Here is a 56,575-nt window from a genome sequence, read left to right as displayed (position 1 = left end):
GATGACTGCACATCCGAGCCGAGGGGGTGCCCGCGTGTTCTACTGGGTGGTGAAGGCCATCCTCTGGCCGATCCTCCGCTTCGTGTTCCGCCCCTGGGCCGAAGGGGTGGAAAACGTGCCTAAGGAGGGCCCGGTCATCCTGGCCGGCAACCACCTGTCGTTCGCCGACCACTTCTTCGGGGCCGGATTCCTGCCGCGCAAGGTGATTTCTCTGGGCAAGGCCGAATATTTCACCGGCCGCGGGCTCAAAGGAGTGGTGAGCCGCGCTTTCTTCTCCGGCGTCGGCACCGTCCCGATCGACCGTTCCGGCGGCAAGGCGAGTGAGGCGGCGCTCCGCACCGGTCTGCGAATCCTCAGGGAGAACCAGGTGCTCGGCATCTACCCCGAGGGAACCCGCTCGCCGGACGGCCGCCTCTACAAGGGCAAGACGGGCGTGGCCCGGCTCGCGCTGGAGTCCCGGGCGCCGGTCATTCCGTGGGCCATGGTCAACACGTTCGAGATGATGCCTCCCGGCCGGCCGTTGCCCAAGTTCGGCATCCGCCCCGGCGTCCGGTATGGCAAGCCGCTCGACTTCTCCCGCTACTACGGCATGGAAAACGACCGCCTCGTGCTGCGCGCGGTCACCGACGAGATCATGTACGCGCTGATGGAGCTGTCGGGTCAGGAGTACGTCGACAAGTACGCCGCCGCGGCCAAGACGGAAACGACCAGGGCAGCTCGCGAGAATTCCTAATACTTCCGGACCGGACGGGTAACGTGGCGGTGTCCGCCGCGCACGTTGGGACGTTCAGGCACGTTCGGATGGAAGGCGTAGGAGCATGCCAGCACGCAGGCACCGCGCATGGGCCCAGCCCGGCGCCGTGAGGGACGGAGCGGACGACGGCCCGGACGGCCCGTCCACGGCCCCGGCGAGCAGGTCCGCCGCGTCCGGTGGGGCCGCTGCCCGAGACGCCGCTCGCGGGTGCCCCGCATGAGCGTCCGCGAGGAGCAGCAGGCCGACACCGGTTATCTGCCGCACCGCCAGATCCTGGTGGTGCTGTCCGGGGTGGCGGCCGGAATGCTGCTGGCCGCCCTCGACCAGAGCATCGTCGGCACGGCCCTGCCGCGCATCGTCAGCGAACTCGGCGGCCTCGACAAGCTGTCGTGGGTCGTCACCGCCTACCTGCTCACCTCGACCGCGGCGACCCCGCTGTGGGGCAAGATCTCCGACCTGTACGGCAGGCGGACGATCTTCCAGGCCGCCATCGGCATCTTCCTGCTCGGCTCGGTGCTGGCCGGGCTCAGCCAGAACATCGGCCAGCTCATCGGGTTCCGGGCGATCCAGGGCCTGGGCGGCGGCGGCCTGATGGCGCTGGCGTTCAGCATCATCGGCGACGTCATCCCGCCGCGCGAGCGCGGCCGATACCAGGGCTACTTCGGCGCGGTCTGGGGCACCTCCAGCGTCGCCGGACCGCTGCTCGGCGGTTTCTTCACCGACGGCCCCGGCTGGCGGTGGATCTTCTGGATCAACCTGCCGATCGGGCTGATCTCGCTCGTCGTGACCTCGATGGCGCTGCGGATCCCCTTCACCCGCCGCAGTCACCGCATCGACTACCTGGGCGCGGCGCTGATCGTGGCCGGGGTGTCGTGCTTCCTGCTCTACCTCGACTGGGCGGGCGGCGAACTCGGCTGGACCGCGCCCGGCTCGCTGGCCCTGCTGACCGGATTCGTGGCGCTGGCGGCGCTGTTCGTGTTCGTCGAACTGCGGGCGGCCGAGCCGATCCTGCCGATGCGACTGTTCCGCAACAAGATCTTCAGTGTCGGCAACGGCTTCAGCTTCCTCGCGGGCCTGGCGATGTTCGGCGGCATGATCTTCCTGCCGGTCTACCTCCAGGCCGTCCAGGGCATGTCGCCGACCGTGTCTGGCCTGGCGCTGCTGCCGGCGGTCCTCGGCATCTTCTCCACGTCGATCACCTCCGGCCAGATCATGAGCAGGACCGGCCGATACAAGATCTTCCCGATCCTGGGCGGGGCCGTCCTCCTGGTGGCCATGTGGCTGCTGTCCACGATCGAGGTGGACACGCCGTACTGGCAGGTGGCGGTCTACGCCTATCTCTTCGGCGCCGGGCTCGGGTTCACCATGCAGACGATCGTCACGGCGATCCAGAACGCGGTGGAGCGCGGCGACATGGGCGTGGCGACGAGTTCGACGACGTTCTTCCGGATGATGGGCGCCGCCATCGGCACGGCGATCATGGGTGCGGTCCTCACCAACCGGCTCGCCCACCACCTGACCACCGAGTTCGGCGGCAGGATGCCGCCGGGGCGCGTGGACGCCAACAACGTGCAGGCGATCCAGCGCCTGCCGCAGCCGGTCAAGGAGCACGTGCTGGTGGCGTTCACCAATGCGATCGACGACGTGTTCCTCGCCAGCCTGCCCTTCGTCGCCCTCGCGCTGGTCGTGGCCTTCTTCCTCAAGGAGATCCCGCTCGCCGCGCGGAGCACCGAGGGCCCGGCCGCGATGGGCTGACCCCGCGTCTGGTCGGCGGCGTGTAGTCCGCGGGGTGTGGTCGGCGGCGTGCGGCCCGGGGCCGGGCGGCTCGCCGCCGGCGTGGCGCGCGGTCTCGCGCCTATACAGACGCGCGGTCTCGCGTTTGTTGAAAGGGCCGAGCCGGTGCGGAGCATTGCCGGGTGAGGGCCGGGTGAGGGCCGGGCCGCGGCGGTCTCCTGCGCGAGGTCAGGCCGGCGACCGGTGGTGACGAACTCGCGACGCCGGCCTCGCCGCCCCCCGGAGCGGAGCTCAGGTGAGGTGGGAGCGGATCTCGCGGATGTGGGCCGGGGTGGTGCGGCAGCAGCCGCCCACGTAACGGGCGCCGAGCGAGGCCCACCCGGCCGCCGCCCTGCCGAACTCGACGGGATCGGCGAGACCCAGCCAGCGCCGGTTCGCGGCGTCCCACGTCTCGCCGGAGTTCGGGTAGACGATCGAGGCTCCGTGCTTGATCAGGTCGGGTATGAACCGCGGCGCGGTGCAGTTCACGCCCACGGCGACCACCTGGGGGAGGCCCGCGAAGATCGCCGCGCACTCCTCGAACGGCGTCCCGTCGCTGACGTGCTCGCCATCCCGGCAGGAGAAGGTGACCCACGCCCGCACGGACGGCGTCTCGCGCAGGAGCCTCGCGAGCGCACGGGCCTCGGCGTGCGAGGGGATCGTCTCGCACGCCAGCAGGTCGGCCCCGGCGTCGGCGAGGATCTCGAACCGCTCCCGATGCCACTCGGTTAGGCCGTCCTCGTCCAGGTCGTAGTCGCCGGTGTACTCCGCGCCGTTGGCCAGGTAGGCGCCGTACGGCCCCACGCTCGCGGCGACGAGCCCGTGCCCGGCCTCGTCCCTCGCCTGTACGGCAAGCGTCACCGACAGCCGGATGAGCTCGCGCGCCTTCGGGGGGGTGAGGCCGTGCCGTACGAACCCGGGGACGCTCGCCTGGTAGCTCGCCGTGGTGGCGACGTCGGCCCCGGCTTCGTAGTAGTCGAGGTGCGCCTGACGGATGACGCCGGGATCGTCGGCGAGCAACCGTGCCGACCACAGGTCGTCGCTCAGGTCGCAGCCGAGTGTCTCCAGGTGCGTGGCGAGACCACCGTCGAGGACGATTGGGTTCATACCGGGCAACACTACGTGCTCGCGCAGGGTACGGGCGTTGTGGCCTGGTCGGCGAGACGAGTGCTCCGGTGCCTCTGGCCGGTTCGGGGCCGAGCCGGCGGCGGGGCCGTGTGCGGGGGAACCGGCGGCGGGGCCGTGTGCGGGGACCCGCTCAGCGGGCACTCGCCGGGCGGCGGGGCGCCCACAGCCGGTCGGCGTCGCCGGCGGCGAGGCGGCCTCGATAGACATCGATCTTGTGGTCGATGAGTCTGAGGTTCTCCTGGACTTCGGCGAGCTTGGCGGCCACCTCGGCACGGTGGGCTTCGAGGAGAGCGAGCCGTTCCTGCTCGTTGCCGGCCCCGGCGGAGACGAGCTGGGCATAGCGGCGAATGGCCTTGATGGGCATGCCGGTCGCCCGCAGCTTCGTGCAGATGACGATCCATTTGAGGTCGAGCGGGCGGTAACGCCGCCGGCCGCCGGCGGTGCGGCCGACGGGAGTGACGACCAGGCCGGCGCGTTCGTAGTAGCGCAGCGTGTGCACGCTGACCCCGGTGCGGCGGGCGGCCTCGGCGATGCTCATGCCCTCCTGCGGGTCCGGGTGGGCGGGTTCGGGCATCGCCTGCGAATCGACTTCGAGCACGCTCTAAATCCTAGCGACGCCCCGGGCGAGGAACCGATCGGCGATCCCACGCGTTGGCGGCACATGGGGCTGAAAGGGCTCATCAATCGGTTGCTGCGCCGCCGGTCTCCCGTCCCCGCAGGTGGACGCGACGATCGGCCCGACACGGGAGGGGTGAGGGAGCCGCGGCGTCCCGCACCCACCCCGCCGTCCGACGTCATTCGCCTACCGGAACCCTCGTAGGGGCTCCGCCCGCAGCGGAACCCGAACCGATGCGGCCGGGCCCGGCTTCCCACCGGTGTCCCGGCCGCACTCGCTTCAGCCCTGCCGTGTGGCCGCCTCTCCCGGATGCCGTCTCACGAGCGCTTCCAGAAGGGACGCCGGCCCTCCTTGGCACCGGGGGCGGAGCCCGTGGAGCCCAGGGCATCCGGGAATGTGGAGCCTGGGGACGTGGAGCCTGGGGACATGGAGCCTGGGGACATGGAGCCCGCGGATGCGGAGCCGGAGCGGCCGGTCAGGGCGGTCAGCAGGTCGGCCGTCCGCCGCCAGAGGTCGTCGAGCGAGACCTCGGCCCACTCGGCCCTTTCCAGGTCGGCCGCGAGCGCGGCGAGGTCCGGGTGACCACCCACCATCTGGGCGACGACGCGCAGGCGACTGGCGAGATCCGCCAGGTAGCGCCGCCGCTCCCGCTCGGGCAGCGACTCCGCCTGCCCCAGCTTCGCGAGCTCTTCGGCCAGCAGGGGCCGGATGCCCTCGAAATCCGTGGCCGGTGCCATCTTCTCTCCAGGTTGTGGAAGGAAGCGACCGACGGAGAACCCGCGGGAGGCCCGCCGCCTCGGAGCCGGTGCGGGCGCGGCGGCGTAAGGCGGAGCCGGAGGCGCGGCAGGGGGTGCGGCAGGAGGTGCGCCGGGCGGCGGGGCCGCCGCGATGGGCCGGTCCGCAGCGGAACCGGAAGGTGCCACCGGGCCGGCCGTGGTGAAGGCGGCCATCTTCGCCATCATCGGAGCGCCCGCCGCCGTCATCGGCATCGCGGTCGGCATCTCCCACCCGCTCGGCGGTTCGACCGGCTGGATCACCCGATGCTCCGGTCCGCCCTCGCCGGTGACCCGGGTGTCGACCGCCACGAAGGCGGTGAACCGGCACAGCACGCCGAAACGCAGCGAGGTGTCCACGATGCGCTGTTCGAGGGAGTGGTCGCCCATGGCGTACCGGTCCTCCAGACCGCGCAGGTGCGCCCGCGCCCACACGGCCCTGGCGGCCGGGCCGTGGGTGGGACGGCCCTCGATCCGCTCCTCCCAGGGGCGGCCGTCGGCCGTGCGGCCCTGCACGGTGAGGGCCCCGGCGGGGCGCAGTCCCCGGTAACGGCCGCTCACGACCAGAGGGACGCCGGGGTAGAGCGAGCCGGCGTGCGTGACGGTGTCCGCCACGAGGTCCATGCCTTCCGCCTTCAGCGCGACGTCCGTCACCAGTGGCGAGCCGATGCGGCGGTGGATGTGCTCCATCGCCGCGTCGAGGCGGTCCTCCGACTCGACCAGTTCGCACCGGCCCGAGCCGAGCAGGGCCAGCCGTCCGAGGAACCCGGCGTTCACCGCCCTGTCGATGCCCACGGTGTGCACCCGGACGCCGTGCAGCCGGGCGCCGATGCGTTCGAGGATCTCGTCCTCGTTGCCCACCTGGCCGTCGGTCACCAGGACGAGCACCCGATCGCGTGCCTGCTCCCGGGCCGGACCGGATCCGCCGTGCCGGTCGCCCTCGCCCAACCGGGCGGGGTCCGTGCCGGTGGCCGCACCCGGGACGGGCGTGTCGTGGCCGTCGAGTAGCCGCAGGGCCTCCTGCAGGGGAGCGAGCAACTCCGTCCCCCCGCGGGCGTCGAGCCGGGACAGGTGCTCGACGGCGCGGTATCGGTTGCGGTCGCTCGCGTCCACCAGGCCGCCGGAGAAGGCCCGCTCCACCACCGAGTCGAACGAGAGCACGGCGAAGCGGTCATGCCGGGTCAGCGTGTCGACGATCCGGGCGCCGGCGCGCCGCGCGGCCACCATCTTCCAGCCCGTCATGCTGCCGGAGCGGTCGAGCAGCAGGACGACGTCACGGGACGCGGTCCCGGTGGCGTCCTCCTGCGGCGGCAGCAGGGTCAGCACGAAGGTCCCCTCGGCGTCCGCCGTGTTCCTCGCGGCGTCCTCCGTGGCGTCCTCCGTGGCGTCCTGCGCGGTGTCCTCCGCGGTGTCCTCCACAGGGTCGCTGCCGCTGCCGCCGGCCGTGCCCTCGGCGGGTGAACCGGCGTCCGCGGCGTCGTCCGCGGCGTCGTCCGGGACGAGTGCGAGCGACGAGGAGGCGTCGAAGGCCAGGCGCAGGATGAAGTCGCGGTCGAGCCGCTCGCCGGGCCGCAGCCTGATCGTGTCGCCCTCCCGCTCGACCTCGTGCAGGCTGGAGCGGACCTCCCGCAGGTCGAGCCCGGCGGAGTCGATCGTCGCCGCGAGCGACAGCCGTACGGGGTAGGGGAAGCCGGGAAGCAGGACGGGCGGCGTGATCCGGGAGGCGTCGGGCACGGCGTCGGTGTCGGGCGACACGCCGCCACCGGCCGGAGTCCCGGGCAGCGGAGCCCCGGGGATGTAGCGGGGCGCCACGACCAGCGGGAAGCGGAACTCGGCCGCGCCGTCCTCGTAGGGGAGCGGCTGGCTCAGCGTGAGGCGGACCACCACCCGCTCTCCGGGGACGATGTTGCCGACCCTGATCGTGAACACGTCGGGCCGGTCCTCCTCGGCGATCGCCGCGCGCCTGCCCTCGGCGAGCGCCCGGTCGTAGTCGGCCCGTGCCTGCCCGCGCTCCTTGAGCACGCCGTCGACCACCCGATCGTCCGCCTCCATCCGGAAGGCGGTGACCGCGGCCCGCGGCGGCAGCGGGAAGACGTAGGTCGCCTCCAGCGACACGTCGAAGGCGTTGCGGAAGGTCTGGACGACCTCGACGCCTGCCACCAGTCCGGTGACGCGGGCGGCGACGTCCACGCTTTCCAGCGGAAGGTTGCCCTTCTCGGTCTCCAGCGCTCCAAGCCCGGCGTCCGGCACGGGCCGGCACTCATCCGGCCGCAGAGGTGTGATGGGAACGGTCATGACGTCATCCCTCCAGCGTGTCGGAAGCGTGTTGATCGAGTGCCGAGGCGTCGTGGGGGTCAGGGGCGCCGTCGAACGGCCCGGCCAGACCGAGCGCGGCGAGGGCCGTGAGGAGCGGCGCCGCGGCCCGGCGTAGCGCGGCCACGTCGTGACCGTGCGGAGCCCGGCGGGCCGGATCGAGCAGGACCGTGACCCCGGGTGCGAGCCGCACACCGTGCACGATGTCCGGCAGCGCGGTGTTCGTGGGCACGGTGTTCGTGGGCACTGCGTTCGTGGGCAGGATGTTCACGGGCATGGCGTTCACGGGCACGGTTTCCCTGTGCGTGATGCCTCCGTGCGCGGTGACGGGGTCGGAAAGATCAGCCGGGGAGTGGCCGGAGCTCGCCGTCGCGGCGGATGAGGGCGGACGCGCCCAGAAGCGGTCACGCGCCGCCGGGCGCGCGACGTCCGGCATCGCGACGTTCGGCATGGCGGGCTCGGCGCCGGTTTCCGGCCTCGTTTCGCACCAACCGGGAGCCGGCGGTGCCGCGGTGCCCGGCGCGCCCGAGAGGTGGTCGGCGGTGTTCGCCGTGACCGGGGCCGCCGGGCTGCCCGGAGGAGGCGGGACGAGCGGCCGGGGCACCGGTCCGGACGGCGGCTCGGTGAGCCCGGCGACGCGCTGGAGCATGGCGTCGGTCGCTCCCGCCAGCTCCGCCTGGATGGCGGCGATGGACAGGCCGTCCGCCTGACGGCGCTTCACGGCCACGAGCTGGAGCAGGTGACGGCGGCCGTAGAGGGCCACCCGGCCGCGCCGCCCCAGCGGAGGGTCGAGCAGCCCGATCGTCGTGTACCAGCGGATGAGACGTTCGTTCGGCACCTCGCGGACCCTGCCGTTCAGGCGTGGCTCCGGACCGTCGGCGCGTCGCTCCGGGGCGTCGTCGCGAGGCCCCTGGCCGTGGGCGTGGCGCTCCTGACCGAGCAGGTCCGCCGCCCGCTCCGCCAGTTCGCCGATCGTCCAGGTGTCGCTCATGCCTTCACAATGACACTGTCACAATGACACTGTCAATGTCGCTTCCGTAACGTGGCCGCACGGTTTTCGAAGAGTTCGTCTCGGCGAGGGACGCCGCTTCTCCCGCCGTTCACGCGAGACGGGTCGACTGGGCGCCGCGACGTGTGCGACGTGCGGCCACGGGACAGGAAGACGCAGGACAGGAAGACGCAGGACAGGAAGACCGGGACGAGAAACACGGGACTGGGACAACCCGGTCAGGTGCCCGCCGGGCGGGTAGGGGAGCGAGGTGGTCCCGGCCCGGTCCGGGGGCGGCGGCCGCGCGGAACGAACGAACGGCCAGGCCCGTCGTGGGCGGACCGGCATGACCAGGGGCAGGTCGAGGAGGCGGTCAGCGGTGCAGGGTACTTCCGTCCGATCGGCGGCGATCTCGGCGCTGCCGGGAGCGGTGTGGCGCACGACGTTCGCACGGCCCGGCGACGGACGCGAGCCGCCCGGCAGGAGCGAGCCGTGCGGGCAGGGTGATCCGGGCGGCCCGTTCCCGGCGGACGTGCTGCGGGCCCTGCCGCCGGGCTTCGCCGGCCGGATCGTGGCGCGGTCGGGAGAGCGGGCCGGGGGAGTGGTCTGGCACGCGGCGCCGGACGGCGGTGGATGCTTCCCGGACGGAGACGGCTGGATATACGTGTCCAACTGCGCGCTGCCGCTGCTCGGCGGCGTGACGGCGCTGCGTTTCGCCCCGGACGGGACCCTGCGCGGCGGATATCGCATCCTGTCGGGCGCCGACCGCAGCGGGGCCGGCGCCGTGACACCGTGGCACACGTGGGTGTCGGGCGAGCGGACGGCGTACGGCCGGGTCTTCGAATGCGACCCCTACGGCCTGCGCGCCCCCATGCCCCGGCTCGCGATGGGCCTGTTCACCCACGGCGGCGTGGCCTGCGATCCCGACCGCGGCGTCGTCTACCTCACCGAAGGGGAGCCGGACGGATGCCTGTACCGCTTCCGCCCGGACGACTGGGGCGACCTCACGACGGGCGTGCTCGAGGTGATGGTCGGCGACCCCGGCGAGGAGTCCGTGGCCTGGGCGCGGGTGCCGGTCCCCGCCCTCCGCGACCATGTGCCCCTGCGGGAGCAGGTGAAGGGGGCCAGGAGGTTCGCGGGCGGCGCCGACTGCCACTGTTCCGACGGCCTGGTGCGGTTCGTCACCGAGGGAGACGGCCGGGTGTGGGCGTACGACGTCGCCCGCGAGTGCCTCACGGTGCTGCACGCCGCGGACGGCGGGTCAGGCGGCGCTGCGGACGGCGAGATCACCCTCGTCGCCGGGGACCGGGCGGTGCCGTTCCTGCGCCTCACGGGCGGCTGGACCGTCGCGGGCCCCGCGATGTCCCCCGCCGGCGACAGGCTCTACTTCTCCTGCCGTCCGCCGCAGGACACCCCGCCGGCCCCGGCCGCCGTGACCGTCGAGGTCCGCGGGCCGTTCCGCGATCTCATGCCTGCCTGAATCGCGAGGGCGGCCGCTCCCGCGCAGGGCCACGCCGACCCCGGCATGGGATCATCCGCGCGGTCGGACCCGGAAGGTCACAGGTCCCTGGCCCATACCTGATCGTTGACGGCGATGCCCGACTCCTCGCCCGGGTGCTGCTCCACCAGTTCGAACCCCGCGGCCTGGTAGATCCTGCGGGCGCTCGCGAGCACGTCGCGGGTCCAGAGCACGATGCGCCGGTAGCCGGCCGCCGCGGCGAAGCGCAGGCACTCCTCGACCAGCCGCCCGCCGATGCCCAGGCCGCGCGCGGACGGCTCGACCAGCAGCAGGCGGAGCTGGGCCGTCGTGTCGTCCTTGCGTACGCAGAAGACGCACCCCACCGGCTCGCCGCGCACCTCGGCGATCCAGGCCGCCTCGCGGCGGGGGTCGTGGTCCTCGACGTACTCGGCGACGATCCGCGCGACCAGGGCCTCGAACGCGGCGCCCCAGCCGTACTCCTCGCTGTAGAGGACCCCGTGCCGGTGCACGACCCAGCCGAGGTCGCCCGCCCGCGGGGGTCGGATCACGTACGGCTCGCGCCGCTCGGCGGGCTCCAGCAGGCTCCGCACGGTGCCCATCGCGGTGACGAGCCGCCGGCGTTCGGGATCGGTCAGCTTCGCCAGCAGGGCCTCGATCTCGGCGGCCGAGCGCCGGTCGAGGACGGCGAAGGTGTCGCGGCCCTTGGGGGTGAGCCGTACGACCTGGCGGCGGGCGTCCTCGGCCGACCGCTCCCGGGACACGAGGCCGTCGCTTTCGAACCTGGCGAGGATCCGGCTCAGGTAACCGGGGTCGAGACCGAGCATGGCCCTGATGCCGGCGGCGTCGGCCGTCTCCCTGGTGCCGAGTTCGAACAGCACCCGCGCCTCGGTCAGGGAGTAGGAGGTGTCGTGCATTCCCGCCCCGAGGACGCCGATGACGGACGTGTAGAAGCGGTTGAACGCACGGACTTCCGGAACAATGTCCATTTTTCCCTTGCCTAACTCAAGGAAATGGTTGACGGAGTCAAAGATAGAGCTGCGGCGAGCCGTTGGGAAGACGCCTCTCACGACGCGCGCGGTCTCGCCGTGCGAGACTGAGTTGGTCTGGTCGGCCGGGTGGCGTAGCCTCTCCTTTTGGTCTAGACCATTGAGATAGGCTCAGGCAGAATGCGGTGCGGTGGAGCGCCGGGTCTGCGTCGGGCCGGCCGCGCCTTTCCACGCGTAATCCCAGATGGAGGAAGAACCCGTCATGCGTATTGGAGTCCTGACCGGAGGCGGCGACTGCCCCGGGCTGAACGCGGTGATCCGCGGCGTCGTCCGCAAGGGCGTCGGCGTGTACGGGCACGAGTTCGTCGGATTCCGGGACGGCTGGCGTGGCCCTCTGGAGGGCGACACCATGCCGCTCGACATCCAGGCCGTCCGGGGCATCCTGCCGCGCGGCGGCACGATCCTCGGCTCCTCCCGCACGAACCCGATCAAGATCGAGGGCGGCGTCGAGCGGATCAAGGAGAACCTCGCCGCGCAGGGCGTCGACGCGCTCATCGCCATCGGCGGCGAGGACACGCTGGGCGTGGCCAAGCAGCTGTTCGACCGCGACGTGAAGGTCGTCGGCGTGCCCAAGACGATCGACAACGACCTCAACGCCACCGACTACACCTTCGGCTTCGACACCGCGGTCAACATCGCGATGGAGGCCATCGACCGGCTGCACACCACCGCCGAGTCGCACCACCGCGCGCTGATCTGCGAGGTCATGGGCCGCCACGCGGGCTGGATCGCGCTGCACGCGGGCATGGCCGCCGGCGCCAACGTCATCCTCATCCCCGAGAAGCCGTTCGACATCGAGAAGGTCTGCGCCTACGTCGAGTCGCGCTTCAAGACCCGCTACGCGCCGATCATCGTCGTCGCCGAGGGCGCCCACCCGCTCGAGGGCCAGATGGCGCTGCAGGCGGGCGAGCTGGACGCGTTCGGCCACGTGCGTCTCGGCGGCATCGGCGAGGTCCTCGCCAAGGAGATCGAGAAGCGCACCGGCAAGGAGGCCCGCACCACGGTCCTCGGCCACATCCAGCGCGGCGGCACCCCGACCGCCTACGACCGCGTGCTCGCCACCCGCTTCGGCCTCGGCGCGATCGACGCGGTGCACGAGGGCGACTTCGGCAAGATGGTCGCGCTGCGCGGCACCGACATCGTCCGCGTCGCCCTCGCCGAGGCGACCGCCGAGCTCAAGACCGTGCCGGTCTCCCGCTACGAGGAGGCCGAGGTCTTCTTCGGCTGATCGGCCGCGGGCCCGTCACACGGCCCCCGCACCATCCTGTACGGCTCCCGCGTCGCCCCGCGGGAGCCGTACGCATGCGAGGCCCCGGACGGCACCAAGTGCACCCCCAGGGCGCGGCGATTGCTCGAGTATGTGAGCGGAGGGCACGGCCCTCCCGGCTCGATCAGGAGAGGGCGCCGCGCGATGGGCATCGAGGGACCGTTCTGGCGGGCGATCGCGGTCTTCCGCGTGGCGTCGCTCGCGTACGCGGCGCTGCTCGTGCTCAGGGCGGGCGGCTACGCCCGTCCCGCCGTGGCCTGGGCCGTCGTCGGCGTCATGGCCGTCTGGACGGTCGTCATGCTCGTCCCGCGTCCCGCCGCGCGGCGGGGGCCGCTGCCGGCCGCCGACCTCGTCGTCACGGCGGGATGCCTGCTGGCCACGCCGTACGCGCAGAGCCGCGGTGACATGTTCGCCGGGGCGATCCCGATCACGGCGACCTGGGTGGCCGGCCCCGTCCTGGCGTACGGCGTGGCGCGGGGACGCCGGGCCGGTGCGGTCGCCGCCGCGATCATGTCGGCGGCCGACCTGTGGCTGCGCAGCGGCAACGGGGTCGACCTCGCCTCGATCCCGGTGAACGGCGCCGTGCTCATGTTCATGGCCGGAGTCGTCGTCGGGCATGTCGCCCAGCTCGCGCGGCAGGCCGAGGAGCGCATGCGGCGCGCCGCGCGGATCGAGGCGGCGGGCCGCGAGCGGGAACGGCTGGCCCGGGGCATCCACGACTCGGTGCTCCAGGTGCTGGCCCTGGTGCAGCGCAGAGGCGCGGAGATCGGCGGCGAGGCGGCCGAGCTCGGCAGGCTCGCCGGGGAGCAGGAGGCGGCGCTGCGCGCGCTGGTGCAGGCCCCGTCCGTGGCGCGGGCGCCGGACCCCGCCCCGCCGCCCGGACTTCGCGGCCGGTTCCGGTCGCCGGCGCGGCCTCGCCGTCCCCTCGTGGGCGAAGGGACCTCTTCCGAGCCGGACCTCACGGGGACCGGCCCGGTGGAGCCCGAGGCCGATCTGCGCGACCTGCTGCGGCCGTACGGCACCTCACGGGTGACCGTGTCCGCGCCCGCGACACCGTTGCCGCTGCCGGCCGAGAGCGCGCGGGAGGTGGCGGCGGCCGTCGGCGCGGCTCTCGACAACGTCGCCCGGCACTGCCCCGAGGGCACCCGCGCGTGGATACTCGCGGAGGAGGACGGCGGCGCGGTCGTCGTCACCGTACGCGACGACGGGCCGGGCATCCCCGAGGGCCGGCTGGAGCAGGCGGCCCGGGAGGGGCGCATGGGCGTGGCCCGCTCGATCCGGGGCCGCGTGGCCGACCTCGGCGGAACGGTGGCGATCACCTCGTCGCGGACGGGAACGGAGATCGAGCTGTCGGTCCCGGTGCGGGCGGACGAAGGGAACGAGAGGCGGTCGTGAGCGGAGACGAACGGCTGCGCGCGGACGATCCCGCGCGCCCGGCCCCGGGGGCGGGGGCCGAGGACGGAGCGGCGGCCGGCGGCCGGGAACGCCCGCGCGTGCGGGTGATGGTGGTGGACGACCACCCGATGTGGCGGGAGGCGGTCGCCCGGGACCTGAGCGAGGCCGGGTACGAGGTCGTCGCCGCCACCGGGGAGGGCCGTCAGGCGCTGCGCGTCGCGGCGGCCGTGCGGCCCGACGTGGCGGTGCTCGACCTGCGGCTGCCGGACCTGCCGGGCGTGGAGGTGGCCCGGGGGCTCGGCGCGTCGGCGGCCCCGCCGCGCGTGCTCGTGCTGTCGGCCAGCGCCGAGGAGGCGGACGTGCTGGAGGCGGTCAAGGCGGGCGCCTCCGGATATCTCGTGAAGTCGGCGAGCCGGGAGGAGTTCCTGGACGCGGTCGGCCGCACCGCCGAGGGCGACGCCGTCTTCACTCCCGGCCTGGCCGGGCTGGTGCTGGGGGAGTACCGCAGGCTGGCCCACCGGGCGACCGGCCCGGGCCGGGACGCCGCGCAGGACGGCCCCCGGCTGACCGACCGGGAGACCGAGGTGCTGCGCATGGTCGCCAAGGGCCTGACCTATCGGCAGATCGCCGAGCGCCTGGTGCTGTCGCATCGCACCGTGCAGAACCACGTGCAGAACACGCTGAGCAAGCTCCAGCTCCACAACCGGGTCGAGCTGGTCCGCTACGCGATCGAGAAGGGCCTGGCCGGACTCGACTAGAGGCCGATCGGCGCCGTCGCGGCGACGGCATTACAGTGGGGAAGCCCGCATCGCCGTGACGCGTTGTCCTTGGCGTATGTCCCCCGGCCGTGCCCTCCCCGGTGTGACGGCCGTCCATGTCCGTCCGGAGGTTTCCACAGATGACCATGACCGCCCTCGGAGAGCCCTCGGTGCTGCTCAAGTTAGGCGAGGTGGTTCTGAAGGGCCGGAACCGCGAGATCTTCGAGATGCGCCTGCGGGCGAACATCAAGCACGCTCTCAAGGACCACCGGGTCGACATCCGCCAGCGGCACGGGGTGATCGCCCTGTTCCTGCCCGCGGGGACCGCAGTGGAGGAGGCCGAGGCGGTGGCGGCCCGCGTGGCCGACGTGCCCGGGATCGTGCTGGTCCACCTGGCCTGGCGGGTGGCGAAGGACCCCGACTCCATCACCAAGGCCGCGATCGAGCTGATCGGGGACAGCGACGAGGTGGCCCGCAAGGCGCGTTTCGCCGTACGGTCGCGGCGTCGTGACAAGCGCTTCCCGCTGCGCTCCAACGAGCTGGACCGCGTGGTCGGCGGGGCGATCAACGACACCTACGGGCTGCCGGTCGACCTGAGCAACCCGGAACTGACCGTGCACATCGAGGTGGACAAGGACGAGGCGTTCCTGTTCACCGGGGGCCGGCCGGGCCAGGGCGGCCTGCCGGTCGGCTCCAGCGGCCGGGCGCTGGCGCTGCTGTCCGGCGGCATCGACTCCCCGGTCGCCGCCTACCGCATGATGCGGCGGGGGCTGCGGGTGGACTTCCTGCACTTCTCCGGCATCCCGTTCACCACCTCCGAGTCGATCTACAAGGCGTACGCGCTGGTGCGCAACCTGGACAAGTTCCAGGGCAAGTCGCGGCTGTGGGTGGTGCCGTTCGGCAAGGCGCAGCAGTCGATCAGGAACTCCGGCCAGGACCGGCTCGCGGTGATCGCGCAGCGGCGGCTGATGCTCAAGACGGCCGAGGAGGTCGCCCACCGCATCCACGCCGAGGCGCTGGTCACCGGCGACAGCCTCGGCCAGGTCTCCTCGCAGACCCTGGCCAACATCACGGCGCAGGACCACGCCGTGGACCTGCCGATCCTGCGCCCGCTGATCGGCCTGGACAAGACCGAGATCATGGCCGAGGCCCGCAGGATCGGGACCCTCGAGATCTCCGAGCTGCCCGACGAGGACTGCTGCACGCTGCTCGCGCCCCGGCAGGCCGAGACCCGCGCGAAGATCGAGGACCTCAAGCAGATCGAGAGGCGCCTGGACGCCGAGGACCTGGCCGCCCAGCTGGCCGACTCGATCCAGCCGTACAAGCTGGACGTCTGAGACGGCCTTCGTCCTTCACGCCCGGCCGGGACCCGTAACCGCCTGACGCGGTTCCCGGGCCCCGGCGGGGGCGCGACAAGGCGGGCGGGTTCAGGCGGGGACCGGGGACGCCGCCGTCGCCGCGGTGGTCGTGACGGTCGCGCTGCGGCCCACCAGCGGAGGGAAGTCGCGCATGACCGCCGCGAGGTCGTCCAGGTCGCCGTTCACCAGGGCCTGCGGGCCGTCGCACAGGGCCTGCTCGGGGTGGGGGTGCACGTCGACGATCAGGCCGTCGGCCCCGACCGCGACCGCGGCACGCGACAGCGGCAGCACGAGGTCGCGCCGGCCCCCGGAGTGCGACGGGTCCACGATCACCGGCAGGTGCGACAGCCGCTGCACGACCGGGACCGCCGAGATGTCGAGCGTGTTGCGGGTGGCGGGCTCGTAGGTGCGGATGCCGCGCTCGCACAGCACGATGTCGAGATTGCCGCGCTGGGCGACGTACTCGGCCGCCATCAGCCACTCCTCGATGGTCGCCGTCATGCCGCGCTTCAGCATGACCGGCTTGCCCGCCGCGCCCACGGCCTGCAGCAGCGCGAAGTTCTGCGCGTTGCGGGTGCCGACCTGCAGCATGTCGGCGTACGATGCCACGAGCGCCACGTCGTGGGCGTCCACGACCTCGGTGACGATCGGCAGCCCGGTCTGCTCGCGCACCTCGGCCAGGATCCGCAGGCCCTCCTCGCCCAGCCCCTGGAAGGCGTACGGCGAGGTGCGCGGCTTGTAGGCCCCACCGCGCAGCAGCGTCGCGCCCGCCGCCTTGGCCATCAGCGCGGCCTCCAGCGTCTGCTCCGGCGTCTCGACCGCGCACGGACCCGCGATCAGGGTGACGGTGTCCGGGCCGATCGGCACGCCGCGCACGGTCACCGTGGAGCGTTGGGGATGGTTCTCCCTGCTCACGAGCTTGTACGGCGTGGAGACCCGCACGACGTCCGCGACACCCGGCATCGCGCGCAGGTTCAGCGTGGCGAACTGCTCGACGTCGCCGATGAGGCCGATGATCGTACGGTTCACGCCGCGGCTCGCGAACGCCTCCCCTCCGGCGGCGGCGACGAGGTCGGCGATCGCCTCGATGTCGTCCTGGGTGGCCTCGGGGGTCATGACGATGACCATGGTGACTCCTGTCGGTGTGGATGGTGCGGGTCCGGAAAACGACGAAGGCCCCGGGTCCGTGTGGACCCGGGGCCTTCGTTCGCCGTGGCTGTCAGCGCAGCGCATGGAGGCGATCGGTCCTCACGGGTCCGTCGCCATACCAAAACGACCAAGCGGTGCGCATGTGACGCAATATAGCGCACGCTTCCTTGATCGTGCCGCACCCGCACCCCCGGGGTCCGGTGCGGCCGCCTTCCGGGCGGATGGCAGGATGGCGTGCGTGCCGGAGAAACCTGAGGAGGAGACGCGCCTGCCGCCGGGCCAGTACGTCCCCCGCGGACGGCCCGTCGTCCACTACGGGCGGGTCCCGGCGTTCCGCCCTGAGACGTGGCGTTTCCAGGTGTTCGGCGCCACGGCCTCGGGCCGGGTCCACGAGTTCTCGTGGGAGGAGTTCTCCGCGCTGCCCAGGACGACGGTCGTCGCGGACTTCCACTGCGTCACCAAGTTCTCCCTCATGGGCAACGAGTGGGGTGGCGTTCCCACGTCGGCGCTGCTCGACCGCGTCCCCCCGGCGCCGGGCGTGCGCCACGTCATGGTCTGGGCCGAGTACGGCTACAGCGCCAACCTGCGCATGTCCGACTTCGACCGCCCGACGACGCTGTTCGCCACCCACCTCGACGAGAACACGCTGTCCCCCGAGCGCGGCTATCCCGTACGGATCGTGGTGCCGCACCTGTACGCCTGGAAGAGCGTGAAGTGGGTGCGCGCGGTGGAGTACCTGACCGAGGACCGGCGCGGCTTCTGGGAGGAGCGCGGCTACCACAACGTGGCCGATCCCTGGAAGGAGCAGCGCTACTCATACCAGGAGGACCCGGGCGACGGCCCTCCGTGAGGCCGCCGAGCGGCTACGGTGTCCGGCGTGTCTTCAGCCGTGTGGGTCACGTTGTGCGCGCTCTGCGGGGTCTGCGGCGGCGCCCTGGGCCGCGCCCTCGCCTGCCGGCGGCCGGCCCCCGGCGAACTGCCGGGGGAGGCGACGTTCCTCGCCCTGCGCGTCGCCGGGCTGGCGGCGGGCTCGCTGCGCGCCGGACTCACCCGCGGCTCCGCCCGCCGCGCCGCACGGCACCTGCGGACGCTGCTCGGCACCGCGGGCCTGGTGCTCGCCACGAGCGAGCGCGTCCTGGCCAGGGACGGCACGGGTGCGCCGGCGGACGAGGCGGTCCTCGCGGAGGTGCGCGCCGCCCTGGCGGGCGGCAGGCCGCGCCGCGCCCCCGCCGCGGGCGGCGACCGGCACGGGGTGGTCGTCCCCCTGACCGTGGAGGGCCGGGTGGTCGGCGCGCTCGCGGCGTACGACGCGGAGATCGGCGCCGCCATGGTGCGCACGGCGGCCGAGGTGGGCCGCTGGATGTCCGGCCAGCTCGAACTCGCCGAACTCGGCGCCTCCCGCAGACGGACCCTGGAGGCGGAGGCGCGGGCTCTGCGCGCGCAGATCTCGCCCCACTTCGTGTACAACTCGCTGACCACGATCGCCTCATTCGTCCGGACCGATCCCGAGCGCGCCCGCGAGCTGCTGCTCGACTTCGCCGACTTCATCCGGTACGCGCTGCGCCGGGCGGCCGACTTCACCTCGCTCGCCGACGAGCTGAGCTGCGTGGACCGCTACCTGCTGCTGGAGCAGGCGAGGTTCGGCGACCGGCTGCGCTTCACCGTCCAGGTCGCCCCCGAGGTGCTGCGCGTCGACGTGCCGTTCCTGTGCCTGCAACCCCTGGTGGAGAACGCCATCAAGCACGGCATGCCGGGGGAGGTGCGGGTCGTGATCAGGGACGCCGGGCCGGAGGCGCACATCTGGGTCGAGGACGACGGCGTCGGCATGGACCCCGAGCATCTGCGGGCCGCGCTCGCCGAGGAGAGCAGCGGGATCGGGCTGAGCAATGTGGATCTGCGCATGCGCCACCTCTACGGCCAGGACTACGGGCTCATGGTCGAGACGGCGCCAGGCAAGGGGACCCGCATCCGCCTGCGCATCCCCAAGACCCGCCCACGCGCCGTCGCTGCCCGCTCCTGAACCCCGGCGGCGAGCACGTGCGCGAACGCCCGGGTCAGGCTCAGCCGGTCAGGAGCGGGAGCCGGAGGACGAACCGGGCGCCGTGCGGGGAGTCCTCCACGCACAGGCTGCCGTCGTGCGCCACCGCGATCGCCCGGCACAGGGCCAGGCCGAGGCCGCTGCCGTCGGGGTCGAGGCGCCGTCCCGCCTCCAGACGCGTGAAGGGTTCGAAGATGCGCTCCCTGTCCTTCTCATCGACGCCGTCGCCGTCGTCCAGCACGACCACCAGCGCCTGGGCGCCGGCGCGCTCGGCGCTCACGTCCACCTGGCCGGTGGCGTGGCGCTGCGCGTTCACCAGCAGGTTGGTCACGATGCTGGCCAGCTGCACGCGGTTGCCGAGGACCCGCACGTCCGGCTCGGCCCTGGCGTGCACCGGCACGCCCGTGGTGCGCGCCGCCGCCTCGGCGCGTACGAGCGCCCCGAGGTCGACCGGCTCGGACGAGCACGGCGTGTTGCGGAGCCGGGCGAAGGCGAGCAGCTCGTCGATGATCTGCTGCATGCGGTCGGCGGCGGGCAGCGTCCTTGCGATCGCCTGCCGCGCGTCGATCTCCGGGTAGAGCAGCGCCTCCTCCAGCCCCGTGCGCAGGCCGGTGAGCGGGGACTTGAGCTCGTGGGACACGACGGCGGCGAACTCCCGCTGCCGTGTGACCGCCGACTCCAGCCGGCCGAGCGTCTGGTTCGCGGCGCGGGCCAGCTGTGCGATCTCGTCCCGGCCGGACGGCTGCGGCACCCGCAGGGACAGGTCGTTGGCGTTGATCTCCGACATCCGCTGCCGGATCGCGTTGATGGGACACAGGATGCGGCCGGTCGCCCGCCAGGTCGTCCACGTCCACAGGGACGCCAGCAGCACCCCGCCGGTGCCGATGAGCAACTCCAGCCGCTGCCCGCGCAGGGCGGGCGGCTGGTCGGTGCCGGCGTAGACGAAGTGGGGCTCGCCCCTCCAGAGCTCGCGGGCCTGGAACGACGGAACCCGGGCGGCGGTGAGCATGACGCACCGCTCGCTCTCGGGGCACTCGGTCACGTCGCGGAAACGGTCCTCCTCGGTCGGCCGGACCGTGCTCAGCGGCCGGTCGCCTGCCATGGGCCCGGCCGCCGTCACCCGGCCCCGCGAGTCGACGAGCTGGACGAGCGGGACCCGCGCCGTCGGCGTCGGCGGCGGCACCTGCCCGCGTTCCATCAGGCCGATCCACTCGGTGGCGACGCGGCGCGTCTCCATGAATATCTCGCTCTCGACCCGGTGCCGGATCAGCAGGCACAGGCCGACCGCGATCACCGCGGCGACGAGCACGGACACCGCCGCCACGGCCAGCGTCACCCGCGCCTGGATGGAGTGGGAGAGGGGAAGAAACGTGCCCAGCCTGATCCTCATCGACGTTCCTCGTTGGGCCTGGTCTCCTGTCAACGGTAAGCAGCCCTGGTAGACAAAACGTCTTCTAAGCGGCAAAAGCCGAATAGCTCTACCTAGTCTTGGCTCGGAGGGTCCCTCGGCGCCCCCTCAATGGTGGCGGAGAGTATCGGGAATGTCACCTACCGCTCGGTCACCCCTTGCGCGGAGGGCAGGGCACGCGGCACGGTGGACGCCATGCTGCGTGTCCTCGCGGTGGACGACGAGGTCCCCGCCCTGTCCGAGCTCGCCTACTTGCTCCGCCAGGACGCCCGGGTGGAGCACGTGAGCACGGCAACCGACGGCGGGGCCGCCCTGCACGACATGGTCCAGATGATCGCCGACGGGGAGCGCCTCGACGGCGTCTTCCTGGACGTGCGCATGCCAGGCCTCGACGGCCTCGACCTGGCCCGGCTCATCGGCGGTTTCCCCACGCCTCCCCGCCTGGTCTTCGTGAGCGCCCACGACTGCGCCGTCCAGGCGTTCGAGCTGGAGGCCGTCGACTACCTGCTCAAGCCCGTACGCCCGGAACGCCTGGCGGAGGCCGTACGCCGGCTGTCGGCCGCCGTCGCGCCTCCCGGCGCCGAGGAGGACCTGGAGACCATCCCGGTCGAGCTCGGGGGCCGCACGAAGTTCGTGGCGCGGCAGGACGTGTGCTACGCCGAGGCCCACGGCGACTACGTCCGCCTGCACACGGCCGACGCCGTCTACCTCGTACGGATGTCCCTCGCGGCGCTGGAACGCCGCTGGGCGGGCGCCGGGTTCGTCCGGGCCCACCGCAGCACCCTCGTCAACGCCCGGCACGTGAGCGAGCTGCGCTTCGACGCCGGGCGGGTGGTCCTGCAGGTGGGCGGCGAGACGCTGCCGGTGAGCAGGCGGCACACCCGGCAGGTGCGCGAGCAGCTCGTCCGCCAGTTCCGTCCCTGAGCCTCCACGCGATGCACCCCGTCGCGTCTCAGGGGCGGGCCTGGGGCACGACCATGCCGCTCTCGAAGGCGCGGGTCACGGCGGCGGCGACGCCGTGCCGGGGGAGGAGGCCCTTCTCGGCCGCCTCCCAGCCGGTGTAGGTGAGGGCCCACAGCACCTGCTGGATCCACTCGGCGCTGACGCCGGGGTCGAACACGCCCTCGGCCTGGCCGCGCTCGATGAGGCCGACGGTGGTCGGCGCCGACAGGTCGGGCTCGAAGCAGGCCGTGAACTCCTCGAGCACCCGGGGATCGCCGAACAGGAACGCCAGGCGGTCCCCGGCGTCCACCAGGGCGGCGATCAGCCTGCGCATCGCCTCGAGCGGCGGGCCCTGGTCGATGGCCGCTTCGGCCGTGGATCTCTCCACCACGCGGAAGGAGTCGACGACGGCCGCGTTCACGAGGTCCTGCCGGTCGGAGAAGTAGCGGTGCAGCGTGCTGCGGCCGATCTGGGCGGCTTCGGCGATGTCCGCGAGCGTCGCGCCGCGATCGCGGGCGAGGACCGAGGCCGCCGCGGCGAGGATGGCACGGCGCGTACGGCTGCGCGTGCCCGATTCCCTGGTGTCGGTCACCTCCGGAAGGCTAGCAGCGCTTCCATTAGGAGACGATGGCGGTTGATAATGAGACATTCAAGTCTCATTATGGGCTCATGAACTCTTATTCCATCGTCGCCGAGGCGCTGGGCAAGCGCTACGGCGACACCAGAGCCCTCGACGGGTTCGACCTGAGAGTCGCTGTCGGGAGCGTGTGCGCGCTGCTCGGCCCGAACGGCGCGGGCAAGACCACCGCCGTCCGCGTGCTGACCACGCTGGCGCGGCCGGACTCCGGCCGCGCGCTCGTGGCCGGGTTCGACGTCGCGCGGCAGCCGGCCGAGGTGCGCCGCCGCATCGGCCTGGCCGGGCAGGAGGCGGCCGTGGACGAGATCCTCACCGGACGGGAGAACCTCCAGATGTGGGGGCGGCTCCACCACCTCGGCGCGGCGGCGGCGCGCCGCCGCGCCGAGGAGCTCCTGGAGCGGTTCGGGCTGTCCGAGGCGGCCGACCGGCGGGTCAGGAGCTACTCCGGTGGCATGCGGCGCCGTCTCGACCTGGCCGCCGCGTTCATCCAGGCTCCGCGCGTGCTCTTCCTCGACGAGCCCACCACCGGCCTCGACCCCCGCAGCCGCACGGAGGTCTGGCGCACCGTGCGCGGGCTCGCCGACGCCGGCAGCACCGTGCTCATGACGACGCAGTACCTGTTCGAGGCCGACCAGCTCGCCCGGCAGATCGCGGTGATCGACGGAGGGAGGGTGATCGCGGACGACACCCCCGAGCGCCTGAAGTCGCTGATCGGCGGCGACCACCTCGACCTCGTCGTGCGCGATCCCACCCGCCTCGGCGACGCCGCCGCGGTCCTCACGGGCGTCGCGCGGGCCGAGCCCGTGGCCGACGCGGACACGCGCCGCCTGACCGCCCCCGTGCGCGACCGCGTCGGGGCGCTCACCGCGGTCGTACGCGAGCTGGAGCGGCGCGGCATCGAGGTCGAGGACGTCTCCCTGCGGCGTCCGACGCTGGACGAGGTGTTCCTCAGCCTGACGGCGGAGGCGGCGGCGTGAGCGCCCTCAGCGCCCCGGACGCGCCGCCCGGGTGGGGCGGGCGGCTGCGCTGGACGCTGTCGGACGCGTCGGTCATCGCCCGCACCAACCTCAAGCACTGGGTCCGCAACCCGGCCGCGGTCCTCAACCTGACGCTGTATCCGATCGTCATGGTCGTGCTGTTCGGCTACGTCCTCGGCAGCGCGATGAACGTCGCGGGCGGCGGCGACTACCGCGAGTTCCTGATGCCGGGCATGTTCTCCCAGACGATGGCGATGGGCGTGATGACCACGATGACGGTGGTCAGCCTGCAGACCGCCCGCGGGGTGACCGACCGCTACCGCTCGATGCCGATCTCGCGGCCCGGTGTGGTGCTCGGCCGAGCCCTCGCCGACATCGTCAACTCGATGCTCGAACTGCTGATCCTGCTCGCGTGCGGCCTGGTGGCCGGATGGGGCTGGCATCGGGGGATCGGCGACGCCCTGGCCGCCGTGGGCCTGCTCCTCCTGCTCCGCTTCGCGCTCATCTGGGTGGGGATCTACCTCGGGCTGGCGCTCACCCCGGAGGCGGCGGGGGCGGCCTGGCTGCCGCTGCTGCCGCTCACGATGCTGGCCAACACCTTCGTGTCCCCGGCGCTCCTGCCGGGCTGGCTCGGGGCGATCGCGGAGTGGAACCCGCTGTCGGCGACGGTCGCCGCGTGCCGGATGCTGTTCGGCAACCCCGGAGGGCAGGGCGGATCCTGGGCCGCCGAGCACGCCCTCACGCTGGCGATCGGCTGGCCGCTGCTGATCACGCTCGTCTTCCTGCCCCTGTCCGCCCGCCGCTACCGCCGCCTCGGCGGCTGAGCGGGACCGCGGCCGGGGGGCGTCTTCGCGCGCCCCGATCTACCGCTCGTCGTTTCGCGGGGCCCGCTCGTCGTCCGGGAGCGGGCCGCATGGCGCTAACTAGAGACCGCTCGTCCGAACGGCCATCCCGCCGCCCAACTACACCTCGTAGTCTTTCGCACGTCGCAAGACACGCGGGGTAATCACAAAGTGAGCAGGTTGTCACCGGGTGGTTACCTAGCGGGGCCCTACTCGGGGGGGAAGGGCCCCGCCAGCGCGTATCGGGGGGTGCGCGGCGATCCGGCCATACGGGGGCGCCGGATCGCCGCGAACGCCCCATCCCGCTTTTCCCGGAAGTGCCGTTCCCCGAACGCCGGGTGCTCCGCCGCGGCGCGGTGACCGCGGCCCGGGAGCGCTCCGGTCAGTCGCCGCGCAGCTTCTTGAGCAGTTCGATGTCCTCGCGGTGTTTCTCCACCTTGCCGGGCGTCTCGATGCAGACGGGCACCCCGGCGGCCGTGGGGTGGCGCATCAGCTCGCCGAACGCCTGCGCGCCGATGTACCCGGCCCCGATGTTCTCGTGCCGGTCCCGCTTGGAGCCGCAGGGGTCCTTCGAGTCGTTGGCGTGGATCAGCTTGAGCCGGCCGGGGGCGACGTCGTTCAGCGCGTCCATCATCTCCTTCACCCCGCCCGGAGCGGCCAGGTCGTGCCCGGCGGCGAAGGCGTGGCAGGTGTCGAGGCACACGCCGACCTTGGGGTGGTGGTCGAGGGCCTCCAGGTAGGGGCCGAGGTCCTGGACGGTCGCGCACAGCATCTGGCCCTGGCCCGCCATCGGCTCGAGCAGCAGGTCGGGGCCGTCGTCGGGAAGCTCGTCCAGCACCGGCAGCAGGCGCTCGTGGATCTGGCGCATCGCGGCCTCGCGCGGCTGGCTCACGGCCGAGCCGGTGTGGACGACCACGCCGAGCGCGCCGGTCTCGACGCCCCTGCGCAGGGTGTGGCGGATGACCGCGATCGAGTTCTCCAGGGTCTCCGCCGTCGGCGACCCGCAGTTCACGAGATAGGCGGCGTGCAGGAAGACCGGTACGCCCGACTCGCGGAGCTTGGCGTCCTCGGCGGGGTTCCCCTCGCTGAGCGCCCAGCCCCGCGGGTTGGTGACGAAGACCTGGATCATCTCCGCGCCGATGTCGGCGGCGTACTTCAGCCCGCCCTTGGCGAGGCCGCCGGCGACGAAGACGTGCCCGCCGATGAGATTGGAAGAAGTCATGGTGCCCCCCAGAGTATTGGCACAGGACGTTGGCGCAGGCTGGTGCCGCCCCCTTTGTCACAACGTACAAAGCGGCCCCCGGAGCAGGGCGTCCGGTTCGGACTTCGCGCCGCTGGAATCGCCCCGGGCCCGGCGGTTGACTGACGGGCATGCGCGAACTCAGCCGGGAGGACCTGCGGTCCTGCTGCGCCTCCGCCAGGTGGGTGGAGGCGGTCGTCGCGCGCGGGCCGCACCGGGACCTCGACGGGCTCCGCCGTGCGAGCGAGGCGGCTATCGCGGATCTGACCTGGGACGACGTGCTGGAGGCGCTGGCGGCGCACCCGCGGATCGGTGAGCGGCCCGACGGCGCGGGACGCGAGGCCGCGTGGTCGCGGTCCGAGCAGTCCGGGACCGCTGACGCCGGCCGGGAGGTGCTCGGCGCGCTCCGCGAGGGCAACGCCGCCTACGAGAGCCGGTTCGGTCACGTCTACCTGGTCTGCGCGACGGGCCGGGAGGCCGGCGACCTGCTGGCGCTGCTGCGCGACCGGCTCGGCAACGACGAGGAGACCGAGCGCAAGGTCGTGAGAGACGAGCTGTCGAAGATCGTCGCGCTGCGGCTGGCCAAGCTCTGGGAGGGCCGGTGAGCCTTTCGACGCACGTGCTCGACACCGCCGCCGGGCGGCCGGCCAAGGACCTGTTCGTACGGCTGTCGCGGCGCGCCGCGCACGGCTTCGTGCCGGTGGCGGAGGGCCGCACCGACGGCGACGGCCGCATCCGGGAGTGGACCCCGCTGGGCCGGGAGTGGGACCCGGCCGCGGATCCGCGCCCGGGGACCTACCGGCTCGTGTTCGACACCGGCGCCTACCTGGGGGACGAGGCGTTCTTCCCCGAGGTGAGCGTCGTGTTCGCCATCCGGGAGGCCGGCGGGCACTACCACGTGCCGCTGTTGCTGAGCCCGTTCGCCTACTCGACCTACCGGGGGAGCTGACGTGGCCGTTCTGGGGCCCAACAGGTATGGCAAGGCCGAGACGAGGGTCGTGCGGGTGACCCGGCACGGCGACGCCCACCGGATCAAGGACCTCACGGTCAGCACGTCGCTGTCGGGCGACATGACCGAGGTGCACCTGAGCGGGGACAACTCGGCCGTCCTGCCCACCGACACGCAGAAGAACACGGTCTTCGCTTTCGCCAAGAAACACGGCGTCGGGGCGATCGAGGACTTCGCGCTGCTGCTCGCGCGTCATTTCGCGGACTCCCAGGCCGCGATCCGCCACGCGCGGGTGGCCGTCGAGGAGCTCGTCTGGGAGCGCAACGGCTCGTTCGGGCACTCGTTCGTGCGCTCGGGCCGGGAGGCCCGCACCTGCGTGGCCCACTACGACGGTGCGCGGTCGTGGGTGGTCTCCGGGCTGCGCGACCTCGTCGTGCTCAACACGACCAACTCCGAGTTCTGGGGCTTCGCCACCGACGAGTACACGACGCTGCCGGAGACCCGCGACCGCGTCCTCGCCACCGCCGTGGACGCGGCGTGGCGGCACGCGGACGCCTCCCAGGACGTGACACAGGACTGGGACAAGACCTACGAGAACGCGCGGGGCGCCCTGCTCGCGGCCTTCGCCGACACCTACAGCCTGTCCCTGCAGCAGACGCTGTACGCCATGGGCACCCGGGTGCTGGCCGAGTGCCCGGGGGTCTGCGAGGTGCGGCTGTCGCTGCCGAACAAGCACCACTTCCTGGTGGATCTCGCGCCCTTCGGGCTGGACAACGACGGCGAGGTCTACTTCGCCGCCGACCGGCCGTACGGGCTGATCGAGGGCACGGTGCTGCGCGAGGACGCGCCCGCCGCCGGCCCGGCCTGGGAGTAGCCGATGGACTTCCTGCGACCGCTGACCTGGACGGACGCCCTGGCCCTGAAGGCCGGGCGGCCCGAGGCCACGCCGATCCAGGGCGGCACCGACGTCATGGTGGAGATCAACCTCGACAAGGGACGCCCGGCCGCCCTGCTCGACCTCACGCCGATCCCCGAGCTCGGGGAGTGGTCGCGGGAGGGCGGCGAGATCCGTGTGGGCGCGGGCGTGACCTACTCCCGGCTGATCGCCGAGCTCGGGACCGATCTGCCCGGCCTGGCCCAGGCGTCCCGCACGGTCGGGTCGCCGCAGATCCGCAACCGGGGCACGGTCGCGGGCAACCTCGGCGCCGCCTCGCCCGCGGGCGACAGCCATCCGCCGCTGCTGGCCTGCGGCGCGGTCGTCGAGGCGGAGTCGGTGCGCGGCGCCCGGCTGATCCCGATCGGGGAGTTCTACACCGGAGTGAAGCGCAACGCGCTCGCCCCCGACGAGCTGATCCGCGCCGTGCGCGTCCCGGCCGCCACAGGACCGCAGTACTTCTCCAAGATCGGCACCAGGAACGCCATGGTGATCGCGGTGTGCTCGTTCGCGGTGGCGATCAAGACGGCAGAGCGGCGGGTGGGCACCGGCATCGGCTCGGCCGCGCCGACCCCCCGCCACGCCCCGCAGGCCGAGGACTTCGCGTCCGGGGAACTGGACTGGGACGGCCGCGGCCCGCTCGACCCCGCGACGGCCCGCCGCTTCGGCGAACTCGTGGCCGCCTCCGCCGCGCCGATCGACGACGTGCGCGGCCGCGCCGCCTACCGCACGCACGCGCTGGCCGTGATGGCGCGCCGCGCGCTCGGCTGGGCATGGGACGACTTCAGAGCAGGCGACCGCAGGGGGAGCGCATGAGGGTGAACCTCACGGTGAACGGCCGCCAGATGACGGCCGACGACGTGTGGGAGGGCGAGAGCCTGCTGTACGTCCTGCGCGAGCGGCTCGGCCTGCCGGGTGCCAAGAACGCCTGCGAGCAGGGCGAGTGCGGCTCCTGCACGGTCTACCTCGACGGCACCCCGGTCTGCGCGTGCCTGGTCGCCGCGGGTCAGGCGGAGGGACGCGAGGTGGTGACGGTCGAGGGCCTCGCGACCCCCGGCGGGGGGCCGGACGCCGGGCTGAACGAGGTGCAGCGCGCCTTCGTGGACGCGGGGGCCGTGCAGTGCGGCTTCTGCACGCCCGGTCTCGTCGTCCAGGCCCACGCGCTGCTCGCGGGCGCCGACGGGGTGCCGCCGGACGCCGACATCCGGGAGGCCCTGGCCGGCAACCTCTGCCGCTGCACCGGATACGAGAAGATCCTCGACGCGGTCCGCCTGGCCGCCGCCCGCCGTGCCGGTACGGCACACGGTTCCCGCTCATGACGCGCCACGATCCCGCCATCGCCCGCCCCGGGGGTCCCGTTGCCTGAACGCCCGCGTCCTGTGGTCATCGAGAACGCCTACATCGTCCCCGTCGCCGGGGAGGAGATCCCGTCCGGTCACGTCGTCGTCGAGGACGGCCTGATCACGGCGGCCGGCCCCGGCCCGGCGCCGGCCGTGCCGGAAGGCGCGGAACGCGTCGACGGCTCCGGCTGCCTGGCCACTCCCGGCCTGGTCAACACCCACCACCACCTCTACCAGTGGGCGTCGCAGGGAGTGACACCGGACGGCACGCTGTTCGAGTGGCTGGTGGCGAGCTACCGGCTGTGGGCGCGGATGGACGCCGAGGTGGTGTCGGGCGCCGCGACGGCGGGGCTGGCCTGGCTCGCCCTGTCGGGCTGCACGACCTCGACCGACCATCACTACATCTTCCCCAAGGGCAGGGGAGACCTCTTCGAGGCGGAGATCGAGGCCGCGCGGCGGGTCGGGCTGCGTTTCCATCCCTGCCGGGGCTCGATGGACCGGGGCGCCTCCGGAGGAGGCCTGCCGCCGGACGAGGTCGTGGAGGACATCGACGAGATCCTCCGGGCCACCGACGAGGCGATCCGGAAATATCACGATCCGTCGTTCGGGTCGATGCTGCGCGTCGCGGTCGCCCCCTGCTCGCCGTTCTCGGTCAGCGGCGAACTCATGACCCGCTCGGCCGACCTCGCCCGCTCCCACGGCGTACGGCTGCACACGCACGTGGCGGAGACGGCCGACGAGGACGAGCACTGCAGGGAGCAGTTCGGCGTGCTGCCTGTTGAATACCTCGACGACCTCGGCTGGCTGGGCCCCGACGTGTGGCTGGCCCACTGCGTCCACCTGACCGACAAGGACGTGCGACGCTTCGCCGAGACCGGCACGGGCACGGCCCACTGCCCGTCGTCCAACGGCCGTCTCGGGGCGGGCATCGCCCGGATCTGCGACCTGCTGGCCGCGGGCGCGCCGGTCGGGCTCGGCGTCGACGGCGCGGCCTCCAGCGAGATGACCCCGCTGGCCGGGGAGATCCGCATGGCCGTGCTCACGCAGCGGGCCCGGTACGGCCCGCGCGCGCTGACCGCCCGCCAGGCCCTGGAGATGGCCACGCTCGGCGGCGCCCGCTGTCTCGGCAGGGAGGCCGAGATCGGCTCACTGGAGCCCGGCAAGGTCGCCGACGTGGCGCTGTGGCGGCTCGGCGGCTTCCACGCCGCGATCGACGATCCCGTCGTCGCGTTCGCGTACGGCGCGACCCCGCCGCTCGCCCGCCTGCTCGTGGGCGGCCGGACCGTCGTGGACGACGGCGAACTGCGCACCGTCTCGGAGCAGGAGGCCGCGCGGGCCGGGGCCGACGCGCATCGCAGGCTGACCACCATGGATCATGTCTGAGGCGTTCCCGGACACGATCGAAGGGCCACAGGTGAGCCACACCATGACAGGACACGTCGTCATCGCGCCGGACAAGTTCCGCGGATCCCTCACCTCGCCCGAGGTGGCCGCGCACGTGGCCGCCGGGTTGGGGGACGTCCCCGTCGTCGAGCTGCCGGTGGCCGACGGGGGCGACGGCACCGTGGACGCGGTCGTGGCGAGCGGATTCACCCGGGTCGAGACGGAGGTGACCGGGCCGGCCGGCGATCCGGTCACCGCGAGCTACGCCGTGCGGAGCGAGCCCGGCGCGCGGGTCGCCGTGATCGAACTGGCCGAGGCGTCGGGCCTGCGCCGGCTGCCGGGCGACCCCGTGCCGCTGACCGCCACCAGCCGCGGCACCGGCGAGCTGATCGCCCACGCCGTACGGCACGGCGCGACGCGGATCGTGCTCGGCCTCGGCGGCAGCGCCTGCACCGACGGCGGCGCGGGGATGGCCCAGGCCCTCGGCGTGCGGCTGCTCGACGCGGCCGGCGACGACCTGCCGGCGGGCGGGGCCGCGCTGCGCGACCTGCATGCGATCGACGCCTCCGGCCTGCTGCGCGGGTTCGAGGTGATCGTGGCGAGCGACGTGGACAACCCGCTGCTCGGGCCGTACGGCGCGGCGGCGGTCTACGGCCCGCAGAAGGGCGCGAGCCCGCAGGACGTGGCGGTGCTGGAGGCAGGGCTGGCCCGGCTGGCGGCCGTCGCCGCGCACACCCACGGCCTGGCCGGCGCCGCCGAGCACGACGGCGTCGTGCGCGCCATGGGCGTGGCCGGGCGGCCGGGGGCAGGAGCCGCGGGCGGGGTGGGCTTCGGCGCGCTGACGTTCCTCGGCGCCGAGATCCGGCCGGGCATCGGCTACCTGCTCGACCTCGTGGAGTTCGACCGCCACGTGGAGGGTGCCCGGCTGGTGATCACGGGCGAGGGCTCGATCGACGAGCAGACCCTGCGCGGCAAGGCCCCGGTGGGCGTCGCCGCCGCCGCGGCCAAGCACGGCGTGCCGGTCGTGGCCGTCTGCGGGAGGCGCACCGTCGGCGACGACGAGCTGAGGGCGGCCGGGATCGAGGCGGCGTACGCGCTGACCGACGTCGAACCCGACGTGCGGCGGTGCATGGCCGAGGCCGGGCCGCTGCTGGAACGGCTGGCGGCGCGGATCGCCGCCGGACATCTCATGACATGAGGAGCGGCGCGTGGGAGAACCGTACGACCTGGTGGTGAGGTCCCGGCGGACCGTGACCCCGGAGGGGGAGCGTCCGGTCGCGGTCGCCGTGCGCGGCGGCCTGATCGCGGCCCTGCGCCCCTACGAGGAGACGGTCGCGGCGCGGGAGTCGGCCGACCTCGGCGACCTGCCGCTGCTGCCCGGGCTGGTCGACTCCCACGTGCACGTCAACGAGCCCGGTCGTACGCACTGGGAGGGCTTCGCGACCGCCACCAGGGCGGCGGCGGCCGGGGGCGTGACCACGATCGTGGACATGCCGCTCAACTCGCTGCCTCCGACGGTGGACGTGGCGGCGCTGGAGGTCAAGCGGAAGGCCGCCGAGGGCCGGTGTCACGTGGACGTCGGCTTCTGGGGCGGCGCGATCCCCGGCAACCTCGCCGATCTGCGGCCCCTGCACGAGGCCGGGGTGATGGGCGTCAAGTGCTTCCTGTCCCCGTCGGGCGTGGACGAGTTCCCCGCGCTCGACCGCGACGGGCTGCGGGCCGCGCTGGCGGAGGTGGCGGCCTTCGACGGCCTGCTGATCGCGCACGCCGAGGACCCCGGGCTGCTGTCCGAGCCCGGCGGCCCGGCGTACGACGACTTCCTGCGGTCACGTCCCCAGGAGGCCGAGCGGCGGGCCGTCGAGCAGGTGATCGCCCTCGCGGCGGAGACGGGCGCGCGGGCCCACATCGTGCACGTGTCGGCCGCCGCCTGCGTCGGACCGCTGCGCGCCGCGCGGGCGGCGGGGGTGCGCGTCACCGCCGAGACCTGCCCCCACTACCTGACCCTGACGGCCGAGCAGGTGACCGGGCCCGCCTACAAGTGCTGCCCGCCCATCCGGGAGGCCGCCAACCGCGACGCGCTGTGGCAGGCGCTCGCCGACGGCGTGCTCATGGGGATCGTCTCCGACCACTCCCCGTCGACGCCCGACCTCAAGGTGCCCGACTTCGCCGCCGCCTGGGGCGGCATCTCCTCGCTCCAGGTCGGCCTGCCCGTGGTGTGGACCGCCGCGCGCGCCCGCGGCCACGGCCTGGCCGACGTGGCGCGCTGGATGGCCGAGGGACCGGCCCGCCTGGCGGGCCTGCCCCGCAAGGGGGCGATCCGGGAGGGCAACGACGCGGACCTCGTCGCCTTCGACCCCGACGCCGAGTTCACGGTGGACGTCACGGCGCTGCACCACCGCAACCCCGTGTCCCCCTACCACGGCGCGCGGCTGACGGGCGTGGTGCGCACCACCTGGCTGCGCGGCACGCCCGTGGACCTCGCCACTCCCCGTGGGCGGCTGCTGAGGAGGGGAACTCGGTGAACGACTTCATCCGCCTGCCCGACCTCGCCCTGCGCACGTACGGCGGGTCGGTCGTGGCCGCCAACGACGAGTCGTTCGCCGAACGGGAGGCCCTGATCAGGCCGGGACCGGCCGAGTTCCGGCCGCACACCTTCGGGGCCAAGGGCCAGGTCTACGACGGCTGGGAGACCCGGCGGCGGCGCGAGCCCGGCCACGACTGGGCGGTCGTGCGGCTCGGCCTGCCGGGGATCATCAGGGGCGTCGTGGTCGACACCGCCTGGTTCCGCGGCAACTACCCGCCGTACGCGTCGGTCGAGGCGTGCGCGGCCGAGGGCCACCCCTCGCCGGACGAGTTGGACGGCTGGGTGGAGATCGTGCCGAAGAGCCCGCTGAAGGGCGACGCGGTCCACGAGTTCGCCGTGACCGATGCCCGCCGCTTCACCCACGTGCGGCTGAACATCTTCCCCGACGGCGGCGTCGCGCGGCTGCGGGTCCACGGGCGGGTCGTGCCCGACCCGGCGTTCCTGGAGGGCCTGACGGTCGACCTCGCCGCGCTGGAGAACGGCGGCCTGGTGACGGCGTGCTCCGACGCGTTCTACTCCTCGCCGAACAACGTCCTCGCGCCCGGCCTGGCCCGCAACCAGGCCGAGGGCTGGGAGACCGCCCGCCGCCGCGACGGCGGCAACGACTGGCTCGTCGTCGCCCTGGCCGGGCCCGGCCGGGTGGCCGTCGCCGAGATCGACACGACCAACCTGGTGTTCAACGCCCCCGGCTGGGCGTCGCTGAAGGGCGCCGACGCGGACCGGGCGCCGCTGGAGGACGAGGACGCCTGGTTCCCGCTGCTGCCGAGGACACGCCTGCAGCCCGACACCCGCCACCGCTTCCGTCTCGACGACGACCGCAGGATCACCCACGCCCGGCTCGACATCTACCCCGACGGCGGCCTCGCCCGCCTCCGCCTCCTCGGCACCCTCACCCCCTGAGCCCTGCCCTGACGGCGGACTTGAGCTTTCTGACCGGGCGCCGCGCCGGGGGTGGTGCGGGCGGGGGACGAGCCGGCGAGCGGGGCGGTGGCCGCGAAGGTGACCCGGTAAGGCCGGCGTGCGGAGGCGATCAGGACCGCCGCGCCGCGTACCTGCGGACGACCGGTTCCAGGTAGTCGACGTGGGGCCCGCTGAGACGTGCGAGGTCGGCGGGGGAGTGGACGAGGGCGATCAGGTCCAGTTCCGGATCGCGGCCCAGCGCCGTCTCCGCGACCACGAGGTCCGCGAATCGCTCGTCCAGATACGACGCGGGCCGGGACGGGGCGAGGAACATGACACCGATGCTTCCGTCCTCTCCCCGGGTGACCAGCCACGATGTCAGATCGCCGGGCGCCGTGCCGACGCCGATCTCCTCGGCCAGCTCCCGGGCGGCATGCCGGCGAAGCGCGGCCGTGTCGAGGAGCCCGCCGTCCTCGGGAGGTTCGGCGGATCCGCCCGGGAGCTGCCATTGCCCCGGAGCGGCCGTCCACGACGACATCCGCACCACCAGGAGGCGTCCGTCGTCCGACGGCTGCACGACGCTGACGAAGAGGGACGGCAGCCACGCTGTGGCGCCCGGGACACGGCGCAGGGCATGAAGCCGGAAGGTCGTCCGTGCCCACGTGATCACCAGGCCGTCCGGGTCATCCCGTTCCAGCCCCGTGCACGACACGGTCGGTCCGTCGAAGAGGGCCGGATTGGCCTGCACCGCCTCATCCCACACGCGGTTCATGGCCGCCTGCTCTTCGGGCGGGATCCGCGGCGCGGCGGCTTCGACGAGGCGGAGCCGGTGAGCCTCCAGGAGTTCGACGCCGGAAGGTCGCCACAGAGCCTCGCTCACCGGCTCATGTTCGCACGTGCGGCGCCCGTGGGGTGGCGGCCGGCGCGACTCGTACGGCGCAGGGGGCGCGTCCCGGCGCGCAACCACCATCGCACCGGACGGGCGCCGCCGCCCGGACGGCCGGTCCGGGCGTCAGTGCCAGATGGTGATGGTGGTGCCCGCCGGCTGCTGGCCGAGCGGGTTCTCGCCGATCACGCGCTGGGTGCCCACGCCCGCCAGCCTGCGGACGTTGACCTTGAAGCCGGCCGCCTTCAGCTCGTTCACCGCGTCCTTCACGAACTTGAAGCGTACGTCGGGCACGTTGACGACGGCGGCCGGGCTCTGGTTGGGGTCGGCGGGGTTGGTCTCCCACGGCCAGTGGAAGCCCTGGTCCGGGCCGCGCGAAACCGTCAGGTGGACGGTCGCCCCGGCCACCACCTCGGCGCCGCCGGGCGGGTCCTGGGCGATCACGGTGCCCGGCGGGGCGTCGTCGGCGGTCTCGTCGACCTGGACGTTGAAGCCCTTCTCACGCAGGAACTTCTCCGCCTGGTCGCGCATCATCTGCGTGACGTCCGGCATCAGCAGCCCGGCGCTGACGACGAAGTTGACCGTGCTGCCCTTCTTGACGCGCTTGCCCACCGGCGGGTTGGTACGGATGACCTGGTCGCGGGGGACGGTGTCGCTGGCGCTCTTGCTCACCCGCCCGGGGGTCAGCCCGACCTCGGCGATCTTCGCCCGGGCGTCCGTCAGGCTGGAACCCTCGACCTTCGGCACGGGGATCGTCTCCGGGCCGGCCGACGGGATGAGGGTGAGCACCGACCCCTTGATCACCTCGGCGCCCAGTCCCGGCTCGGTGTCGAGGACGACGCCCTTCGGCACCTTGTCGTCGAACCGCGCCTCGCCCACCCGGACCTCGAAACCGGCCTGCTGCGCCACCTGCCTGGCGACCGTGACGGGCTTGTTCACCAGGTCGGGGACCTTCGTGTAGCGGCCCTGGGAGAACCACCAGCCGGTGAAGGCGACGCCCGCCAGCATGACGAGGGCCAGCGCGGCCACGAACCAGACGGGCCTGATCCTGCGTCCCCGGCGCCGCTCGCTCTCGGCCGGGCCGGTCAGCAGTTCCGAGCGCGGCTGGATCATCGTGTGGCCGAGCGGCGACCCGGGCTCCGCGAGCGCGTGCTGCGCGGTGCCGAACGACGAGGCCCCGCCGGCCGGCGGGACGGTGCGGTGCGCGCCCGTCCGTACGCCGCTGTGGGCGCCGGTGTCGAAGGCCCCGTGGGGGGCGGCGTGCGCGCCGGTGTGCCCGGTCTTCGGCAGCGTACGGTGGATCTCGACGGCGGCGACGAGCATGGCGGTCGCGTCCGCCGGGCGCGCGGCGGGGTCCTTGTCGGTGGCCGCGGCGACGAGCGCGTCGATCGGCGGCGGCATGTCGGGCACGATCGAGGACGGCGCGGGGACGGTCTCGTGCACGTGCCGGTAGGCGATCGACATCGGCGTCTCGCCCGCGTACGGCTGCCGCCCGGTGAGCAGCTCGAACAGCATGATCCCGGCGGCGTACACGTCGCTGCGGGCGTCGGCCGTGCCGGTCGTGACCTGCTCGGGCGACATGTAGCCGATCGTGCCGATCATCATGCCGGTCTTGGTCTGGTTGGTCGCCTCGATCGCGCGGGCCAGGCCGAAGTCCACGACCTTCACCCGGCCGTCGTCGGCGAGCAGCACGTTCTCGGGCTTGACGTCGCGGTGGATGAGCCCGGCCTGGTGGGCCGCGCCGAGGGCGGCGAGCACCGGGATGACCATCTCCAGGGCCTCGCGGGCCGGGAGGCGGCCGCGCCTGCGAAGGACGTCGCGCAGCGTCCGCCCGGGGACGTACTCCATCGACAGGTAGACGTGCGCCCCGTCGGTGCCCTGGTCGAAGACCTGCACGATGTTGGGGTGCGAGAGGCTGGCCACCGACTTGGCCTCGCCGATGAACCGCCGCACGAACTGCGGGTCCTCGGCCAGCGAGCGGTGCATCACCTTGACGGCGACCGTGCGGTCGAGCCGGACGTCCAGAGCCAGGTAGACGGAGGCCATGCCACCCCGGGCGATCCGGGACTCGACGCGGTAGCGCCCGTCGAGCAACTGCCCCACGAGCGGGTCGGTTAGCGTCGTGTCCACTCGCCAGAGTTTACGGGTGATTTGCCGCCCGGCGTGTTCCCGAATCCTAAACCGAGACCTATTCGGCAGCCTCCCGCGCCGTCCGAAAAGCCGTGCCGATTGCGAAAGCCGGGCTTACCAGACGGGGAATCGCGCGCCTCCCCGCTCGCCCGCGCAGACGTCTCGGGACGGGCGGGCCAGGGGAGGGCGGGCGAGGGGAGGAGGGCCGGCCGCGGCGGTGGCGGGCGAGGGGAACGGGGCGGGGAGCACGGCCGGCCGCGGCGGTGGCGGACTCAGGACAGGCGGGCGGGGGAGGACGCCTCGGCGTAGCGGCGGCGGGGGATGCGCCCGGCCAGGCGGGCCAGCCGCCCGGCCGTGACCGCCTGCCGCATGGCCGCGGCCATCAGTCCGGGCCGGTGCGCCCGGGTCACGGCGCTCGCCAGCAGCACGGCGTCGCAGCCCAGCTCCATCGCCAGCGCGGCGTCGCTCGCCGTGCCGACGCCGGCGTCGAGGATCACCGGCACCGTGGCGGCCTCGACGATGAGCTCGATGCTGTGCGGGTTGCGGATGCCCAGACCGGAGCCGATCGGGGCGCCGAGCGGCATCACCGCGGCGCACCCGGCGTCCTGGAGCCTGCGGGCCAGCGCCGGGTCGTCGCCGATGTACGGCAGCACCACGAAACCGTCGGCGACCAGCCGCTCGGCGGCGTCGAAGGTCTCGATCGGGTCGGGCAGCAGGGTCCGCTCGTCCGCGATGACCTCCAGTTTGACCCAGTCGGTCTCCAGCGCCTCGCGGGCCAGGCGGGCGGTCAGCACCGCCTCCCCCGCGGTGAAGCAGCCCGCCGTGTTCGGCAGCACCTTGATGCCGCGGGCGCGCAGCACGTCGAGCACCGAGCCGCGTGACTCCGGGTCGAGCCTGCGCATCGCGACCGTCGTCAGCTCGGTGCCGGACGCCTCCAGCGCCTGGTCCAGCACCTCCAGAGACGGTGCGCCGCCGGTGCCCATGATGAGCCGCGAGGTGAACTTCTCCCCGCCCAGCACGAAGACGTCGTCGGTCATGCTCACCCTCCCTGCACGGCCGTGAGCACCTCGACGCCGTCGCCGTCGGCGACCGGCGTGGAGTCCCAGGCGCTCCGGCTCACCACCTCGCCGTTCACCGCCACCGCGACCCCGGACGTGAGGGGCGTGAGGGTCCGTACGGCGTCGCCGACCGTGGCGCCGTCCGGCAGTTCGGCCGCGCCTCCGTTGATCGTGACTTTCATTGGCTGAATCTCCCTGGATCGCAGAACCTGGCGACCGGGGGCACCTCGTCGCCGGTGAGGAACGCGGCGACGGCGTCGGCGGTGATCGGGGACAGCAGCACCCCGTTGCGTCCGTGCCCGGTCGCCGCGAGCACGCCGGGCGGCCCGGCGGGGCCGATGAGCGGCAGGTTGTCGGGCGTGCCCGGGCGGAAGCCGGCCGTCGTCTCGGCCAGTTCGAGCTCGGTGATGCCGGGCACCAGTTCGCGGGCGTCGCGCAGCAGCTCGTACACGCCTCCGGCGGTGACCCGTGCGTCGTACCCCATCTCCTGCGTCGTCGCGCCCAGGGTGATCTCTCCGTCGCTCCGGGGGACCAGGTAGGCGGGGGAACCGTGCACCAGCCCCCTGACGCACCGGGTGAGGAAGCCCCGGGGCCCGCGCAGCCGGAGGATCTCGCCCTTGACCGGGCGTACCGGCAGGCCGGGCAGCAGGGACGCCGACCACGACCCGGCCGCCACGACGACCTGGCCGGCCGCGACGGCGGCGCCCGACTCCAGCCGCACGCACGGAGCGCCGGGCCCGCGGGAGTCGATCCCGGCGACGCGCTCGGTCACCAGTGTGCCGCCCGCCTTCTCGAACGCCGTGAGGAGGGCGCGCACGACCCTGCGGGGATTGACCCACGCGTCGTCGCGGGCCAGCAGCCCACCGCGTACGGAGGGGGAGAGCATCGGCTCGAAGGAGCGGCACTCGCGCCCGGTGAGCCGCTCGACCCGCAGGCCGAGCGTCTGCTCGAAGGCCGCGAGGTCGTCGAGGACGGCCATGTCGTCCGCGCCGCGGGCGACCTCCAGCGTGCCCTCGGTGCGGTAGTCGAGGTCGGCGCCGGTCTCGTCCTCCAGCTCCGCCCGGAACGCCGGCCAGGCCGCCAGCGACGCGAGGCCGAGCCGCAGCAGCGGCTCCTCCGTGTAGGTCACCTCGCTGACCGGTGCGAGCATCCCCGCCGACGCGTGGGTGGCGCCGCCTCCGGGCGCGGGGTCGACCACCGCCACCGACAGGCCCCGCCGCGCCGTGCGCCAGGCCGCGGCCAGGCCCTCCACCCCGCCGCCCACGATCACGACGTCGTAGCCGGCCTGTGCGCCGGACTGCACGCCGGACTGGGCGCCGGATGGCGGTGTGCGGGACACAGCGCTCCCTTCGCCGGCATTACCCGGATCAGGTCGGGGCGGTCGAGAGCCTCACGCTCTCCTCTCAGCCCGGTCCGCCGGGCTCCCGCGCGTCTTACGCACACAAGGGTAGTACGCCGCTCACAACGGCCGATCGCCGGACCGATGATGACGGGGGCCGTCCGCCGTCACACGAGGACGAGCGTTCACCGACCCGACGGAGGTGCCTCATGGCCACCATGTTGTATTCGGCCACCATGTCCCTGGACGGCTTCATCGCCGGGCCGGGCGGCGACATGTCCTGGCTGACCGAGCACCTCGGACCCAATCCGGCCGTGGACGGGCTCGTCGGCGAGATCGGCGCGCTGCTCGTGGGCAACCGCACCTTCCGCGGCGACGACCCGCATCGCGGCACCCCGCAGGAGGGCGCGTTCGGCGGCACGTGGAGCGGGCCGCAGTTCGTGCTCACCCACGACGTCCCGGCCGCGCCGGTACCCGGCGTGACCTTCGTGACCGACCTCGGCGCGGCCGTCGCGGCGGCCACGTCGGCCGCCGGGGACAGGTACGTCAACGTGCTCGGCGCCGACGTCGCCGCGCAGTGCCTCGACGCGGGCCTGATCGACGAGATCCTCGTGTGCGTGGCTCCGGTCATGCTCGGCGACGGCGTCCGGCTGTTGTCCCGCCCCGGCGGCGCCCGGGTCCGGCTCGAACGGATCGGCCTCACGCACGTGCCGCACGCGACGAACATCCGGCTGCGCGTGCTCCGGTGAGAACGCCGGACGAGACGCGGCGGGGTTCACAACGTGGGCCCCCGCGGAAGTGCGCGGCAATTGCCCAACTCGTTATGGGGGGCCCGTTGGCCAGGGCCCCCGTTGACAATCTATGGTCAAGCTGTGGATCACGTCGTGGTGGTGGGTGCCGGCCTGGCCGGCGTGCGAAGCATCGAGGCGTTGAGGTTCCGTGGGTTCACCGGACGCATCACGCTCATCGGCGAGGAACACCATCGCCCCTATGACCGGCCGCCGCTGTCGAAGGCGGTGCTGCTCGGAGAGACCGACTCGACCGTGGTCGACTCCGACCTCGACGCCCTCGACGTACGGCTGTGCCTCGGCACGGCGGCCAAGGGCCTGCGCGAGGGCGTGCTGGAGACGACCGAGGGCGAGCTGGAGTACGACGGCCTGGTCATCGCCACCGGCGCCACGCCGATCCGCCTGCGCGGCGAGGGCCGTCAGCACGTGCTGCGCACGATCGAGGACGCGCTCGCGCTGCGCGAGCGGCTGGTCCCCGGCGCCCGCGTGGCCGTCGTCGGGGCCGGCTGGATCGGCGCCGAGGTCGCCACCGCGGCGGCCAGGGCCGGTTGCGCGGTGACCGTGGTGGAGGCGGGGGAGACCCCGCTCGCCGTGGCGCTCGGGCCCGAAGTGGGCAGCCACACCACCGACTGGTACGCGCGGGCGGGCGTCGAGCTGCGCCTCGGGGCGTTGGTCGGCACCGTGGACCCCGACGGCCTCACGCTCATGTCCGGCGCCCGGGTGCCGGCCGATGTGATCGTCACCGGCGTCGGGGTGCGCCCGGCGGTCGACTGGCTGAAGGGGTCGGCGGTCCGGGTCGACGACGGGGTGGTGGTCGACGAGCACCTGCGCACGTCGCTGCCCAACGTCGTGGCGGTGGGCGACTGCGCGAGCTGGTGGTCGCGCAGGTTCGGCGCCCGGCTGCGGGTCGAGCACTGGGACACCGCGCTCCAGGCTCCCGACACGGCCGCCGCCACCCTGCTGGGCGAGGAGGCGGTCTACGACCCCGTGCCGTACTTCTGGTCGGAGCAGTTCGGTCACATGGTGCAGTTCGCGGGTCACCGGGAGGCCGGCGACCGCATGGTGCTGCGCGGCGACCCGCGCAGGGACGCGAAGTGGGCGGTGTGCTGGCTGACGGCGGACGACCGCCTCGCCGCGGTGCTCACCGTCGACAGGCCGCGCGACGTGGTGCAGGGCCGCAAGATCATCGAGGGCGGTCAGCGGCTCGACCCCCTGCGGGTGGCCGATTCGGCCGTGCCGCTCCGCGACTGCATTATGGCCTAATCGAGGTGTTTCCTGGCAGCTCCGCTGTGGTAATGGTGGACCCGTGACGCTTACTGTTGCGCAGATCGACCGGGAGACCGACCAGCTCGTAGGGGAATGGCTCCCCCTCTCGGAAGCCGCCAAGAAGCTGGGACTCAACATCGGCCGCGCCAAGCAACTCCTCAAGGACAAGAAGCTCGTCGGCGTCCGGCGGGGCGGCGGCGAGCCGCAGATCCCGGCGGTGTTCATCGCGGACGGCGAGGTGCTCAAGGGCCTGCCCGGCACGCTCACCGTCCTGTCCGACGCCGGGTACGACGAGGTGGAGTCGATCCGGTGGCTGTTCACCCCGGACGACTCGCTGCCAGGGTCCCCGATCGACGCGATCGTGAAGGGCCGGCACACCGAGGTCAAGCGCAGGGCCCAGGCCCTGGGCTTCTGACCTCGCCGCCGCATGGCATTGTGGTCGGGTGAACGACATCCGGCGACAGCGCCTCGCGCAGGCCAGGCTCTACCTCTGCACCGACGGCAGGAGGGACCGCGGCGACCTGGAGAAGTTCCTCGACGCGGTCCTGTCCGGCGGCGTGGACATCGTCCAGCTCAGGGAGAAGGGCCTGGAGGCGCGCGAGGAGCTGGATCTGCTCGAGGTCTTCCGCGCGGCCTGCGACAGGCACGGGGCGCTGCTGGCGGTCAACGACCGGGCGGACGTGGCCTACGCCGCCCGGCCCGACATCCTGCACCTCGGCCAGGACGACCTTCCGGTCCCGGTGGCCCGGGAGATCCTCGGTCCCGATGTCCTCATCGGCAGGTCCACGCACTCGGCGGCCGAGGCGTCGGCCGCGGCCGTGGAGCCGGGCGTGGACTACTTCTGCTGCGGGCCGATCTGGCCCACACCCACCAAGCCCGGCCGCCCGGCGCCCGGCCCCGCGCTGCTCGAGCACGCCGCGCGCCTGGGCGCCGACCGGCCGTGGTTCGGCATCGGGGGCATCGACCTGGGCAACCTCGACGAGGTGATGGCGCACGGCGTGCGCCGCGCCGTGGTCGTCCGGGCGATCACCGAGGCCGACGATCCGGGCGCCGCGGCCGCCGCGCTCAAGGCCCGGCTGTCCGCCGTCCCGCTCTGAGCGGAAGGCTTCCGCCGGGCCCATCGCGTCGCGTCAGGTGCGGCGGGACGTGGCCGCCACGGCCAGGGCGGCCAGTGCCGTGCGGGCCTCCTCCTCGATCGGCGCCTGGTCGAGGGCGTGCAGCGCGTCGTCGAGGTAGCGCTTGATCATGCCCTCGCACGCGGCCAGCGCGCCGGTCTCCTCGATCACCGTGCGCAGCCGCCCGACCCCCTCGGCGTCCAGCTCGGGGTCGCCGAGCAGGGCCCCTACGACCGACGTCTGGGCGGGGGTGGCCGAGGCGAGCGCGCGGGCGATCAGGACGGTCCGCTTGCCCTCGCGAAGGTCGTCCCCGGCGGGCTTGCCGGTCTCGGCCGGGTCGCCGAACACGCCGAGGATGTCGTCGCGGAGCTGGAAGGCGATGCCCACCTGCTGGCCGTACTGCACGCAGAGCCGGTCGATCCACGCGTGCCGGGCCCGGGCGGCGAGGACGAGCCCGAGCCGCAGTGGCTGCTCCACCGAGTATTTGCCGCTCTTGTACAGCGCCACCCGCAGCGCGCTGTCGAAGGTGCTCTCGCCCTGGGCCTGTTCGAGCAGGTCGAGGTACTGCCCGCACATCAGCTCGGTGAGCATGTAGTCGTGCATCGGCTGGGCGACGGCGATCGCCTCCGGCGCCAGGCCGCTGGTGCGCCACATCTCTCCGGACCACACCAGCAGCAGGTTGCCCAGCAGCACGGCCGAGCCCTCGCCGAACTGCCGCGCCGAGCCGTGCCAGCCCGCCTCGGCGTGCATCCGTTCGAACCGGCGGTGCGCCGACGGCATGCCCCGGCGCACGTCGCTCGCGTCCATGACGTCGTCGTGGATGAGCGCGCTGGCCTGCAGGAGTTCCAGCGAGGCGGCGGCGAAGCGCAGTCCCGGCTCGTCGCCTCCCCCGGCGGCGCGCCAGCCCCAGTAACAGAAGGCGGGGCGCAGCCTCTTGCCGCCGGCCAGGAAATCCTCCGCGGCGGACAACAGGGCGGCCAGATGAGGGTCACCGAAGTGTGGTCGCTGCCGGTCGAGGAACTCCCGGAGTGCGAGGTCCACCTCCGTACGGATGGAATCGAGCGAGGCGGCGGAAGCGGTCATGCTCTGAGACTAACCGGGGTTGATCCAGGCACCCAGCAGCAGATCCCCTCCAAGTGGGCCAACTCACTCTGATACGGCAAATGTCCACATAGCAAGACCGTGGAGGCCGTGAAAACCGCCATCGCTGTACCCTTGCCGGTATGGCTCTCGGTCTGCCCTCGCGGCTTCCTGATCGCGTCCCGACGGTCCGCGAACTGCTGGCCGCGGGCGAGCGCTCGTTCTCGTTCGAGTTCATGCCGCCGAAGACCGACGAGGGGGAGCGCCAGCTGTGGCGGGCCATCCGCGAGCTGGAGGCGCTGCGGCCGACGTTCGTCTCCGTGACCTACGGCGCCGGAGGCTCGACCCGGGACCGCACCGTGGACATCGTCGAGCGGCTGGCGCACGAGACGACGCTGACCCCCGTCGCCCACTTCACCGCGGTCGACCACTCGATCCGCGAGCTGCGCCACCTCGTCGGCAGGTTCGCCGACGCGGGCGTGCGCAACATCCTCGCCGTACGCGGCGACCCGCGCGGCGGCAACCCCCTGGACGAGTGGGTCAAGCACCCGGAGGGCGTCCTGTACGCCGAGGAGCTGGTGCGGCTGATCCGCCAGGCGGGCGACTTCTGCGTGGGGGTGGCCGCCTTCCCGTACAAGCACCCGAGGTCGGCGTCCATCGAGTCGGACACCAAGTATTTCGTGCAGAAGTGCCGGGCCGGCGCGGACTACGCGATCACCCAGATGTTCTTCAGGGCGGAGGACTACCTGCGGCTGCGCGACCGCGTGGCGGCCCAGGGGTGCGACACCCCGATCATCCCCGGCATCATGCCCGTCACGCAGATGAGCACGATCGCCCGGTCGGAGCAGCTGTCCGGCGCGCCGTTCCCGCCGGAGGTGGCCGAGCGGTTCGAGGCCGTCGCCGACGACCCGGCCGCGGTCCGCCGCCTCGGCATCGAGCACGCCGTGGAGCTGTGCCAGAAGCTTCTCGACGAGGGCGCGCCCGGGATCCACTTCATCACCTTCAACCGGTCGAGCGCGACCCGCGAGGTGTTCCAGGCGCTGCACAGCGTGCCCGCCGCCGTCGCCGGCTGAGCCGGCGCGGTCCTCGCCGGCCCGTCAGTCCTCCCGGGCTCCGCGCTCGGGCAGCGGCAGCCGCAGGCCGGCGATGACGTACTCCTCGTAGCCGCCGGGGAAGACGAACCGGGTCATCAGGTCGGCGAACCCGACGTCCCCGTAGAGGCGCCGGGCCACCGTGGGGGCGTCGTGCGTCGACAGCACGGCCGTGCGCTCCGGGCGGCCCTCGCACAGCGTGTGGATCAGCCGCCTGCCGATTCCCCGGCCCTGATACTCGGGGCGCACGTGGATCTCGGCGATCTCCAGGGCGTCGCCGAACCAGTCCTCCGCCACCACCGGCCCGGCCCGGTCCTGCAGCGCCCCGCGTACGACGTCGTGCCACCACTGCCCCCGGCCTCCGTGGAAGCCGTACGCGAAGCCGGCGATGCCGGAGGTCTGCGTGTCCTCCGCGAGCACGCAGTCGAAGTCGGGATAGGTGGCGTGGTTGCGCATGATCGCCATGCGGCCCGCGAGCTGGTCCGACGGCGGGCGCATGGCCACCGTGTAGATCTCCAGCACGGTGTCCAGCACCGCCCTGAACTCGTCGGGCCCCACCCGTCGCAGTCGGATCACTCGTCGCACATTAGCAAAGCGCCGCCGGGCCGGTCCGGCAGGCGTCACTCCACCTCGGCGGCCGTGCCCCCGGTGATGCGCAGCAGCTCGTCGTAGGACGTGGGGAAGACGGTGTGGGGGTGCCCGGCGGCGGCCCACACGACCTCGTGCTTGCTCAGCCAGGTGTCCACCAGCGTCCGTACGGGCGCGGGATGCCCGACCGGGGCGACGCCGCCGATGGGCTGCCCGGTGTGCTCGCGGACGAACTCCGGCGTGGCCCGCCGCACCTTCGCCGCGCCGACGAGCCGCGCGATCAGCCCGGTGTCCACGCGGTGGGCGCCGCTGGTCAGCACCAGCAGCGGCGCGCCGTCCGCGTCGAAGATCAGGCTGTTGGCGATCGCGCCGACCTCGCAGCCTAGCTGGGCCGCCGCCGTGGCGGCCGTCGGGGCGGCGTCGTCCAGCACGACGACCTCGCCCGTCACCCGGCCGGCCCGCAGGGCCTCCTGAACTCGGACGACGTTCGGATGCAACTTTTCTGCCACCCGGTCACTCTAAACGGATTGCCAGGACATACGCGGCCGATTATGGCCACTTACGATCACGCGGCTCACAATCGGACCGTAAGGTGAGTCCTTTGATCGAAAAACGGGCTTATGAGGGGTTGGTCAGGATGAGGGGTCGACGGCGACTGCTCGTCGTGGTGGGGGCGGCGACGTTCGCGACCGCCTTCGCGGCGACCGGCGTGAGCGGCACGGCGCAGGCGCGCACCGCCGGGCAGACGTGGGCCGTGACGACGGGGACCGCGCTCCCGGCGCTTCCGGCGTCCTCGGCGCTCTCCGGGCTCCCGGCGCTCCCGGCGCGGAGCGCCGTCCCCGCGCGCGCCACCGGTTACCCGCCGTTCACCGCGCCGGGCAAGACGCTCAAGCTCGGCGCCAAGGGCTCCGCCGTGAAGGCGCTGCAGGCCCGGCTCAAGGAGCTCGGGTACATGCCCGGCAGCGTCGACGGCCGGTACGGCGGGGCCACCCTGACGGCGGTCTGGGCGTTCCAGAAGGTGCAGGGGATCACGCCGACCAGCACGGTCGCCGCCCGCACCTGGAGGGCGCTGGAGAACCCCCGGGCGCCCAAGGTCCTGGTGCCCAGGGGCAAGGCGACCCGCGTCGAGGTGAACCTGACCAAGCAGGTGATGGTTCTGTACCGGGGTGGCGCGCCGGTGCTGATCAGTCACATCTCCAGCGGCAGCGGCATTCCCTACACCGAGTACGCCACCTGGAACGGCAAGCGGCAGCGGTTCTCCGGCAGCGCCCGCACGCCGACCGGCGACTACAAGACCACCTGGCGGGCCAAGGGCTGGCACCGGTCCTACCTCGGGCAGCTCTACAACCCCATCTTCTTCAACGGTGGCATCGCGCTCCACGGCGCGCTGTCGGTGCCGCTCTACCCGGCGTCGCACGGCTGCGTGCGGCTGCCCATGAACGTGGCCGAGATCCTGCCGGGCATGCTCGGCAAGGGCGTTCCGGTGCACGTCAGGGGCGCCTTCAGGCGCTGATTCCATCCCCGGAGGGGCCCCGCGCGAGGTGGTCGCGCGGGGCCCCTTTCGTCGTCTCACCCTGCGCGTTTCGAACGCGGTCCTCGAACACGTATTCGTTGACAGCCTTGACAGGGGACATGATCGAATCTATGTTCGATGGAGTGGGCGTGGGACTCGCGGCTCGCGCCCACCCCGTTGGATTCGTGCCTTCGTCGTCGGCGGAGACGGATGCGGCACGGCCCGCGGCGTGGGCCGGACGGGGAGAGGGGAAGCTCCTCGTCCGGCCGCCCACGGGAGCCTGAGAAAGCGTCGGGCGATCTCGAGCGGTTCACGGGATCTCCCGGCCGGCGAAATTGTCGGTGCGATCTGCGACTGTGAAGTCACCGGCGACCTTCGCCGGAGTGCCACGACTCAAGGAGGCGGGCATGACTGAGGAGAACGACGAGCAGAAGAGCGGGCCCCGGCTCTCGCAGGCGGTTCTGGCACACCTCGCGGACGCCAGGGCATGCCTCGCGGACGCCACCGTCGGGCCCACCCCCGCGGACCGCTACGTGTCGGCCCACCTGGCGGCCCTCCGTGCGGCCGCCGGGATCCTCGCGGCCCGTCCGCGGCCGATGGACGGCCGCAGGCGGCGGCTGCGCAGCGCCTGGGAGCTGCTGCCGGAAGCGGAGCCCAAGCTCGCGGACTGGGCGGCCTACTTCGCGGTGAGCGCGACCAAGCGTGCGGCTGCCGAGGCCGGAATGGTCCGAGCCGTCACGCAGAACGACGCAGAGGAGATCATAGCGGAGGCGGACAGGTTCGTCGGCGAGGTCGAGTCGATCCTCGGCCTGCCCGGCCGCCCCACCCTGCCCATGGCCGGCTGACCTGCCTCCTCCGCCCATGGCCGGGTGGTCTGCGTATCCGCTCATGGCCGGGTGGTCTGCGTCTCCGTCCAGGGCCCCGGCTCGCCCGTCCGGCACGGCGGGGGCGTTCCTTTCCTCAGCCGATCCCGCGCAGGGCCCTCGCGACCGGGGTGATCAGACGTCGTCGCGCTCCAGCGGGCAGCTCATGCACCGCGGCCCGCCGCGTCCCCGGCCGAGCTCGCTGCCCCGGATCGTGATGACCTCGATGCCGTGCCTGCGCAGGTGGTTGTTGGTCGTGGTGTTGCGCTCGTAGGCCACGACCACGCCGGGTTCCAGCGCCAGCACGTTGCAGCCGTCGTCCCACTGCTCGCGCTCGGCCGCGTGCACGTCCTGCGTCGGCGTGAGGACCTTGATGTCGTCGAGGCCGAGGGCCCGCGCGATCGCCTTGTGCATGTCCTCCGGCGGGTGGTCGGTGACTTTCAGCTCCTTGTCGGTGTCGCCCGGCTCCACCGTGTACGACGGCAGCATGCCGAGCCCGGCGTACTTGGTGAACACGCCCACGTCGACGTTGGTCATCACGGTGTCGAGGTGCATGAACGCACGGGTCTTGGGCAGGTCGAGCGCCACGATGCGGGTCGCCGACCCCGCCCGGAACAGGTTGGTCGCCAGCATCTCCACGGCCTGTGGCTGGGTGCGCTCGCTCACCCCGACGAGCACGACGCCGTCGCCGAGGACCAGGACGTCGCCGCCCTCGATGGTGGCCGGGGCCATGCGCACGCCCTCGTACCAGACGTTGAACCCGCCGCCGCCGGGGTTGCCGTATCCGGCGGCGAACAGCGGGTGCCACCGGTAGACCGCCTCGTAGTTGACGGTCTCCCGCCTGCGCGCCTTCTTGCGCATCGCGTTGATCGACACCCCGTCGTACACCCAGCACGAGGTGTCGCGGGCGAACAGGTGGTTGGGCAGCGGCGGGAGGACGAAGTCGTCCATGCCGAGCGTGTGGAAGGCGATGGAGCCGGGGTCGCAGCCCAGTTCCATGATCTCGCGTTTGGTGATCCCGCCGGTCAGCAGCGGAGCGAGGGTGTCCGCGTCGAGGGAGTCGAGCGTGTTGCGGATCGCGTCGGCGGCCAGCGGGCCGAACCAGTGCTCGTCGACGCTGCCGTCGAGGATGTGCTTGCGCGCGTCGGGGATCTCGATCACCTCCCGCAGGAGGTCGCCGAGGTGGTGCACTTCGACGCCCCGCCCGGCGAGCACCTCGCACCACTCCCGGTGCTCCTCCAGCGCGCGGTGCACCCACAGCACGTCGTCGAACAGCAGGCCGTCCTTGTTGCCCGGGGTGAGCCGCTTGAGCGCGAGTTCGGGTATGTCGACCAGGACGCGGCGAAGCCTGCCCACCTCGGAGCCCACGTAAAACGTCATGTCCTGCCTATCCCCGCCTGGCGGGAATCACTCGTACCGGCGGCTCCCCGTTGCGGAGGCGCCGCCCGTGACTACGCCGGAGTGGGCGGACAGCGTCACGGGGAGCCGCGTACGGACAGGCGGGAGGTCAGAAGGACTCGACGGCGCGGCGGGCCTCCGCGTCGAGCACGCCCCAGTGGATGAACTCCTCGGTCAGCTCGACCGGCGACTTGTCGTAGATGACCGCGAGCGAGCGCAGGTCCTCCTGCCGGATGGACAGCACCTTGCCGTTGTAGTCGCCCCGCTGGCTCTGAATGGTGGCGGCGTAACGGGCGAGCGGGCCGGCCTTGTCCTTCGGCAACTGCGACAGCCGCTCCAGGTCGATGACCAGCTTGGGAGCGGGCGCAAGCGGGCTGGGGGCGGCTCCGCCCGGAAGAAGCTCCGACACCGGCACTCCGTAGAAATCCGCGAGCTCGGCAAGCTTCTGCACGGTCACCGCGCGGTCGCCCCGCTCGTAGGAGCCCACGACGACGGCCTTCCACCGTCCGCGGGACTTCTCTTCCACACCGTGCAGGGACAGCCCCTGCTGGGTCCGGATGGCGCGCAGGCGCGCGCCCAGCGACTTGGCGTAGTCAGACGGCATTGTGTGGCCCCCGGCTTTCTATGTCTCTTCTCACTTGATTGTGCGTCCTTGTCCCAAGCGTTCCGAACACCGGGGCTGGTGCCCGTGACCGGCACCTTCGGTGACCGCTGCGTCGGGTTTTACCCAGGAAGGTCGCGTGTTGTGGTTACGGACAGTGACGGTAAAGCCGACACTCCCAAAGGTCAAGCTGATTGGAAAAAAGAGCGTCAAACAGTGCTCTCACCGAAATCACCGACACCCGGTGCGATGCGGCTTCCGATCCCCGGCACGTCCCTCGCCCGTCCCCCCGGAACGTCCCCTCAACGTCCCCTCAACGTCCCCTCGACGTCCTCGGACCGTCCTCTCGGCGTCACGGAAGGTTTCCAAGGTCACCTGGCAGGTCCCCGGCACCTCCTCGTCACGCCGAGGGCGAACACCCTTGCGAGGGGCATCACCCCTGGCGGGAGGGGGGTTCGCAGACGGTCCTGATACTCTAAGCAGAACCGACACCCTTTTAAGACCCGTCCTGTGAGGCGGGAAAGGCGGTGACTTTTTCATGTCTGATGCCCGAAATCAGGCCCGCGCCGTCCTGGAGGGGCCCGACATCCACCGGGCGCTCACCCGGATCGCGCACGAGATCCTCGAACGCACCAGGGGTGCGGAGAGCGTCGTCCTGCTCGGCATCCCCACCCGCGGCGCCACCCTGGCACACCGGATCGCCGGGCGCATCGCGCAGTTCGAGGGAGTCAAGGTCCCCGTCGGCGCCATCGACGTCACGATGTACCGCGACGACCTGCGCCTGCGGCCCGCGCGCCCGCTCGGCCGCACCGAACTGCCCCCGGACGGCGTGGACGGCAGGACCGTCGTCCTCGTGGACGACGTCCTCTACTCCGGCCGCACCGTGCGCGCCGCGCTCGACGCGCTGAACGACGTGGGCAGGCCCAGGGCCGTGCAGCTCGCCACGCTCGTCGACCGGGGCCACAGGGAGCTGCCGATCCGCGCCGACTACGTCGGCAAGAACCTGCCGACCTCCAAGAGCGAGAAGGTCAAGGTCTTCCTGGAGGAGACGGACGGGCGCGACGCGGTCGTGCTCATCAAGGAGGACGACCGATGAAGCAGCACCTGATCTCGACCGGCGACCTCACCCGCGACGACGCGCTCCTCATCCTCGACACGGCCGAGGAGCTGGCGCGGGTCTCGCAGCGGTCCATCAAGAAGCTGCCGACGCTGCGCGGCCGCACGGTGGTGAACCTCTTCTTCGAGGACTCCACCCGGACCCGCATCTCCTTCGAAGCCGCGGCCAAGCGCCTGTCGGCCGATGTGATCAACTTCTCGGCCAAGGGGTCGAGCGTGTCCAAGGGCGAGTCGCTGAAGGACACCGCGCTCACTCTGGAGGCCATGGGCGCCGACGCCGTGGTGATCCGGCACAGCGCCTCGGGCGCGCCGCACCGCCTGGCCACCTGGGTGCGCGGCAGCGTGGTCAACGCCGGGGACGGCACCCACGAGCACCCCACCCAGGCGCTGCTCGACGCCTTCAGCATCCGGCGCCGGCTGGGCCGCCTGGAGGGCCTGAAGATCGCCGTCGTGGGCGACGTGCTGCACAGCCGGGTCGCCCGGTCCAACGTGCTGCTGCTGCACACGCTCGGCGCGGAGGTGACGCTGGTCGCGCCGCCGACCCTGCTGCCGGTGGCGGTCGAGACCTGGCCGTGCCAGGTCTCCTACGACCTCGACGCCGTGCTGCCGAAGTCGGACGTCGTGATGATGCTGCGGGTCCAGCTGGAGCGGATGAACGCGGCCTACTTCCCCTCGGCGCGGGAGTACAGCCGCCGCTACGGACTCGACCGCGACCGCTTCGCCCGCCTGCACGACGACGCCATCGTCATGCACCCCGGCCCGATGAACCGTGGCATGGAGATCTCCGCGGAGGTCGCCGACTCGCCGCGCTCGACGATCGTCGAGCAGGTCGCCAACGGCGTGACGGTCCGGATGGCCGTCCTCTACCTGCTGCTCGGCGGTTCCGAGCCCGCGATCGGAGGCGCCGAATGAGCACGTACGACCTTCACGAGGGGACTGTGACCACCATCCTCATCAGGGGCGCCCGGATCCTGGGCGGCGCCCCGAGCGACATCCTGCTGCGCGACGGCGTCGTGGCGGAGACCGGCGCCCTCGCGGGTGCGAAGGCCGACCAGACGGTCGACGCCGACGGGCTGGTCGCCCTGCCCGGCCTTGTGGACCTGCACACCCACCTGCGCGAGCCCGGCCGGGAGGACGCCGAGACGGTCGAGACCGGCACCCAGGCCGCGGCGCGGGGCGGGTACACCGCCGTCCACGCGATGGCCAACACCTCCCCGGTCGCCGACACCGCCGGAGTGGTGGAGCAGGTCTGGCGGCTCGGTCAGGAGTACGGCCACTGCGACGTGCAGCCCGTGGGCGCGGTGACCTCCGGCCTCGAGGGCCGCCAGCTGGCCGAGCTCGGCGCGATGGCCGACTCCGCGGCCCGCGTGCGGGTCTTCTCCGACGACGGCAAGTGCGTGTCCGACGCCGTGCTGATGCGCCGGGCGCTGGAGTACGTCAAGGCGTTCGACGGCGTCGTCGCCCAGCACGCCCAGGAGCCCAGGCTGACCGAGGGCGCCCAGCTCAACGAGGGCGAGGTGTCGGCCAGGCTCGGCCTGACCGGCTGGCCGGCGGTCGCCGAGGAGGCGATCATCGCGCGCGACTGCCTGCTCGCCGCGCACGTCGGCTCCCGGCTGCACGTCTGCCACGTCTCCACCGCGGGCTCCGTCGAGATCATCCGCTGGGCCAAGTCGAAGGGCTGGGACGTGACCGCCGAGGTCACCCCCCACCACCTGCTGCTGACCGACTCCAGCGCGGAGAGGTCGCCGCTCGGGCCGTACAACCCGATCTACAAGGTGAACCCGCCGCTGCGCACCGCCGACGACGTGCGGGCGCTGCGCGAGGCGCTGGCCGACGGCACGATCGACTGCGTGGCCACCGACCACGCGCCCCACCCGGTCGAGGACAAGGAGACCGAGTGGGCCGCCGCGGCCATGGGCATGATCGGCCTGGAGACGGCCCTGTCCGTGGTCCAGGAGGCCATGGTCGAGACCGGGCTGCTCGACTGGGCCGGCGTCGCCGACCGCATGTCCGTGCGGCCGGCCAGGATCGGCCGCCTGGCCGGTCACGGCCGCGCGGTCGAGCCCGGCGCCCCCGGCAACATCACGCTGTACGACCCGTCGGTCCGGCAGCCGGTCGACCCTGCCGCGATGGCGTCGAAGAGCCGTAACACCCCCTACGAGGGGCTGACCCTGCCCGGCCGCGTCGTCGCGACGTTCCTGCGCGGCCGTCCCACCGTTCTCGAAGGGAAGCTCGTATGACAGCCCTGCTCGTGCTCGAGGACGGACGCGTCTTCGAGGGAACGCCGTATGGCGCCGTGGGCGAGACGTTCGGCGAGATGGTCTTCAACACCGGCATGACCGGCTACCAGGAGACGCTCACCGACCCCTCCTACCACCGTCAGATCGTCGCGATGACCGCCCCGCACATCGGCAACACCGGTGTCAACGACGAGGATCCCGAGTCCCGCAGGGTCTGGGTCGCGGGCTACGTGGTGCGCGAGCCGTCCCGGATCCCGTCGAACTGGCGCTCCCGCAGGACCCTCGACGACTACCTGCGCGACCAGGGCGTGGTCGGCATCGCGATGCCCGGCACCCGCGCCCTCACCCGTCACCTGCGCGAGCGCGGCGCGATGCGCGCGGGCATCTTCAGCGAGGGCGGCGAGATCGCCGACCTGGTCGAGCGGGTGCGGCGCTCGCCCGGCATGGAGGGCGCCGACCTGGCCCGCGAGGTCAGCACGGTCGAGCCGTACGTCGTGCCGGCGGCCGGGCGCAAGCGCTTCACCGTCGCCGCGGTCGACCTCGGCATCAAGGCCATGACCCCGCAGCGGATGTCCGAGCGGGGCTGCGAGGTGCACGTGCTGCCCGCGACCGCCAAGGCGGCCGACATCCTCGCCCTCGACCCCGACGGCGTCTTCTTCTCCAACGGCCCCGGCGACCCCGCCGCGGCCGGGTACGCGGTCGAGTCGCTGCGCGAGGTGCTGGACGAGAGCGTGCCGTTCTTCGGCATCTGCTTCGGCAACCAGATCCTCGGCCGGGCGCTCGGCCTCGGCACCTACAAGCTGCGGTACGGCCACCGCGGGGTGAACCAGCCGGTGCAGGACCGCAGGACCGGCAAGGTCGAGATCTCCGCGCACAACCACGGCTTCGCCGTGCGGGCGCCGCTCGACGGGCCCTTCGAGACCCCGTACGGCGCGGCCGAGGTGAGCCACGTCAACCTCAACGACGACTGCGTGGAGGGGCTGCGCCTGCTGGACCGTCCCGCGTTCAGCGTGCAGTACCACCCCGAGGCGGCCGCGGGCCCGCACGACGCCGCCTACCTGTTCGACGAGTTCTGCGAGCTGATGGAGAAGAAGGGGGCCAAGGGTGCCTAAGCGTACGGACATCAGGTCCGTCATGGTGATCGGCTCCGGCCCGATCGTCATCGGACAGGCGTGCGAGTTCGACTACTCCGGCACCCAGGCCTGCCGCGTCCTACGCAGCGAGGGCTTCCGGGTCATCCTGGTCAACAGCAACCCCGCAACGATCATGACGGACCCGGAGTTCGCCGACGCCACCTACGTCGAGCCGATCACGCCGGACATCGTCGAGAAGATCATCGCCAAGGAGCGGCCCGACGCGCTGCTGCCCACGCTGGGCGGCCAGACGGCGCTCAACACCGCCGTGGCACTGCACGAGGCGGGCGTGCTCGACAAGTACGGCGTCGAGCTGATCGGCGCCGACATCGACGCCATCCAGGCGGGGGAGAACCGCGAGCGGTTCAAGGAGATCGTCGCCAAGGTCGCCGCCGAGCACGGCCTCAACGCCGAGTCGGCGCGCAGCGTGATCTGCCACACCATGGACGAGTGCCTGCGCGCGGCCGGCGAGCTGGGCTACCCGCTCGTCGTCCGCCCGAGCTTCACCATGGGCGGCGCGGGCTCCGGCTTCGCCCACGACGAGCAGGAGCTGCGCCGCATCGCCGGCGCCGGCCTCGACGCGTCCCCGACCACCGAGGTGCTCCTTGAGGAGTCCATCCTCGGCTGGAAGGAGTACGAGCTGGAGGTCATGCGGGACCGCAACGACAACGTGGTCATCGTGTGCTCCATCGAGAACATCGACCCGATGGGCGTCCACACCGGCGACAGCGTGACCGTGGCGCCCGCGCTGACGCTGACCGACCGCGAGTACCAGAACATGCGCGACGTCGCGATCGCGGTCATCCGCGAGGTCGGCGTCGACACCGGCGGCTGCAACATCCAGTTCGCGGTCGACCCGGCGACCGGCCGGATGATCGTCATCGAGATGAACCCGCGCGTGTCGCGGTCGTCGGCGCTGGCGTCCAAGGCCACCGGCTTCCCGATCGCCAAGATCGCCGCCAAGCTCGCCATCGGCTACAGCCTCGACGAGATCCCCAACGACATCACCAAGGAGACCCCGGCGTCGTTCGAGCCGTCGCTCGACTACATCGTGGTCAAGGTGCCGAGGTTCGCGTTCGAGAAGTTCGCCGGGGCCGACCAGACGCTGACCACGCACATGAAGTCGGTCGGCGAGGCGATGGCCATCGGCCGCTCCTTCCCCGAGGCGCTGCAGAAGGCGCTGCGGTCGCTGGAGAAGAAGGGATCGTCGTTCAGCTGGGCGGGCGAGCCCGGCGACCTGGACGAGCTCCTGGAGGCCTGCCGCAAGCCCCACGACGGGCGGTTGCGCACCATGCAGCAGGCGATCAGGGCGGGCGCGACCCCCGAGCAGGTCCACGAGGCCACCTCGGTGGACCCGTGGTTCGTCGACCAGCTCTTCGCGATCGACGAGGTCGCCCGGTCGATCACCGCGCTCGACCGGCCCACCGTCGAGCTGGCCAAGCGGCACGGCTTCAGCGACGCGCAGATCGCCGAGATCCTGGGCGTGCCGGAGCCCGAGGTGCGGGCCAAGCGCCACGAGTTCGGCCTCCGGCCCGTCTACAACACCGTGGACACCTGCGCCGCGGAGTTCGCCGCGCGCACGCCGTACCTCTACTCCACCTACGACGAGGAGAACGAGGTGCCGGTGGGGGACCGGCCCAAGGTGATCATCCTGGGCAGCGGGCCCAACCGCATCGGCCAGGGCATCGAGTTCGACTACGCCTGCGTGCACGCGTCGTTCGAGCTGGCCAAGGCCGGCTACGAGACCGTGATGGTCAACTGCAACCCCGAGACCGTCTCGACCGACTACGACACCTCCGACCGGCTCTACTTCGAGCCGCTCACGCTGGAGGACGTCCTGGAGGTCGTGCACGCCGAGCAGGAGACCGGGCCGGTCGTCGGCGTCATCGTGCAGCTCGGCGGCCAGACGCCGCTCGGGCTCGCCCAGGCGCTCAAGGACGCGGGGGTGCCCGTGGTCGGCACCTCGCCCGAGTCGATCCACCTCGCCGAGGACCGGGGCGCGTTCGGGCAGGTCCTCGCCGAGGCCGGGCTGCCCGCGCCCAGGCACGGCACCGCGATGACCGTGGAGGAGGCGCGGGCGGTCGCCGAGGAGATCGGCTACCCGGTGCTCGTGCGGCCGTCGTACGTGCTCGGCGGCGCCGGCATGGCCATCGTGTACGACGAGGACACCCTCGGGGCGTACATGGAGAAGGCCGCCTCCGAGCACCCCGTGCTGATCGACCGGTTCCTCGACGACGCCATCGAGATCGACGTGGACGCGCTGTTCGACGGCGAGGAGCTGTACCTCGGCGGCGTCATGGAGCACATCGAGGAGGCCGGCATCCACTCCGGCGACTCGGCGTGCGCGCTGCCGCCGATCACGCTGGGCGGCTTCGACATCAAGCGGATCCGCGCGGCCACCGAGGCGATCGCCCGCGGCGTGGGCGTGCGCGGCCTGCTGAACGTCCAGTACGCGATGGCCGCCAACGTGCTGTACGTCCTGGAGGCCAACCCCAGGGCGAGCCGTACGGTGCCGTTCGTGTCCAAGGCCACGGCGGTGCCGCTGGCCAAGGCGGCGGCGCGGCTGATGCTGGGCGCGACGATCGCCGAGCTGCGCGCCGAGGGCATGCTGCCGGCCGACTACGACGGCGGCACGCTGCCGCTGGACGCGCCGGTCGCGGTCAAGGAGGCGGTGCTGCCGTTCAACCGGTTCCGCGGCGTGGACATCGTCCTCGGGCCGGAGATGCGCTCGACCGGCGAGGTCATGGGCATCGACGAGTTCTTCGGCACGGCCTTCGCCAAGTCGCAGTCGGCGGCCTACGGCGCGCTGCCGACCAAGGGACGGGCGTTCGTCTCGGTCGCCAACAAGGACAAGCGGGCCATGATCTTCCCCGTGAAGGCGCTCGCGGACCTCGGCTTCGAGATCCTGGCCACGGAGGGCACCGCCGAGGTGCTGCGCCGCAACGGCGTACACGCCAAGATCGTGCGCAAGCACAGCGACGGCACGGGTCCCGACGGCGAGCCGACGATCGTGCGGCGCATCCTCGACGGGGAGGTGGACCTCATCGTGAACACCCCGTTCGGCAGCCCGGGCCAGGGCGGGCCGCGCCTGGACGGGTACGAGATCCGCACCGCCGCCGTCAACCGCGGCATCGCCTGCATCACGACCGTCCAGGGTCTGGCGGCCGCCGTGCAGGGCATCCAGCACATCGTCAGGGGCGACATCGACGTGCGTTCCCTCCAGGAACACGCCAGGAGGCTGCGAGACTAGCCCCGGGCCAGTGAGCGCCCTCCGCCGGCCCGGGTGGGTCGGCCCTGGGACTGCGGAGGGCGCGCCGGCGGTCTGGACTGAGGAGCGAGGGGAGCGAGGTACGAGCGACCCGGAGTGACGAGGGAAGACGTCGGCTCAGGCGCCCGAG

At 72.7% G+C, this 56,575-nt stretch carries 52 protein-coding genes and 1 riboswitch; of the genes, 33 read left to right on the top strand and 19 right to left on the bottom strand.

Annotated features, from left to right (window positions below; genetic code table 11):
- Window positions 1-34: 34 nt before the first annotated feature.
- Together ABZ860_RS05870 and ABZ860_RS05865 are read left to right on the top strand one after the other, a co-directional pair.
- Window positions 35-733 carry a lysophospholipid acyltransferase family protein gene (locus tag ABZ860_RS05870; protein WP_357215647.1) on the top strand — a complete coding sequence of 233 codons (699 nt, stop codon included), beginning with the start codon at window positions 35-37 and terminating at the stop codon, window positions 731-733.
- A 237-nt stretch (window positions 734-970) separates the two neighbouring features.
- The gene (locus ABZ860_RS05865; protein ID WP_357215644.1) at window positions 971-2,509 is read left to right on the top strand and encodes an MDR family MFS transporter; all 1,539 of its coding nucleotides are present in this window, start codon (window positions 971-973) and stop codon (window positions 2,507-2,509) included.
- 270 nt (window positions 2,510-2,779) lie between these two features.
- Here ABZ860_RS05865 and mmuM read toward each other — a convergent pair whose 3' ends face one another.
- From mmuM to ABZ860_RS05845, 4 genes are all read right to left on the bottom strand, one after another.
- Entirely contained in the window at window positions 2,780-3,634 is an 855-nt protein-coding gene (gene mmuM / locus ABZ860_RS05860; protein ID WP_357215642.1) for a homocysteine S-methyltransferase, read from the bottom strand.
- 151 nt (window positions 3,635-3,785) lie between these two features.
- A complete protein-coding gene (locus ABZ860_RS05855) occupies window positions 3,786-4,253 on the bottom strand; it encodes a MerR family transcriptional regulator (protein ID WP_357215640.1) in 468 nt (155 codons plus the stop codon).
- 335 nt (window positions 4,254-4,588) lie between these two features.
- Complete coding sequence (locus ABZ860_RS05850) at window positions 4,589-7,339, bottom strand: VIT domain-containing protein (RefSeq protein WP_357215637.1); 2,751 nt, start codon at window positions 7,337-7,339, stop codon at window positions 4,589-4,591.
- A gap of 4 nt (window positions 7,340-7,343) precedes the next feature.
- On the bottom strand, window positions 7,344-8,348 hold the full coding sequence (locus ABZ860_RS05845) for a MerR family transcriptional regulator (protein WP_357215635.1): 1,005 nt from the start codon (window positions 8,346-8,348) through the stop codon (window positions 7,344-7,346).
- 376 nt (window positions 8,349-8,724) lie between these two features.
- Here ABZ860_RS05845 and ABZ860_RS05840 point away from each other — a divergent pair, with 376 nt between their 5' ends.
- A complete protein-coding gene (locus tag ABZ860_RS05840; protein ID WP_357215633.1) occupies window positions 8,725-9,825 on the top strand; it encodes an alkaline phosphatase PhoX in 1,101 nt (366 codons plus the stop codon).
- Between the two features lie 77 nt (window positions 9,826-9,902).
- Here ABZ860_RS05840 and ABZ860_RS05835 read toward each other — a convergent pair whose 3' ends face one another.
- On the bottom strand, window positions 9,903-10,811 hold the full coding sequence (locus ABZ860_RS05835; RefSeq protein ID WP_357215631.1) for a bifunctional helix-turn-helix transcriptional regulator/GNAT family N-acetyltransferase: 909 nt from the start codon (window positions 10,809-10,811) through the stop codon (window positions 9,903-9,905).
- A 262-nt stretch (window positions 10,812-11,073) separates the two neighbouring features.
- Between ABZ860_RS05835 and ABZ860_RS05830 the strand changes: the two genes are divergently transcribed.
- From ABZ860_RS05830 to thiI, 4 genes are all read left to right on the top strand, one after another.
- Window positions 11,074-12,099, top strand: coding sequence for a 6-phosphofructokinase (locus tag ABZ860_RS05830; protein WP_193202794.1), 1,026 nt, complete (start codon window positions 11,074-11,076; stop codon window positions 12,097-12,099).
- A 183-nt stretch (window positions 12,100-12,282) separates the two neighbouring features.
- Window positions 12,283-13,533 (top strand): DUF5931 domain-containing protein, encoded by a 1,251-nt coding sequence (locus ABZ860_RS05825; RefSeq protein ID WP_357215628.1) that lies wholly within the window; start codon window positions 12,283-12,285, stop codon window positions 13,531-13,533.
- 107 nt (window positions 13,534-13,640) lie between these two features.
- Window positions 13,641-14,291, top strand: a complete 651-nt coding sequence (locus ABZ860_RS05820) for a response regulator transcription factor (RefSeq protein ID WP_357216318.1) — start codon at window positions 13,641-13,643, stop codon at window positions 14,289-14,291.
- A 140-nt stretch (window positions 14,292-14,431) separates the two neighbouring features.
- Window positions 14,432-15,628 (top strand): tRNA uracil 4-sulfurtransferase ThiI, encoded by a 1,197-nt coding sequence (gene thiI / locus ABZ860_RS05815; RefSeq protein WP_357215625.1) that lies wholly within the window; start codon window positions 14,432-14,434, stop codon window positions 15,626-15,628.
- Window positions 15,629-15,718: 90 nt separating this feature from the next.
- On the opposite strand, the gene aroF is transcribed toward thiI, so the two are convergent.
- The gene (aroF, locus tag ABZ860_RS05810; protein WP_357215622.1) at window positions 15,719-16,777 is read right to left on the bottom strand and encodes a 3-deoxy-7-phosphoheptulonate synthase; all 1,059 of its coding nucleotides are present in this window, start codon (window positions 16,775-16,777) and stop codon (window positions 15,719-15,721) included.
- Window positions 16,778-17,027: 250 nt separating this feature from the next.
- Here aroF and ABZ860_RS05805 point away from each other — a divergent pair, with 250 nt between their 5' ends.
- Window positions 17,028-17,648: a sulfite oxidase-like oxidoreductase gene (locus ABZ860_RS05805; RefSeq protein ID WP_357215619.1), complete on the top strand. Its 621-nt coding sequence runs from the start codon at window positions 17,028-17,030 to the stop codon at window positions 17,646-17,648.
- A gap of 27 nt (window positions 17,649-17,675) precedes the next feature.
- Window positions 17,676-18,818 carry a histidine kinase gene (locus ABZ860_RS05800; RefSeq protein ID WP_357215616.1) on the top strand — a complete coding sequence of 381 codons (1,143 nt, stop codon included), beginning with the start codon at window positions 17,676-17,678 and terminating at the stop codon, window positions 18,816-18,818.
- Between the two features lie 40 nt (window positions 18,819-18,858).
- Here the strand turns inward: ABZ860_RS05800 and ABZ860_RS05795 are convergent, their stop codons facing one another.
- Window positions 18,859-20,226, bottom strand: a complete 1,368-nt coding sequence (locus ABZ860_RS05795; RefSeq protein ID WP_357215613.1) for a HAMP domain-containing sensor histidine kinase — start codon at window positions 20,224-20,226, stop codon at window positions 18,859-18,861.
- A gap of 213 nt (window positions 20,227-20,439) precedes the next feature.
- Between ABZ860_RS05795 and ABZ860_RS05790 the strand changes: the two genes are divergently transcribed.
- A complete protein-coding gene (locus tag ABZ860_RS05790) occupies window positions 20,440-21,168 on the top strand; it encodes a LytTR family DNA-binding domain-containing protein (protein WP_357215609.1) in 729 nt (242 codons plus the stop codon).
- A 28-nt stretch (window positions 21,169-21,196) separates the two neighbouring features.
- Here the strand turns inward: ABZ860_RS05790 and ABZ860_RS05785 are convergent, their stop codons facing one another.
- The gene (locus tag ABZ860_RS05785; RefSeq protein ID WP_357215606.1) at window positions 21,197-21,778 is read right to left on the bottom strand and encodes a TetR/AcrR family transcriptional regulator; all 582 of its coding nucleotides are present in this window, start codon (window positions 21,776-21,778) and stop codon (window positions 21,197-21,199) included.
- A 77-nt stretch (window positions 21,779-21,855) separates the two neighbouring features.
- Here ABZ860_RS05785 and ABZ860_RS05780 point away from each other — a divergent pair, with 77 nt between their 5' ends.
- Together ABZ860_RS05780 and ABZ860_RS05775 are read left to right on the top strand one after the other, a co-directional pair.
- Window positions 21,856-22,800 carry an ATP-binding cassette domain-containing protein gene (locus ABZ860_RS05780; protein ID WP_357215603.1) on the top strand — a complete coding sequence of 315 codons (945 nt, stop codon included), beginning with the start codon at window positions 21,856-21,858 and terminating at the stop codon, window positions 22,798-22,800.
- On the top strand, window positions 22,797-23,624 hold the full coding sequence (locus tag ABZ860_RS05775) for an ABC transporter permease (RefSeq protein ID WP_357215601.1): 828 nt from the start codon (window positions 22,797-22,799) through the stop codon (window positions 23,622-23,624). Before ABZ860_RS05780 ends, ABZ860_RS05775 begins: the two co-directional genes overlap by 4 nt.
- A gap of 400 nt (window positions 23,625-24,024) precedes the next feature.
- On the opposite strand, the gene ABZ860_RS05770 is transcribed toward ABZ860_RS05775, so the two are convergent.
- On the bottom strand, window positions 24,025-24,864 hold the full coding sequence (locus ABZ860_RS05770; protein WP_357215599.1) for a deoxyribonuclease IV: 840 nt from the start codon (window positions 24,862-24,864) through the stop codon (window positions 24,025-24,027).
- A gap of 149 nt (window positions 24,865-25,013) precedes the next feature.
- On the opposite strand from ABZ860_RS05770, the gene uraD reads away from it, so the two are divergent.
- The 9 genes from uraD to alc are packed head-to-tail and all read left to right on the top strand — an operon-like array spanning window position 25,014 to window position 32,972.
- Window positions 25,014-25,487 (top strand): 2-oxo-4-hydroxy-4-carboxy-5-ureidoimidazoline decarboxylase, encoded by a 474-nt coding sequence (gene uraD, locus ABZ860_RS05765; RefSeq protein ID WP_357215597.1) that lies wholly within the window; start codon window positions 25,014-25,016, stop codon window positions 25,485-25,487.
- On the top strand, window positions 25,484-25,831 hold the full coding sequence (gene uraH / locus ABZ860_RS05760) for a hydroxyisourate hydrolase (protein WP_357215595.1): 348 nt from the start codon (window positions 25,484-25,486) through the stop codon (window positions 25,829-25,831). Before uraD ends, uraH begins: the two co-directional genes overlap by 4 nt.
- Window position 25,832: 1 nt before the next feature.
- Window positions 25,833-26,705 carry a factor-independent urate hydroxylase gene (gene pucL, locus ABZ860_RS05755; protein ID WP_357215592.1) on the top strand — a complete coding sequence of 291 codons (873 nt, stop codon included), beginning with the start codon at window positions 25,833-25,835 and terminating at the stop codon, window positions 26,703-26,705.
- Window positions 26,706-26,708: 3 nt separating this feature from the next.
- Window positions 26,709-27,581, top strand: coding sequence for an FAD binding domain-containing protein (locus ABZ860_RS05750; RefSeq protein ID WP_357215589.1), 873 nt, complete (start codon window positions 26,709-26,711; stop codon window positions 27,579-27,581).
- On the top strand, window positions 27,578-28,084 hold the full coding sequence (locus ABZ860_RS05745; RefSeq protein ID WP_357215586.1) for a (2Fe-2S)-binding protein: 507 nt from the start codon (window positions 27,578-27,580) through the stop codon (window positions 28,082-28,084). Before ABZ860_RS05750 ends, ABZ860_RS05745 begins: the two co-directional genes overlap by 4 nt.
- A gap of 39 nt (window positions 28,085-28,123) precedes the next feature.
- Window positions 28,124-29,488: an 8-oxoguanine deaminase gene (locus ABZ860_RS05740; RefSeq protein WP_357215583.1), complete on the top strand. Its 1,365-nt coding sequence runs from the start codon at window positions 28,124-28,126 to the stop codon at window positions 29,486-29,488.
- 43 nt (window positions 29,489-29,531) lie between these two features.
- Complete coding sequence (locus ABZ860_RS05735; RefSeq protein WP_357215580.1) at window positions 29,532-30,686, top strand: glycerate kinase; 1,155 nt, start codon at window positions 29,532-29,534, stop codon at window positions 30,684-30,686.
- 10 nt (window positions 30,687-30,696) lie between these two features.
- Entirely contained in the window at window positions 30,697-32,010 is a 1,314-nt protein-coding gene (gene allB / locus ABZ860_RS05730) for an allantoinase AllB (protein ID WP_357215577.1), read from the top strand.
- Entirely contained in the window at window positions 32,007-32,972 is a 966-nt protein-coding gene (gene alc / locus ABZ860_RS05725; RefSeq protein ID WP_357215574.1) for an allantoicase, read from the top strand. The genes allB and alc overlap by 4 nt, the downstream gene beginning before the upstream one ends.
- Before the next feature lie 130 nt (window positions 32,973-33,102).
- Here alc and ABZ860_RS05720 read toward each other — a convergent pair whose 3' ends face one another.
- From ABZ860_RS05720 to thiO, 5 genes are all read right to left on the bottom strand, one after another.
- Window positions 33,103-33,852: an NUDIX domain-containing protein gene (locus ABZ860_RS05720; protein WP_357215572.1), complete on the bottom strand. Its 750-nt coding sequence runs from the start codon at window positions 33,850-33,852 to the stop codon at window positions 33,103-33,105.
- 132 nt (window positions 33,853-33,984) lie between these two features.
- Window positions 33,985-35,988 (bottom strand): Stk1 family PASTA domain-containing Ser/Thr kinase, encoded by a 2,004-nt coding sequence (gene pknB / locus ABZ860_RS05715; protein ID WP_357215570.1) that lies wholly within the window; start codon window positions 35,986-35,988, stop codon window positions 33,985-33,987.
- 272 nt (window positions 35,989-36,260) lie between these two features.
- On the bottom strand, window positions 36,261-37,025 hold the full coding sequence (locus ABZ860_RS05710; RefSeq protein WP_357215567.1) for a thiazole synthase: 765 nt from the start codon (window positions 37,023-37,025) through the stop codon (window positions 36,261-36,263).
- 2 nt (window positions 37,026-37,027) lie between these two features.
- Entirely contained in the window at window positions 37,028-37,228 is a 201-nt protein-coding gene (gene thiS, locus ABZ860_RS05705) for a sulfur carrier protein ThiS (RefSeq protein WP_357215564.1), read from the bottom strand.
- Complete coding sequence (thiO, locus tag ABZ860_RS05700; protein WP_357215562.1) at window positions 37,225-38,385, bottom strand: glycine oxidase ThiO; 1,161 nt, start codon at window positions 38,383-38,385, stop codon at window positions 37,225-37,227. Before thiO ends, thiS begins: the two co-directional genes overlap by 4 nt.
- Window positions 38,374-38,484, bottom strand: a riboswitch (TPP riboswitch). Its footprint overlaps the gene before it by 12 nt.
- Window positions 38,485-38,594: 110 nt before the next feature.
- On the opposite strand from thiO, the gene ABZ860_RS05695 reads away from it, so the two are divergent.
- The 4 genes from ABZ860_RS05695 to thiE all read left to right on the top strand — a co-directional run bounded on the left by ABZ860_RS05695 (window position 38,595) and on the right by thiE (window position 41,536).
- Window positions 38,595-39,134, top strand: a complete 540-nt coding sequence (locus tag ABZ860_RS05695) for a dihydrofolate reductase family protein (RefSeq protein WP_357215559.1) — start codon at window positions 38,595-38,597, stop codon at window positions 39,132-39,134.
- Between the two features lie 123 nt (window positions 39,135-39,257).
- Complete coding sequence (locus ABZ860_RS05690) at window positions 39,258-40,436, top strand: FAD-dependent oxidoreductase (protein ID WP_357215556.1); 1,179 nt, start codon at window positions 39,258-39,260, stop codon at window positions 40,434-40,436.
- Window positions 40,437-40,479: 43 nt separating this feature from the next.
- A complete protein-coding gene (locus ABZ860_RS05685) occupies window positions 40,480-40,854 on the top strand; it encodes an Rv2175c family DNA-binding protein (RefSeq protein WP_357215553.1) in 375 nt (124 codons plus the stop codon).
- Window positions 40,855-40,891: 37 nt separating this feature from the next.
- The gene (gene thiE, locus ABZ860_RS05680) at window positions 40,892-41,536 is read left to right on the top strand and encodes a thiamine phosphate synthase (protein WP_357216316.1); all 645 of its coding nucleotides are present in this window, start codon (window positions 40,892-40,894) and stop codon (window positions 41,534-41,536) included.
- A gap of 33 nt (window positions 41,537-41,569) precedes the next feature.
- Here thiE and ABZ860_RS05675 read toward each other — a convergent pair whose 3' ends face one another.
- Window positions 41,570-42,637, bottom strand: a complete 1,068-nt coding sequence (locus tag ABZ860_RS05675) for a polyprenyl synthetase family protein (protein WP_357215550.1) — start codon at window positions 42,635-42,637, stop codon at window positions 41,570-41,572.
- A 140-nt stretch (window positions 42,638-42,777) separates the two neighbouring features.
- On the opposite strand from ABZ860_RS05675, the gene metF reads away from it, so the two are divergent.
- Entirely contained in the window at window positions 42,778-43,707 is a 930-nt protein-coding gene (gene metF, locus ABZ860_RS05670) for a methylenetetrahydrofolate reductase [NAD(P)H] (RefSeq protein ID WP_357215547.1), read from the top strand.
- Between the two features lie 24 nt (window positions 43,708-43,731).
- Here the strand turns inward: metF and ABZ860_RS05665 are convergent, their stop codons facing one another.
- Both ABZ860_RS05665 and ABZ860_RS05660 read right to left on the bottom strand, forming a co-directional pair.
- Complete coding sequence (locus ABZ860_RS05665) at window positions 43,732-44,301, bottom strand: GNAT family N-acetyltransferase (RefSeq protein WP_357215544.1); 570 nt, start codon at window positions 44,299-44,301, stop codon at window positions 43,732-43,734.
- Window positions 44,302-44,345: 44 nt separating this feature from the next.
- Entirely contained in the window at window positions 44,346-44,822 is a 477-nt protein-coding gene (locus tag ABZ860_RS05660; RefSeq protein ID WP_357215542.1) for a YbaK/EbsC family protein, read from the bottom strand.
- A gap of 128 nt (window positions 44,823-44,950) precedes the next feature.
- On the opposite strand from ABZ860_RS05660, the gene ABZ860_RS05655 reads away from it, so the two are divergent.
- Both ABZ860_RS05655 and ABZ860_RS05650 read left to right on the top strand, forming a co-directional pair.
- Entirely contained in the window at window positions 44,951-45,826 is an 876-nt protein-coding gene (locus ABZ860_RS05655; protein WP_357215540.1) for a L,D-transpeptidase family protein, read from the top strand.
- Window positions 45,827-46,233: 407 nt separating this feature from the next.
- Window positions 46,234-46,671 (top strand): SAV_6107 family HEPN domain-containing protein, encoded by a 438-nt coding sequence (locus ABZ860_RS05650; protein WP_357215538.1) that lies wholly within the window; start codon window positions 46,234-46,236, stop codon window positions 46,669-46,671.
- Between the two features lie 153 nt (window positions 46,672-46,824).
- Here the strand turns inward: ABZ860_RS05650 and ABZ860_RS05645 are convergent, their stop codons facing one another.
- Window positions 46,825-48,069: an arginine deiminase gene (locus tag ABZ860_RS05645; protein WP_357215537.1), complete on the bottom strand. Its 1,245-nt coding sequence runs from the start codon at window positions 48,067-48,069 to the stop codon at window positions 46,825-46,827.
- 127 nt (window positions 48,070-48,196) lie between these two features.
- Entirely contained in the window at window positions 48,197-48,691 is a 495-nt protein-coding gene (locus ABZ860_RS05640) for a transcriptional regulator (protein ID WP_030508976.1), read from the bottom strand.
- Window positions 48,692-49,226: 535 nt separating this feature from the next.
- Here ABZ860_RS05640 and pyrR point away from each other — a divergent pair.
- Genes pyrR through carB form a run of 5 tightly spaced genes read left to right on the top strand, consistent with a single transcriptional unit; the run spans window position 49,227 to window position 56,427 of the window.
- Window positions 49,227-49,784 carry a bifunctional pyr operon transcriptional regulator/uracil phosphoribosyltransferase PyrR gene (gene pyrR, locus ABZ860_RS05635; protein WP_357215534.1) on the top strand — a complete coding sequence of 186 codons (558 nt, stop codon included), beginning with the start codon at window positions 49,227-49,229 and terminating at the stop codon, window positions 49,782-49,784.
- Window positions 49,781-50,716, top strand: coding sequence for an aspartate carbamoyltransferase catalytic subunit (locus ABZ860_RS05630; RefSeq protein WP_357215531.1), 936 nt, complete (start codon window positions 49,781-49,783; stop codon window positions 50,714-50,716). The genes pyrR and ABZ860_RS05630 overlap by 4 nt, the downstream gene beginning before the upstream one ends.
- A gap of 26 nt (window positions 50,717-50,742) precedes the next feature.
- Window positions 50,743-52,044, top strand: coding sequence for a dihydroorotase (locus tag ABZ860_RS05625; RefSeq protein ID WP_357215528.1), 1,302 nt, complete (start codon window positions 50,743-50,745; stop codon window positions 52,042-52,044).
- Complete coding sequence (carA, locus tag ABZ860_RS05620; RefSeq protein WP_357215526.1) at window positions 52,041-53,156, top strand: glutamine-hydrolyzing carbamoyl-phosphate synthase small subunit; 1,116 nt, start codon at window positions 52,041-52,043, stop codon at window positions 53,154-53,156. The genes ABZ860_RS05625 and carA overlap by 4 nt, the downstream gene beginning before the upstream one ends.
- Window positions 53,149-56,427 (top strand): carbamoyl-phosphate synthase large subunit, encoded by a 3,279-nt coding sequence (gene carB / locus ABZ860_RS05615; protein ID WP_357215523.1) that lies wholly within the window; start codon window positions 53,149-53,151, stop codon window positions 56,425-56,427. Before carA ends, carB begins: the two co-directional genes overlap by 8 nt.
- Window positions 56,428-56,575: the final 148 nt, after the last annotated feature.

It is taken from the genome of Microbispora sp. NPDC046973 (assembly GCF_040644495.1).
Taxonomy (GTDB): domain Bacteria; phylum Actinomycetota; class Actinomycetes; order Streptosporangiales; family Streptosporangiaceae; genus Microbispora.
This window is presented reverse-complemented; position numbering and strand designations above follow the sequence as displayed.

Excerpts from the sequence above, each read along its gene's own strand:
- ABZ860_RS05835 (WP_357215631.1), bottom strand. The coding sequence starts at position 10,811 with ATGGACATTGTTCCGGAAGTCCGTGCGTTCAACCGCTTCTACACGTCC.
- ABZ860_RS05735 (WP_357215580.1), top strand. The coding sequence starts at position 29,532 with ATGACAGGACACGTCGTCATCGCGCCGGACAAGTTCCGCGGATCCCTC.
- aroF (WP_357215622.1), bottom strand. The coding sequence starts at position 16,777 with ATGGTCATCGTCATGACCCCCGAGGCCACCCAGGACGACATCGAGGCG.
- ABZ860_RS05865 (WP_357215644.1), top strand. The coding sequence starts at position 971 with ATGAGCGTCCGCGAGGAGCAGCAGGCCGACACCGGTTATCTGCCGCAC.
- ABZ860_RS05770 (WP_357215599.1), bottom strand. The coding sequence starts at position 24,864 with ATGACTTCTTCCAATCTCATCGGCGGGCACGTCTTCGTCGCCGGCGGC.
- ABZ860_RS05695 (WP_357215559.1), top strand. The coding sequence starts at position 38,595 with ATGGCCACCATGTTGTATTCGGCCACCATGTCCCTGGACGGCTTCATC.
- metF (WP_357215547.1), top strand. The coding sequence starts at position 42,778 with ATGGCTCTCGGTCTGCCCTCGCGGCTTCCTGATCGCGTCCCGACGGTC.
- ABZ860_RS05645 (WP_357215537.1), bottom strand. The coding sequence starts at position 48,069 with ATGACGTTTTACGTGGGCTCCGAGGTGGGCAGGCTTCGCCGCGTCCTG.
- ABZ860_RS05820 (WP_357216318.1), top strand. The coding sequence starts at position 13,641 with ATGGTGGTGGACGACCACCCGATGTGGCGGGAGGCGGTCGCCCGGGAC.
- ABZ860_RS05655 (WP_357215540.1), top strand. The coding sequence starts at position 44,951 with ATGAGGGGTCGACGGCGACTGCTCGTCGTGGTGGGGGCGGCGACGTTC.
- pyrR (WP_357215534.1), top strand. The coding sequence starts at position 49,227 with ATGTCTGATGCCCGAAATCAGGCCCGCGCCGTCCTGGAGGGGCCCGAC.
- ABZ860_RS05845 (WP_357215635.1), bottom strand. The coding sequence starts at position 8,348 with ATGAGCGACACCTGGACGATCGGCGAACTGGCGGAGCGGGCGGCGGAC.
- ABZ860_RS05805 (WP_357215619.1), top strand. The coding sequence starts at position 17,028 with ATGGCGTGCGTGCCGGAGAAACCTGAGGAGGAGACGCGCCTGCCGCCG.
- ABZ860_RS05630 (WP_357215531.1), top strand. The coding sequence starts at position 49,781 with ATGAAGCAGCACCTGATCTCGACCGGCGACCTCACCCGCGACGACGCG.
- ABZ860_RS05850 (WP_357215637.1), bottom strand. The coding sequence starts at position 7,339 with ATGACCGTTCCCATCACACCTCTGCGGCCGGATGAGTGCCGGCCCGTG.
- carA (WP_357215526.1), top strand. The coding sequence starts at position 52,041 with ATGACAGCCCTGCTCGTGCTCGAGGACGGACGCGTCTTCGAGGGAACG.
- ABZ860_RS05640 (WP_030508976.1), bottom strand. The coding sequence starts at position 48,691 with ATGCCGTCTGACTACGCCAAGTCGCTGGGCGCGCGCCTGCGCGCCATC.
- ABZ860_RS05790 (WP_357215609.1), top strand. The coding sequence starts at position 20,440 with ATGCTGCGTGTCCTCGCGGTGGACGACGAGGTCCCCGCCCTGTCCGAG.
- thiS (WP_357215564.1), bottom strand. The coding sequence starts at position 37,228 with ATGAAAGTCACGATCAACGGAGGCGCGGCCGAACTGCCGGACGGCGCC.
- ABZ860_RS05675 (WP_357215550.1), bottom strand. The coding sequence starts at position 42,637 with ATGACCGCTTCCGCCGCCTCGCTCGATTCCATCCGTACGGAGGTGGAC.
- uraD (WP_357215597.1), top strand. The coding sequence starts at position 25,014 with ATGCGCGAACTCAGCCGGGAGGACCTGCGGTCCTGCTGCGCCTCCGCC.
- ABZ860_RS05750 (WP_357215589.1), top strand. The coding sequence starts at position 26,709 with ATGGACTTCCTGCGACCGCTGACCTGGACGGACGCCCTGGCCCTGAAG.
- ABZ860_RS05830 (WP_193202794.1), top strand. The coding sequence starts at position 11,074 with ATGCGTATTGGAGTCCTGACCGGAGGCGGCGACTGCCCCGGGCTGAAC.
- ABZ860_RS05825 (WP_357215628.1), top strand. The coding sequence starts at position 12,283 with ATGGGCATCGAGGGACCGTTCTGGCGGGCGATCGCGGTCTTCCGCGTG.
- thiI (WP_357215625.1), top strand. The coding sequence starts at position 14,432 with ATGACCATGACCGCCCTCGGAGAGCCCTCGGTGCTGCTCAAGTTAGGC.
- ABZ860_RS05780 (WP_357215603.1), top strand. The coding sequence starts at position 21,856 with ATGAACTCTTATTCCATCGTCGCCGAGGCGCTGGGCAAGCGCTACGGC.
- ABZ860_RS05710 (WP_357215567.1), bottom strand. The coding sequence starts at position 37,025 with ATGACCGACGACGTCTTCGTGCTGGGCGGGGAGAAGTTCACCTCGCGG.
- ABZ860_RS05650 (WP_357215538.1), top strand. The coding sequence starts at position 46,234 with ATGACTGAGGAGAACGACGAGCAGAAGAGCGGGCCCCGGCTCTCGCAG.
- ABZ860_RS05745 (WP_357215586.1), top strand. The coding sequence starts at position 27,578 with ATGAGGGTGAACCTCACGGTGAACGGCCGCCAGATGACGGCCGACGAC.
- ABZ860_RS05795 (WP_357215613.1), bottom strand. The coding sequence starts at position 20,226 with ATGAGGATCAGGCTGGGCACGTTTCTTCCCCTCTCCCACTCCATCCAG.
- mmuM (WP_357215642.1), bottom strand. The coding sequence starts at position 3,634 with ATGAACCCAATCGTCCTCGACGGTGGTCTCGCCACGCACCTGGAGACA.